This window comes from Variovorax paradoxus (assembly GCF_022009635.1).
Lineage (GTDB): Bacteria > Pseudomonadota > Gammaproteobacteria > Burkholderiales > Burkholderiaceae_C > Variovorax.
Map to the genome: position 1 here is coordinate 3201996 of NZ_CP091716.1, position 56150 is coordinate 3258145.

A 56150-nucleotide genomic window follows, 5' to 3' on the forward strand; every position below is an offset into this window, starting at 1 on the left:
GCGCGCGAGCTGCTGGAGCCCGACGACCAGGCCATCGCCGACAAGGCCCTGAAGGCGCTCGATGCCGCAGCCAGCCGCGCGTTCAGCGCCAAGGCTTCCGTGGCCGCGATCCAGCAGGAAGTGACATCGGCCGGCAACGGCGCTGCTGCGCCGAGCCCGCAGGTGCTGGCCGCCGTCGCCCGCTTCGCGAAGCTGCGCGCCGACTACGCCGCCATGAGCGAGGCCGGCAAGGCCGAGTTCTTCAGCCGCGAGCGCGCCAAGCCGGCCGACCCAGCGCGCACCGAACTGCTCGAACGCATGGCCGTGGGCGATGTGCGCGAGATCGATTTCTCCAGCCAGCTGCTGATGAGCGCTGTGGTCAAGCAGCTGGCGCGCGGCAACGGCGGCCAGCTCAGCGCCTTGCCCGACAGCACGCTCGACATGGCACTGGACACGCTGTGGTCGCGCGGCGTGACCTCCACGCGCCCGCGCAACCTGATGATCGTGGCGCGCGAGTTCGAAAAGCAGATCACGCAGGCGCTGCTCGCCGCGTCCTCCGACGAGGACGTGGCCGCCTTGCTGGCCTGGCGCAACGAGCCCCAGGCTGCTGCCGAGCGCGAGGCGCTGGTAGGCACCTACCGCGCCGAGGTCAAGGGCAGCGGCGGGGTGGCGCTGCGCGCGCTGATACGCGGCTGGCCGCGCTCCTGAGCTTGCGGCGCGGCGTCGGCCGTCGCTAGGACAAATCCCGAGGGCCAAAGACCACGCGAAGGCGTGCAATGGCCGGTGCGCTGCGTCGCGCAGCCGCGCCATTCACTTCGGGACAAATCCAACATGAATATCGACCGTCGCAGCTTCTCCGCATTGGCTCCTGCATTCGCGCTCGCCGGCGTCGGCGGGTTGGTTTCCCGCACCGCACGGGCGCAGGCGGCGGCGTTTCCGTCCAAGCCCATCCGCATCGTCTGTCCGTTCGCGCCGGGCGGTGGCTCGGACTTCATCGCGCGGCTGACGGCGGGCAAGCTCGGCGAGCGCATCGGGCAGTCGGTGCTGGTCGACAACAAGCCCGGCGCGGGCGGCGTGCTGGGCACCGAGATCGGCGTGAAGTCCGCGCCCGACGGCTACACGCTGCTGCTGGTGGCGGGCAGCTACACGGTGAACCCGTCGCTCTACAAGCTCAACTTCGACCCCATCGCCGACATCACGCCGGTGGTGCAACTGTCGCGCGGCGCGTACGTGCTGTGCGTGAATGCGAACGTGCCCGCGCGCAACCTGCAGGAGCTGCTGGCGCTCGCGCGCAAGGACCCGGGCAAGCTCACCTTCGCATCGAGCGGGGCCGGCGGCCACCTGCATGTGGTGACCGAATACATGTTCGAGATGGCCAAGGCCAAGGCCACGCATGTGCCCTACAAGGGCACCGGCCCGGCGGTGAACGACCTGCTGGCCGGCAACGTCGACATGCTCTTCGCGGGCACCGAGGCGCTGATGCAGCACGTGAAGGCTGGCAAGTTGCGCGCGCTGGCGGTGAGCACGGCGAAGCGGCTGCCGGCCTATCCCGACATTCCGTCGGTCGCGGAAAGCGGCCTGCCCGACTACGACGTGGTGGCTTGGCACGGGCTGGTAGCGCCCAAGGGGCTGCCGCCGGCGGTGCTCGCCAAGCTCAGCACCGAGCTCAACGCGATGCTGCGCGCCAAGGACGTCGAAGACCGCCTGGAGCCCACCGGCGTGGGCGCGGCAGGCGGCACGCCGGAGGAGTTCGGCGCGCTCATCCGTGCCGAGCTGGTGCGCTACGGCAAGGTGATCCGCGAAGCGGGCATCAAGGCCGAGTAGCCCCGGGGCGCGGGTGCGCGTGGCATCATGAAAACGCCCGGCATGCCGGGCTTCTTCTTCTTCTCATAGCTCACTACAACACAGGAGAACTTCCCCCATGTTTCCCATCCGCATTGCTTCGCTGGCCATCGGGCTCGCCGCATCGGTGATCGCGCAGGGTGCCGCAGCCCAGGCGTGGCCCACCAAGCCGATCCGGCTGGTCGTTCCCTTTTCGGCGGGCGGCGCCAACGACCTGATGGCGCGCGCCGCCGCCGAGGGCGCGTCGAAGCAGCTGGGCCAGCCGGTCATCGTCGACAACAAGCCCGGCGCCGGCGCGATCCTGGGCGCCGACGTGGTCGCCAAGAGCGCGCCCGACGGCTACACCTTTTTGGTCAGCGCGGCGGGCGTGGTGTCGAACAGCATGATCAAGAAGAGCATGCCGTACAAGGACGATGCGCTGGTGCCCGTCGCGATGATCGGCCTTGCGCCCTCGGTCATCGTGGTGCCGGCCAATGCGCCCTACAAGGACCTGAAGGAGTTCGTCGCCGCCTCGAAGAAGTCGGGTGGCGGCTTCCACTGGGCCACCGCGGGCACGGGCAGCACGCCGCATTTCGTCGAAGGCATTCTCGAGACGAAGTACGGCAGCAAGCTCGACGTGGTGCCCTACAAGAGCGGCTCGGAGTCGATCACCGCGGTGCTCGGAAGCCAGGTCGAGGCCACCTCTGAGGCCAGCATCGTGGTGCTGCCCTACGTGAAGAGCGGCAAGCTGAAAGCGCTGGCAGGCACCTGGACGCAGCGCATCTCGGCCTATCCCGAGCTGCCCACGGCGGCGGAAGAGGGCTTCCCCGAAATCCGCATTGCCCACTGGGCCGGCGTGCACGCGCCGCGCGGCACGCCCGACGCGATCCTGGACAAGATGGCCGCCGCCGTCGACGCCGCCATGAAGGCACCGGCCACGGTCGAGCGCCTGAAGGGCATGGGCATCGAGCCCATCGGCGGCACCCGGGCGAGCTTCGCCAAGTTCGTCGACGAAGAGCGTGCCCGGCTGGGCAGCGTGGTCAAGGCCACGGGCATGAAGGAAGACTAAAAGCTGGCACGCAATGTGCATAAGGTTTGCGTACGGCTTGGCAAACTAGGAAGAAGATACGCAAAATCAGCACGTCTTGAGCGAATGAAAGGGCACTTGCGTTAGCGGCGTCAGAAAGTTCCTCGTCATTGTTTCAATTTCATGAACACTGCGATTCGATTGAATAGGGTTTTCCCTAGGAATCGTGGTGCACACTGGAGGCACTCAAAAGCCCAATGAAGAAGGAATTGAAATGAAGACCTCGAACATCCTCGCCGCCGCCGCCCTGTCCCTGCTCGCCGCCGCTGGCGCCCACGCAGAAACCTATGAAGGCGTGCAGCCCCTGACCTCCGGCTACAGCCGCGCCGACGTGGCGCCCCAAGCCGTGGCTGCCGCCCGTGCCGGCAACGCTTATGGCGACAACGAAGGCGCTGCATCGACCGCAACGCCCGTCCTGGCCGCTTCGGTCGACCGCGCTACCGTCCGCGCCCAGGCTGTTGCCGCTGCACACGCTCCGGGCCAGAACCTGCGCCCCGAAACCTTCGCTGGCAGCGTGATCCCCTCGCAAGCCAAGAGCCTGAGCTTCACGCGTCAAGCCGGCCTGTAATCGAAGGCGGCGCAAGCCGCTTCGGTCGCCAGTCGATAAAAAACCGGACCTGCGAAAGCAGCGTCCGGTTTTTTTCATTGGGGCTTGGGTTTGTGCCTGGCGCCGTGCCGATGGCAGTCGTGCGCATGGTCGTCCACGATGCCCGTGGCCTGCATCCATGCATAGACGATGACGGGGCCCACGAACTTGAAGCCGCGCTTTTTCAGTGCGGCCGAGATTTCTTCGGACAGTGGCGTCTTCACGGGCACGCTTCCGGTGCGGTTCACGATGGGCTTGCCGCCCGCCATGCCCCAGATGAATTCAGAAAAGTCTTCGCCCGCCGCCTGCATGGCAAGGTAGGCGCGCGCATTGCCGATGGTGGCTTCGATCTTCGAGCGCGAGCGCACGATGCCGGCGTCCTGCACGAGCCGCTCGATGTCGGCCTCGGTGAATTTGGCGACCTTCTCGGGCACGAAGCCCTTGAAGGCCTTGCGGAAGGCATCGCGCTTGCGCAGGATGATCAGCCACGACAAGCCGGCCTGGAAGCCGTCGAGCATGAGCTTTTCCCACAGCGCGCGGCTGTCGTATTCGGGCACACCCCATTCGGCGTCGTGGTAGGCGGTCAGCAACGGGTCGGTCTGGGCCCAGGCGCATCGGATCTTGGGGGGCTGTTGGCTCATCGGGGGCTTCGCTCGCTCGTAGGTCGGGATACGGCATTCTCGCCAAGGAACACGAGGATGTGCCGGATCAGTGCGAGGCGAATCCCTTGAGCTCCAGCAACTCGTCCAGGATGGGGCAGTCGGGCTGCTGATCGCCCATGCACAAGCCGGCCAGTCGCTCCAGCGCTTGCTTGGTCGCCTGCAGTTCCTCGATGTGCGATGCCAGTTCTTCGGTCCGGCTCAGGGCGATGTGCTTCACCTCGCAGCGCTTGCGATGCGCATCCTGCCGCAGCGCCAGCAGCCTGGCGATATCGCTCATGCCGAAGCCCAGCGCATACGCCCGGCGTGCAAAGCGCAGCACGCGAACGTGCTCGTGCGTGTAGCCGTGCCCGGCGAGCTCGATCAGCCCGCGCGACTCGCATTCGAGGGCCAGCCTTCGCGAGACACCCGCGCGGGCCAGGACTTCATCGATTCCGAATCGCCGGCCGTCGTCCGGTGCTGTGATGTGAGAGCGTTCGTGCGGAGCATCTGTGCGAGGGTTCATTCGGCCTCCTGTTGAAGAGGCTCGAAGTCTTCCGTCTCCCACGGTGTCAAGGTCAAGCGGCGCGGCCGCTTTTCCCTGGGGCCGAAAGGGGCTACCCCAGCCGGTGCGCGTGCAGCACCGCCTTCAGCCGCCGCACCTCGTGCTGCAGGTCGAGGATCAGCGCCGCCGCATCCAGCCCCACGCCGAAGTCGCGTTCCAGCCGGCGCGCCTCGAGCGCGTATTGCAGGTCGGTGCTCGAGAACTGCCAGCGCTCGGGCTGCGTCTCAGGCGTTTCGATGCGAAGAATGCCGACCTCGACCAGTTGCACCACCCAGGCGGTGTCGGCGCCCACGGCGTGCGCCAGGTCGCTGGCCGCGAGCGGCTGCGAGGCGCTGATGGCGGTGGCGGTCGTGAGTGTGAAATTCACCATGCTCAGACTCCCAGATGCTGGCGTGGGTTGAACGATGCCGTGGCTTGCGCCAGCTGTTCGTAGGCCTTGCGGGCATCGTCGCTGTCGGCGGGCGGCAGCGCGATTTCGATCAGCAGGTACAGGTCGCCGGGCGTCTTGCCCGCCAAGCCCCGGCCCTTGAGCCGCAGTTTCATGCCGCCGCGCGCATTGCGGGGCACGGTCACCTCGACCACGCCGCCGGTCGGCGTCGGCACCTGCACCTGCGCGCCCAGCGCGGCCTCGGCGGGCGTGACGGGCAGCGGCATGTACAGGTCGCGCTCTTCCACACGGTAGAGCCTGTGCGGCGCGATGCGCACTTCGAGGTAAAGGTCGCCCGGCGGCTCGCCGCCATGGCCGGGCATGCCTTGCCCCGCGAGGCGGATGAACTGGCCCGGGTGCACGCCCGGCGGGATCTTCACGCTGAGCGTGCGGTTCTCCCACTGCGGGTGGCCCTGCGCGTCGACCGTTTGCGCGCGCAGCGTGATCTCGCGTTCGGCGCCCTTGAGCGCATCCTCGAGCGCGATCTCGATGGCCGCATGGTGATCTTCGCCGCGCGCCTTGTAGTTCTGCCGCGCGGCGCCCCGGCGCTCGGCCTCGCCGAACAGCGACGAGAAGAATTCGCTGAAGTCGGCGTGGTCCGCCGGGCCCTGGTTGGGGCCGCGGCGGAACTCGAAGCCTTCGTCCCAGCCCGGCGGCGGCTGGAAGTGCCCGTCGGGGCTGCCGCCGCGCGCGACGCGCTCGGCCAGCGCGTCGTAGGCGGCGCGCTTTTCCTTGTCGCCCAGTACGTCCTTGGCCTCGTTGATGTCGCGCATGCGCTGCTCGGCGTCGGGCTCCTTGCTGACGTCGGGGTGGTACTTGCGGGCGAGCTTGCGATAGGCCTTGCGCACTTCGTCGTCGGACGCGGTGCGGTCGATGCCCAGAGCGCTGTAGTAGTCCTTGAATTCCATGGTGTGTGGCGGTTCGTTGAGTGGACGGCTTGGGCGGGTTCCGGGCGCTTCGCGTGGCGCCTGCTAGGCCAGGGCTGCCTCGCCGTCGGTGTCTGCATGCCGCAGCAGCGGCGTCACGGTCCATGTGGGGCCGCTGCGTTCGAAACGCAATGGCTGCGCATTGCCCAGGAGCTTGAAATCGACCGGCACGCCCAGCAGCGCGGCCAGCGCATACAGCGTGCCGCCGTGCGCCACCACCAGCACCGGGCCGGGCTGGCGCAGGGCAGCGTCGAGCGCGGCGCGCTTGCGCTCCACGAACTGCGCGAGCGTCTCGCCGCCTTCGGGCTCGCAGGCCCAGTCGATGTTGGCCGACGAGGTGCCGATCAGCGCGCCGAAGTTGCGCTCGCGCAGCGCCTCCTGCGCGGCGGGCGTCAGGCGCAGCGCGGCGGCCACCGTGTTGGCGGTGTCGAAGGCGCGCCGCGCGTCGCTGCAGACGATGGTGCGGATCGGCTCGCCCGCCAGCAGCTGCGCGGCCCGCGCCGCCTGCTGCAGCCCGAGTTCGCTCAGCGGCTCGTCGGGCGCCTGGAAGATGCGCTGCGCATTGCGGCCGGTCTGGCCGTGGCGCAGGAAGTAGAAGTGCTCGCAGGCGGGCGCGAGCGGCTGCGCCGCGGCAATGCGGATCAGCTCGTCGAGCCCGCTCGCGGCGGTGTGGGAAGAAGAAGCCTGTTGTGACATGAATGAAAAATGGAGTCGGTCAGTACGCGAGCTGCAGCGGGGTGCCCTCGCGTTGCGCCCGCACGTCGGCGGGGTGGAACGGCAGCGGATGCCACTGCTTGGCCGCGAACAGCGGCAACTGGTCGTAGGCGCGCGGCGAGGCCAGGTCGCTGCTCTGGCCGTAGGTCAGCAGGCCCTGCGCGACCGGGCCGTTGGCGTCGAAGGTCACGACCTGCATGTAGCTGCTGCCGTAGTTGACGTTGTAGCCCTTCGGATCGATCAGCGACTGGCCCTGCGACTCCAGCTTGTTGAGCACGCCCTCGAACTCGTCGCCGCCGTGCAGCGCGATCTTCTGGCCGCGCACCAGGCGCGACTGCGGCACGCCCAGCGGCACGTCGGCCGCGAAGCCGGCGGTGCGCAGGATGCCGACCGCGTCGCCCAGCGCCTTGAACACGGCCTCGCGCGTGGCCGGCGTGGCCATGTCGAGCCCGGCCGGCGTGGCCACCGGCTGCGCGGGGTCGAAGGGCACGCGCCAGACCTTCGGCAGGTCCTTCGTCTTGCGCCAGAACTCGCGGAACAGCGGCGCGCCCTTCGAGTCGGCGTTGCTGGTGCGGTCCCAGGCCGAGAGCACGCGGCAGCCCAGCGCCTGGTCGGTGCTGAGCGAGCCGCCGGCGGCGCTGCAGGCGGCCTGCAGGTCGTCCATCACCAGCATGCCGGCGAGGTTCTTGTCGCGGAAGATCACGCTGCGCAGCTCGGCCGCGCCCATGCGGTTGCCGGGCAGGCCGTCGCTGCCCGCCAGACGGCCCCGGATTTCCATGATCGCGCTGCGCGTGCGCAGCCGCTGCGGCACGCCCATCGGGCCCACCAGCGGCGACACGCCAGCCATCGCCGCGGTGTCGGGGTTGCTGAGCCAGAAGCTGTCGTTGCTGTTCTGAACGTAGTCGGGCGTGATGAGCACCGGCATGCGCGCCGGCGCGATGATGCCGGGCGCCGCGGCGGTGCTGTCGCGGTTCCAGGCGCAGGCGCTGCGCGAGCCGTCGAGCACCGGCAGCCCGGCCGCGTTGAGCAGCGCCGCGGCGGCGGGCGAGGGGGCGCAGCTCTTGAGCATGTCGGCCGACACGTCGGGCACCACCGACAGGTCGGCGTACATCGCATTGCCGTCGCGGTCGGCCGCGATGGTGTTGATCCAAGGCATGCCCTGGTTGCCCATGGCGGCGCGCAGTTCGGTCACGTTGCGGGCCTGCGCCATCTTCATCCAGCTCTCGGCCGAGCGCACGTTGAGCGTGTTGGCATCGCGAATCGCGTAGGCCTTCTGCGCGGTCCATCCCAGGCCGGCGCGCGGCAGCGAGATCACCGGGCCCCAGTCGGTCGAATAGAAGGTGTGCTGCAGCGGCGCCGTGCCGCCGCCCGTTGCCGTGGCGGGCAGCACCACGGTGCGCGCGACCATCTTCTTGGGCTGGCCGTCGACAAAGTACACGGTCGGGTCGTTGGGGTCGAGCTTCAGCTCGTACAGCGTGAAGCGCTTGCCGGTGGACACGGTGTGCGTCCAGGCCACGTCCTTGTTGAAGCCGATGGCCACCACCGGGCTCAGGCCGCCGGTGGCGCCCATCACGTCGACCTTGCCGGGAATGGTCAGGTGCATTTCCCAGAAGCGGTTGGTGCCGGTCCAGGGGAAGTGCGGGTTGCCCAGCAGCAGGCCCTTGCCGTCGGGCGTGGCGTTGCGCCCGAAGGCCCAGCCGTTGGAGCCGAGTTCGCCGCCCTCGGGGTTGGCGTTGAAGCTGTGGCGGCCGATTTCGGCGACGGCTTCCTTCAGCTCGACCGGCGCGGCGCTCGTCCTGGCGCCGGGGGCCGGGGGCACCGCGGCCAGCACGGCGCCGGCCAGCGCGCCCAGGCCGCCCTGGATCATCGACATCTCGGTGGCGCGCGACAGGTCGGCGGCCGTCATCGGCCGTACCCAGGGCTTGCCGCGGCATTCGGCGGGCAGGCCCTGACCACCGTTCTGGCCGGCGTCCTGCAGGTAGCGGTTGTAGCCGGCCACGTAGCCGCGCAGCGCGGCCTGCACGTCGGGGCTGGTGGTGGCGCCCGCGCGCGCCAGCGCCGCGTCGTCCATGTGATAGCGGATGAACAGGTCGATCTGCGCGTTGGGCGCGCGGCCCAGGCCCAGGTCGCCGGTGTTCTGCGGCCCCAGGAACTGCGAGCGGTCGCCGCGCAGCGTGAGCAGGTGCTCGGCCGTCTGGCAGACGTTGTCCTGCGCATGCGCGTAGGCGCTGCCGTACGCCAGGCCCTCGTAGTCCGGCGCCGTGATGTGCGCGATGCCGAAGGTGGTGCGCTCGATGGTCACGCTGCGCCCGCCGGGCGGCGGCGTGCTCGCGCAGGAGGCGAGCAGGGCGGCCAGGCCCAAGGAAACTGCCGAAAGGGCCGTGAGCGAAAACCGGGAGGGCGTGGCGTTCTTCGATGTCATGCGGGCGTCTCTCTTCTTGGAATGGAACAAGGAAGCCGATTAAAAGGCGAGCCTTTGCCGCGCGTTGTCACCAGCGCGGCACGCCGCGCCGCGTTCAGCCGAACTTCATGCCCTTGGGGCGGGCCTGCAGCCGGTTGATGTAGGCGTCGATCCGGGGGCGGTTCGAGCGGCCGCCGAACGCGCGGTGCCAGATGAACATGGAGCCGATCATCACGTCGGCCGCGGTGAACTGCGAGCCGAACAGGTAGGGACCGTCGCCCAGTTCGCGCTCGACCGCGTCCTTGGCGGCTTCGAAGTCGGTCCAGCCGCGCGCGCTGTTGTTGCTGCGGATCTTCAGCAGGCTGTCGCCCATCGCGGGCTCGAGCTGGGCGGTCGAATAGACCATCAGCGACAGGTAGCGCCCCCGGTCGACCGAGCCGACCGGCGGCGCCAGCCGCTTGCCGGGAAACTTCTCGGCCAGGTACATGCAGATGGCCGCGTTCTCGAACACGCGCGCGCGGCCGTCGACCAGCGCGGGCAGCTTGCCCGCCGGGTTGATCTTCAGGTAGTCGGGTTTCTTGTGCGCCTTCTCGCGGATGAGCGTGGTCACGATCTCATAGGGCGCGCCGGTCTCGTCGAGCATCCACTTGGCGACCTGCGAGCGGCTTTGCGGGTCGAAGTAAAGCTTCATGGTCATGGGTGTGTCTCCTTTTTCTGGACGAACTCAGAACTTGGGAATGCGCAGGGTCTTGCTGATCATCAGCGTGCCCGAGAGCGCGAACATCAGCACCAGCGGATGCAGCTGCCACGGGCCGATGAGCCAGGCGCCACCCCACACCGAGGCGCCGATGCCGCCTTGCCACGCGGCACAGGCCAGCACCGCCACCAGCATCACGCTGGTCGGGATCGGCGTGCCCTCGAAATACTTTACCTTGTCGGCTCCGGCGGACAGCGCCTCGGCCGTCACGTTGTAGCGCGCGAGCCGGCTCACGCCGCAGCACACGAAATAGACCAGCAGCACGCAGTCCCAGCCGCCGTTCAGCCCGGCCGCGAAGCCCAGCGCTGCCGGCGCCACGCCGAAGGAGATGATGTCGGCCAGCGAGTCCAGCTCGCGGCCCAGGGCCGACTGCGTCTGCCGCCAGCGCGCGATGCGCCCGTCGAACACGTCGAAGATGAAGGCCGCCGGCGCCAGCGCCGCCGCCCACAGAAACTGCGTGAGCGACTGGCTGGCCATGAAGGCCATTGCCAGGAACACCGCGCCCACACCGCATGCCGCGTTGCCGAGCGTGAAGGCGTCGGCCAGGTGGAATTCCCGGATCATCGAAAAATGCTTGCGGGCCGGCGCGGGCGAGGGAGTGGTCATGAAAAAAGAAGAGGGGAAACGAACGGCGAATGGACCGCACCTTAACCCAAGCGCCGGGGGCTTCTTGTAGTCGCGATCCGACGGCTCAGACGCCCTGGCGCGCCTCGGCGATACGCGCGAAGCGCCCGAGCAGGCTGGCGGCCACGGCGGTGTCGCCCACGCCGTCGCGCAGGGCCGCCGGGTCGGTGCCCATGGCGGTCAGTTCGCCGCGCAGGTTGTCGATGTAGCCGCGCATCGCCTCGGCGTCGAATTCCGGGTGGAACTGCACGCCCCAGGCGTGCTTGCCGGCGCGGAAGGCGTGCACCGGTTCATGCGCGCTGGCGGCCAGCCGCACCGCGCCTTCGGGCAGGCGCAGCGCGCTCTGCCAGTGCACCACGTTCGCCGGAAACTGCGCGGGCAGGCCGCCCAGCAGCGGGTCGGTGGCGGCGTCCTCGGTGAGCGACACGGTCACCGTGCCGATCTCCGCGCCGCCCGGGTGGTTGCCGGCTTCGCCGCCGAGCGCATGCGCCAGCAGCTGGTGGCCGTAGCAGATGCCGAGCACCGGCGTGTCGAGCGCCACGGCCTGCGCGAGCCATTGCGCCGTGGTTTCGCTCCATGGTTCGCGGTGCGACACCATCGCATGCGAGCCGGTGACCACCACGCCCGACACGCCGGCCGGGTCGGGCAGGGTGTCGCCGCGGCGCGGGTCGACCACCAGGATGGGAAGCGTCTGCGTGCCGAGTCCGTCGGCGACCCAGTGTTCGAAGTCGCCACGGCGGGCGCGCAGCGCGTCGAAGGTGCCTCCGACCTTGACGATGACGAGGGGGAGCGGGGGGCTGTTGTCCATGACACGATCATGCCGCAGAGCGAAGGCCCGTTCTCAGCGCGCGGCTTCGCGCCGGTAGAGCAGATCCATGAAGGCCCGGCTCACCGGCGAGGGCGACCGGCCCGCCCGCGTCACCAGCCCGATGGGGCGCGACATGACCGGGCGCTGCAGCGGCACGGTCACCAACTCGTCGTTGTGCGCGAGCTGCAGCGCCAGCCGGGGCAGCGCCGTGATGCCCAGCCCCGCCGCGACCAGCGCGCCGGCGGCCGCCACGCTCGGGTACTCCAGCGCCGGCACCACCTGCAGCCCGCGCTGCAGGAAGGCCGCGTCGGTGATCGGGCGGATGCTGCTGCGAAAGCCGCTGGCAATGAAAGGCCGCGTGGCGAACACCGACCACGCCACCGAAGCCCGCGCCGCCAGCGGATCGTCGCGCCGGCACAGCAGCATGAAGGGGTCGTCGATCAGGTGGCGGTACAGCATGGGCTCCTGCGGCGCGGGGCGCACGCTGATGCCGAAGTCGGCCCTGCCTTCGTCCACCGCCGAGCGCACCAGCTCGGCCGGCCCCTCGACCAGCGAGAACGCCACCTGCGGATGGCTTCGGCGGAACTCCGCGATCGCATGGGGCAGCAGCGCCACGCCGGTGGAGGGCAGCGCAGCGATGGTCAGGTGCCCGCTGCGCCCCTCCAGGAACTGCGACAGCTCGCTGAAGGAGCTGTTGAAGTTCTCCAGGATGCGCAGCGCGATCGGCAGCAACTCGCGGCCGGCGGGCGTGAGCTCCACGTGCCGCGTGTCGCGGTCGAACAGGCGCGCGCCGGCCAGCTCTTCGACGATGCGGATGGTGCGGCTCAATGCCGGCTGCGACACATGCAGCGCCTGCGCGGCGGCACGGAAGTTCGAGGTCTTCGCGACTTCGGTGAAGGCCTCCAGCTGCTGCAGCGTGATATCGATGCGCACCGTGCGTTCTCCTGGATTGATCCATCCAAGTTATCACAGATATAGAAATATTCGTCTTCCAAGATCAATGGGCGAGGAACAGACTCGGGGCAATCAAAACGGAGACAACGCCCCCTCGCGGGGCGCCAGACACATGCAAGGAATACTCGAAGGCATCAGGGTGCTCGAACTCGGCCAGGTGCTGGCCGCGCCGTTCGCGGGCGCGATCCTCGCGGACCTGGGGGCCGACGTGGTCAAGCTCGAGCGCGTCGAGGGCGGCGACGACGCCCGCCACATGGGCCCGGCGTTCCGCCACGGCGACGCGCTCAACTTCCACGTGTTCAACCGGGGCAAGAAGTCGGTGGCCATCGACCTCAAGAGCGCCGAGGGCATGGCGGTGTTCGAGCGGCTGGCGGGCGAGGCCGACATCCTCGTCCACAACCTGCGCCCGGGCGTCACCGAGTCGATGGGCATCGACGGGACTGCGCTGTGCGCGCGCCATCCGCGCCTTGTCTACTGCGCCATCTCCGCCTTCGGCCATGCCGGGCCGTTGGCCATGCAGCCGGGCTACGAGCCGCTGATCCAGGCTTTCAGCGGCCTGTCGAGCATCAACGGCGGCCCCGACGATCCGCCCATGCGCACCGGCGCCTCGGTATGCGACCAGGGCACCGGCATGTGGGCGGTGATCGGCGCGCTGGCGCTGCTGCAGCGGCGCCATGTCACCGGCAAGGGCGGCGTGGTGAGCGCCTCGCTGCTCGAGACCGCGCTGGTCTGGACCGGCCAGAAGTCCGACGCCTACGCCAACGAAGGCCGCCAGCCCGACCGCCACCGCTCGGGCCACCCCGGCTTCGTGCCCTACGAGGCCTTCGACACCGCCGACGCGCCGCTGCTGGTGTGCTGCGGCAACGACCGCCTGTTCGCCAAGTTCGCGCACGAACTCGGCCGCGACGACTGGATCACCGACGAGCGCTTTGCCACCAATCGCCTGCGGCTGCGCAACAAGGCGGCGCTGTTCGGGCAGATCGTGCCCTTGCTGCGCGCTCGCAGCCGCGACGAGTGGAGCGCGCGCTTCGCCGCGGCCGGCGTGCCCTGCGCGCCGGTGCACACCTTGCCCGAGGCCATCGCGCATCCGCAGGTCGAGGCGCTGGGCATGCTGCGGGCCGTGCCGGGCGAAGACTTCAGGCTCACGGCGCTGCCGATTTCCATCGACGGCGAGCGGCCGTCGCACCGCTCGGTCGCGCCGCGGCTGGGCCAGCACAACGCGGAGTTCGGCGCGCCCGCCGTGCCGCGGCAAGAAGGGAGCACGCATGTCTGATCTGCCGCGACGCGTTCATCTGCACGAGGAAGGCCCGCGCGAAGGCTTCCAGATCGAGGCCGGGCCCATCGCGTCGGCCGACAAGGTGCGCTTCATAGAGGCGCTGGCCGACACCGGGCTGCGGGAAGTGCAATGCGTGTCCTTCGTCAACCCAGAGCGCGTGCCCGGCATGGCCGATGCCGAGGAGGTCGCCCGGATGCTGCGCAAGCGCGACGGCGTGCGCTACACCGGCCTGTGGCTCAACCTGCGCGGCATGCAGCGCGCGATGCGCACGCAGCTGGACATCGAGGGCACCATCGGCACCAGCGCGTCGGAAGCCTTTTCGGTGCGCAACAACGGCAAGGACCTGGCGGCCCTGCGCGAATCCCAGCGCGAGATGCTGGCTTTCTGCGTCGACCACGGCATCGAGGTGACGCGCGGCATCGTCACCACGGCCTTCGGCTGCAACCTCGAAGGCGCCATCGCCCCGGCCACCGTGGTGGAGCGCGTGGCGCAGATGCTCGAGGTGATGGCCGAGTTCGGCCTGCGCCTGCCGATTTTGCGGCTGGCCGACACCGTGGGCTGGGCCCAACCCAACGCCATCGCCTCGGTGGTCGGCGCGGTGCGCGAGCGCTGGCCCGAACTGCGGCTGGGCCTGCACCTGCACGACACGCGCGGCACGGCCATGGCCAATGCGCTCATGGGCCTGCAGATGGGCATCGACACCTTCGACAGCGCCTGCGCCGGCCTGGGCGGCTGCCCGTTCGCGGGCCACACCGGCGCGGCCGGAAACATCTGCACCGAAGACCTGGCCTTCATGTGCGAGGAGATGGGCATCGAGACCGGCGTGGACCTCGACGCGCTCATCGCCTGCGCGCGCATGGCGGAAGAGATCGTCGGCCACCCGTTGCCGGGCAAGCTCATGCGCGCCGGCACGCTGCAGCGCTTTCGCCGCTGACCGGCGGCACCCCGCGAGCCGCGGAAAAAAACATCAACGACAGAAGAGACAACACCGTGCCCACCTTCATTTCCAGACTCCATGCCGCCGTCGCGCTCAGCGCGGCCGTGCTGGCCGCCACAGTTGCTCCGGCCCACGCGCAGCAGTACCCGAGCAAGCCCATCACCATCGTCGTGCCCTTCGGCGCCGGCAGCGGCACCGACCAGCAGGCGCGCAGCATGGCGCAGGCGCTGGGCACGGAATACAAGGTGCCGGTCATCGTGGACAACCGTGCCGGCGCCAGCGGCTTCATCGCCGCGCAGTACGTGGCCAAGGCCGCGCCCGACGGCTACACCGTGCTCATGACCACCAACACCACGCACGCGGCCAACGAGCACCTGTTCAAGAAGCTGCCCTACGACCCGGTGAAAGACTTCACGCCCGTCACACTGCTGTCCAAGGGGCACATGCTGCTGCTGGTGAACGCCGATTCGCCCATCAAGTCGGTGGCCGACCTCGTGGCGGCGGCGAAGAAGTCGCCCGGCAAGCTCAACTTCGGCAGCGGAAGCTCGTCGAGCCGCGTGGCGAGCGAACTGCTCAAGCAGATGGCGGGCATCGACGTGGTGAACGTGCCCTACAAGAGCAATCCGCTGGCCATCACCGACCTGCTGGGCGGGCAGGTCGACTTCATGTTCGCCGACGCGCCCACCGCGCTGCCGCAGGTCAAGAGCGGCAAGCTGCGCGCACTGGCCGTCAGCGGCAACAAGCGGCTGGCCGCCGTGCCGGCTCTGCCCACGGTGGAAGAGGCCGGCGTGAAGGGCTACGACATGTCGTACTGGACGGCCGTGTACCTGCCGCCGGGCGCGCCCGCAGCCATCACGCAGAAGCTCAACGAGATGATGATCAAGGTCTCCGCCGCGCCCGCCGTGGTGGCCTACCAGAACACCACCAGCGGCGAGGCCGTCACCAGCACGCCGGAGGGGCTCGCGCAGTTCCAGGCGGCCGAATCGCAGAAGTGGGGGCAGGTGATCCGCGCGGCCGGCATCCAGCCGGAATGACGACGCCGTGAGTGGGGCTGCGAGCCGGGGGCTCGCAAGCCGGGCAGGGTGGGGCTACAGTTGCAACTTCTCCCGCTGCCTGCCTGCCCACACGATGCGTTCCCTGGTCTTCTTCCTGTCGATCTCCGCCGCGGCGCTCGTTGCGCACGCGGAGGTGGTGCGCTGCACGGACGCCAGCGGAGCCGTCTCGTACACCAATGTGGAGTGCCCGCCGGGCAGCAAGCAGGCGCGGCAGGTGCCGATCCTCGAATCGCCGCCGCCAGACCCGGCGCGCCGCGACTATTCGGCCACGCCGCAGCGCGCTGCGCAGCCGGCGCCGTCGCCCAGCCGGGTGGCGAGCAACCCGCCATCGGGCCCGGCCATCATCCCGCGCTACCCCGCCGAGACGCAGCCGCAGGCCGCGGCGGAGCCACCGGCCGTCGTCATCCTGAGCCCGGACCCGTACTACGACCCGTATTACGAGGGCGCGCGCCCCATCCGCCGGCCACGGCCGCCGCACGTGGTCGACCCCGGCCCGCCGCCCGGCCAGCGCCCATGCCAGAACCTGGCCGGCATCAAGCGCAACAACTGCTGATTCGGTTCCTGAAGACCTGACCGATCGATGAGTGCTGGGGAAGAACCCGTTTCCGGCGGCAACCCGCCGTGGACCATCTACTGCGACGGCAGCGCCATGCCCAACCCGGGGCGCATGGGCATCGGCGCCGTCATCACCGCGCCCGACGGCACCCGCCACACGCTGTCGGAGGCCACGCATGCCACCGGCTGCAACAACGAAGCCGAACTCCGGGCGCTGACCGCCGCGCTGCGCACCCTGCGCGACAAGGGCGCCACGGCCGTGCTGGCATACAGCGACAACAGCACGCTGGTCGAGCAACTGGCCACGCCCGGCGCCAGGCCCATCGAACGCATGGCACCCCTGTTCGACGATGCCCGCGCCTTGCTCGCCGGCTTCGCGCAGGCGAGCCTGCAATGGATACCGCGCCACCGCAACGGCGAGGCCGATGCGCTGGCCCGCGCCGCCCTCGGCGTCGGGCCCAAGCCGCCGCCCAGGCACACGAAGAAGAAGCGCCGCTAGGGCGCCCTCGGCGCCGTCAGGGAAGGGGCCGGCCGGAGCCCCTATCATCACGCGCCATGACCGAAGCTACTCCCACTCCTTCTTCTTCCCTTCCGCCCCTTCCCGACCACCTGTCTTCCGACCCGCGCAGCCCCCATCACCTGGCGGCCGCCTTCGAAGGCGACATCGGCATCCGTTTCAACGGCAAGGAGCGCCTCGACGTCGAGGAATACTGCATCAGCGAAGGCTGGATCAAGGTTCCCGCCGGCAAGACCCTCGACCGCAAGGGCAAGCCCCTGCTGCTCAAGCTCAAGGGCAAGGTCGAGGCGTACTACAAGTAAGGGCGCCGCTCTTTCCATTCATCAGCGCCACTGCAGCAGCAGCGACCACGGCTGCCGGCTCATGTGGCGATCGATGCAGCCCGCCGCGCCGGGCGTGCATCCCTCGGGCAGATAGCTCGGGTCCAGCCAGCGCGTGCCCGGCGCAAAGTCGAGCCGGCGCCGCGTGACCGACTGCACCACGTTGCCGCCGATCGTCTCGAAGCCCGTCGCATCGACGGCCACCACCACATCGCAATGCATCGGCAGCGCATCGCCGCCGGTGGGCCGCGTCGCCAGCACTTCGCCGACCTTGTCGAAAGTGTCGAGGCCGGCATCCGCGCCCCGCGTTTGGCAGACCAGGTCGCCGACGCGCGGCGGCGTGCGCGTCAGGTCGCAGGCGCGAAAGGCGTAGCGCGTCGGGCGCCCCGCTTGCTCCTCGGCGCCTGCCTGCCAGGCGGCGCCCGCGTAGTCCACATGCGCCTCGGAAAAGACGAACTCGTCGTCGACCAGCCCCGCCTGCCGCGCGAGCCAGCTGATGAAGGCCGCAGACCATGGCGTATCGACCACCGCGACCCGCTTCAAGGCGACATCGACCGCGCGCAGCTCCGGCGAGTCCAGCCCTTCGTCGGGCCCCACGCCCATGCCCTGCAGCCGCGCGGCCGACGCTTCGTTCAGCGCCTGCATCAACAACTGCCGGTAGGCGGGCCGCAGCGCGCCGTAGCGGACCTGCGAAGGCAGGCGCGGATCGACCGCCTGCCAGTAGCCCAGCACCCGCTGCCAGGGCGCGAGGCCCGGCACCGTGCGGCGCGTGTCTTCGGCTTCGTAGTCGCCATCCACCGTCATGCGGCCCTCGGCATCCATCGTCTGGCCGCCGAAGGCTTCGTGCTCTTGCACGGCGAAGGTGGCCATCGCGAGGGCGCGTGCGGGGGAAGGGGATTGGAGGGCGGTGTCGAGGCAGCCTGGGGCGGCGAGTGCGGTGGCGCTGGCGAGGCACAAGGCCGCCAGGGCTGACGTGGCCCAGCGTAGGAGAGAAGAGGGTGAGGCGTTCCGTCGCGGCATGTGGTCGGGGAGCATAGCCCGGTGCGTTGCGTAGGGATGTGGGCAGAACGCCGATACCGGTGCCGATCTTTTTTCCTGCGGCAAATCACTGGCCGGCACTCTGCTTGGAGAGGCCGGCGTGTGTTGGCGGATCTTGCGGCGAAGACTTAAGCGAGCGTTCGTTGGGGATGGCTCAGCAAACGTCTAGGCCTGTACAGCCCGTTTGCCGGCGGCTTGCAATCTCAGGTCACTATCCAGATCATCGAAGGTGTGTTGCATGCACTGTGTGATAGGGCCTTTTGCAAACTCCATCGGCACAGGATTCTTGAAAACCAGATGGCTTTCAATAAGGCACTCGTCTCCGAGGCAGAGGAACTGGGCTACAACGGTCGCATGAGCCCTCAGAAGTTCGACGCGATCAAGATGCTTTCGCAAGAGATCCCGTTTTCCATCTTTATCGACCTCGCCAGCAAAATCCATTAGCTGCTCTGCGATCTCGCCATACGTCTTCCGAAACTGTAGATCCTTACACTCCATGACCAAAACCCGCCGGCTGTCCACATCCCAGGCCAGAACATCGACGTCACCGTAGTTGCGATCGAGCCTTCTGGCGAGCACCTTGGTTAGGGGGATTTCCGAATGTGTTTTCCAGCCGAGTCTCCCGACCTTTGCGCTCACGCTGGCGTTGAATTCGTGACCATCGCGTCGACGGGCGTGGCCCGCATACCTGCGCATGACGGGTCCAAGATGTCTGTCGGCATAGGTGCCATGGTAGTAGTTGCCGACCATGGAACTGAACCCCTCTCTCACGGGGCCCGGAGCGCACAACATCTGAGGATCCGTGTCGTCCGTAAATTGCAGCAGCGGACGCCGCAAGAAACTGAGTCGACGCCGAAACTTCCATGAGGAGATGTCTCGATCATCATGTCCTTCAGGCACCTGCCGCCAAGACAACCGGGGTAGCAGGCTCAGCGCAGTGACGATCTTTCGACCTATCACGAGATCTCCCGCCAGTTCCTCCAGCGCGCTTCGGCGAAGAACAAAGACGGGCTCCTTGATTTCAATGCCGTGATTTTCGACTGCGTCAACGAATCGCCGGAATGCATCCAGCTCAACGCCAAACTCCGCGACCCACGCATCCAGGAACTCCTGGTCCAGGCCTCCGCTCCTCGCGTCAGGCGCGATGCTCGGCACGCGGAGGTTCTTCTCATAGCCGCGCGCTGAATACTTGTAACGAACCTCGCTGGTTTTGCTGCCGAATTGCTCGATGACGCTGTCCAAAAAGTCATGCTCTACATGCACATCACCGAGCGGGCGGATGACAATCTTGGAGTCCATGAGGCCCCAATGAATCAGGTCGGACCACCCGCCCAGCTGATTGATCTGCGACGCCAGGGTCAGCAGCAAGCTGTGGTCCAACCGGCCAAGTTGCCGACCACCTTCGAGGGAACAGTCGCACACAGCCATCTCCAACAGGACGCGCGAGCCATGAAATACGGCATTGAGCTTGAACTCCTGGTCACGCATGGGGCCCAGAGCTGACGCGGCATCTCTGCGCAATGCCAGGATCGCCGCGGATGTTCGATGCCATCTACTTCGCGAGACTGCGGCCACCTCGTGGTTGAGCAAGATCTTCGAAAGCACATCCAGGCGATCCAAGCCGCGCAGATACTCGCTCAGTTCATCCTCTAGCCGCCGTACAAGACCGTTGAGAAATTCGCGACAGGCCTGTCTCCCCGTGACGATGCTGCCGTCTGCCATGTCGCGGACCTTCCACCCCAGACCTAGTCTCGTGGCCCCGTCCTCGTACGCACTGATGTTGATCAAACTCTGCTCGCCGAGCTCAGGAAAGTAGTCTCTGAACTCGCGTGCTGCAAAGACGTGAGACTGCCTCACCTGCGCGTTCGGGACAATCTTTCGCAACAGCCCCTCTGTATCGACCGAAAGCTCGCCAGCGAGGCGAGCTACGCCCGTGATGAGTGCGCTCACCAGCGCAGCTTCTGCAACGTTCAACGGGTTATAGAGAGCGCGATCAAAGTCGGCGCCAATCGTCAGCTGGACGATCCGACGCGCTGCTTGCACTTCGATCTCGATGGCACGTGCAGCGTCATCGGCCGTTCCCCCCGGTTGCTCCGGATCAAGTCCCACCTGGGGCGTGACGAAAATGCACTTCCACAGCACCGGACCGGGCCCGAGCCCCTCTGCGAAGGCCTCCTCGAAGTGGTCTGCCGAGCGCCTGCACCACGTCCCCAACATCTGCCATCGCTCGTAACTGCCAGTGAAAACACCGCTCTCTGGTGAAGTCAGTTCGAACCACCACGCCCGCGCGCTCGTTCTGAACATGCCCATGGGGGTATTGCCGTCTTTCGCCTCAACCTCTCCATAGAGCGGCCGTTGATTCTCTTCTTCAAAGTGGCTTCGGCCATCGGTTTGCACGAGCCGCCAACTGCCATCAATGAATTGCTCGGCGTGCACGTCCCAATCGACGTTAAACGAGCGACGGGTCTCAAGCAGTGCGTTCTGTTGGATGGCAAAGCTCAATTTCTTGCCAACCGCCTCCGCAGGGATGTCCGCATGTGGCACCAGATGCCCGTGCTGGGAGTCCGCCCAAGCCACAAGATTGAGCAACCCATTCATGTTCTGAAGGCTAACGCCCATCAGGGTGAGCTGATCCTGAGCCCTGAAGAGGCGCCACAGCTGGAGAGGCTCCATCTCGCGCATCCATCCGAGGGTGTGGAAGTTAGCGGCACTAACGTGTTGAACTTTCCAGCGGGAATGGTCATGCGCGTTCAGGGAAAAAGCAGCTCCTCTTCCGACACCGCAGAAGACGATCAATAGCACGCCGCGCTCAAAGCCCTGGGTTTCAGAGCAGGCCTTCTGAACATGTGCGATGGCTCTTTCCACTTGGTGGAGCAATTCATCGGTGGGCGTGAAGAGCCCACGCAGACCTTCCGCGTGAAAGTCATGAAGCGTGTCGACCACGAACACAACAGCAAGATGCTGCCCAACATCTACTTCACGGGCAACGCCACAGATGCTTCCCCAGGAGCTTCTCTGAAAAGGCAGCATCGGCCCCCCGCGTCCCAGAAGCGGGGAGCGGGAAAGTAGACGTGCGTACTGGTACGTGAGGCGATGCAGAAATATCTCGCGGTTACCATCCGTGCCCAGCGTCTCAATGAAGAACCTGCGAATGGCAGCTGTCACTGCTGTCGGCAGAAGGAGAAACAGACTCCCGTCTGCGACGGCAATCGGTCGGCGCTCGAGTTCCGAGTTGTCGATCGCCTGATCCCGCAACAGCCCAGGACCATCTGGCCCGAAGACGAACGGAACTAGGTGATCGATCTCGAGCCCAGCCTGAGCGAGGTCGGCCATGCTGAACTGCACCAGCTTCTGGAGCTCATCGCGTTGTTGAACCAACTGCTTGGGCAACACTTTCACACGAATCTCCGAACCAAGCTGGTTGCGCTGCAAACCTGCGCGACGGCAGACAAGATCCGAAAGCGTGAGAAGTGCGTACACCGCATCCACGACGGCCTGGAACCGCGGTTGCTCCGGGAGCTCATCAATCATTTCCACAACACGCTGCAGATAGAAGGTTGCGCTCTCCCACGTGCCCTCAAGAACCAGGAAATTACCACGGCGGGAAGAGATGTTGCCGACAAACACATCCTCTGCGGGGTCCTCAAGATGGCCATAGGCCAAGCCAATGGCCGAGAAGCCCTTCAACAGGATCGGGGATGTAGCGGCCTGAAGGCCGTCGCCGAAGGCGACGCTCAGATGCACGAGCGCCTCAAGGCGGAGGCAATTGGTTTGCAGCGACGGCTGCAGCAACAGTCCTGCATAAGTTGCGGCCAACCTTACCGGATGAAAGCCGCGCAGGTCGCGCACCAGCGGCTTGCATTGCGCAGCAATCTGGCGAAGCCCGAGGGATACCGTGAATGCAGCCATCGCCGCCGCCAACGTGCTGCCGTCGAGCAATTCGCGATTTTTCTGATTGACCATCCTCTTCGCCTCCCGAATCCTTGTGAGTCAGCCCCGAGGCGAAGCCGCACCAGGATCAGATGAAAATGTCCCGCCGGCCACGGCATGTGCTACCGGCGAACTAGCTTCTGCAGACCGCGTCCGCGAACAAGATCCGCTGAGCTTTGCGGGAGGCTCTGGCGATCCAGAACGAAGTGGCTCCTGAAATGCTTCATTCCGCAGATCCCGTCAGATTGTCCGGCTGTTCTTCAGCGGTAGCCCGTTCGGGTCGGTGGCTATAGGAAGGGGTTGAATCCACTCGCGCACCTGATTCAATAGCTTGGACGGCGGCTGCGGTGGGCGCCGAACGGACCGCGCGACCGGCGGCTCGCCCCCGGGACGATTGATGGAAAAAATGCTCGCGTTCAATCGTTGGCCGATGACAAACTATCGGGCTCCCGTGAAGCCGAGATTCGATGGAGCCGTCAAATTGTTGATGCTGATGTCCATTGAGCGCGGTTTGAGAAGACTGCTTCACGGCGGTGGAATCGACGATCGTAAAGACGGCAGTGGGGCGATAACTGCCCGTCGATCCGCTCGGCGTCAACGACTCCAATCAGTCTGGAACGGACATACCTGAAGGGCTGCAATGCAGCGGTTGCCGACGTCCCCCGTCCTAAGCCGCTACTCATGGCATCGGTCACCTTGCGGTGATTTGGCCCAAGCCGCTGCGAGTCGGCCAGATGAGCAGTAGCGAATGTAGGAGGCGTGCCGCTACACAACCTTAACCGACTTCGCCGTTGCGGAGAGATCGGGCAGAGACTTCGCACTGAGCTTGACAATGCGGCTGTTTATCTTGCTGTCTATTTTTGCAAGAAACTTGGACGACCTCAAGGTGCTCTTGAATGATCCGTACTGCTCACGATCATAACTATCAACTGCCGCGTCGTAGAACATCTCCACTGCCTTCTTCACATATTTGCGGAGAGCATTCTCGAATTCTGGGAAGCGCATTCGTTGCAACGTAATTTGGGGTGACGGAAGGTCCGAAAACTTCGTGAGCATCTTGAACGTGCAGTATGTAACCCAGTAGGTACTGGTAACACCAAGAAGCGGTGCGTTCTCATCGCTACCAAGCCCCTCAAGATGCTTCTGTCGTTCTTCGTCGGCGAATCGACCGACAAGCCAAGCGAGGTAAACAGAGGTAGCTCCTATGCCTTTCTTGAACAGCTTTTGATATGGCTCGTCGAACAACTCGCTCTTGTTGTCGATCGCTTGAATCAGGAAGGCAGGCTCCGCGGACGCGAGATACTGTGTCACCTTATCGAGCTCTATCGAGAGAACGTCCCGCTTGCGCCTTGAGCCAGCTTGTTTGGGAGCGTAGGTAACCCCGACCTTCTGAAACTCCTTCCGCAATTGCTCTTGGATTTCATCTGCCGCTCGGACGGTCCAGATTTTCACGGCGTTTTGAGAGTTGTTATATCGGACGATCTCATTCTTCAGTCCGACCTTTGCCGCGATTACGCGTGCTAGCACCTTAGCCGATCCCTGTGCACCGGCCCGAACTAAGCTTGAGGTGGTCTGACAGCCATTCACAATACTGAATCTTTTAAGCTGGAGACCTGAACTCTTCGGCTTGCCGATGGGCATGGCACTATCGGCCACAATGGTGATCCCATTGTTTAGCGCCCAGAAATTTCCCGGAGACGTTTGTGCAGTTCTGATGATCTGCTCATTGATGCCGCCTTTACGAGCGCCCAGAAAAAGCCGAATGTTGCCAGCGAACAACTTGTCTTGATGGGCCGTATGTAGTCGCTTCAATTCACTTGCGTCGACTGACCCGACCCATGCACGTCCATACTCACCGGAATCCTCGAAATAGTTGCCGGAGAACTGCAGCTTGTCTTCTGGAATGCCCGCCTCAGCATCAATGAGGCTCTGGTACTTGCTCATGATGCTGTTTTGAGCGTAGTGAAAGAAGTTGATGCCCTTAAGTGCTGGATCGTTCGAGTGCGCGGCCACAGAGCGATCTATTTGGTCCGACTTCTTCCCTAGAGTGATCAGGCCCACGGTATAGGAGTACGTCGGGTTGGCCTTCTGAAGTGACTGAAGTTGTTCAGCCAAATCTGGACGGCCGGCATCGGCGAGAAGCTTCGGGTTTTTGATGTATGGAATTGCAGCCACGACTGCGTCCCACTTACTTTTGGGAGTCACCTTGCTGAGGTTGTCGGGGCAGTGAGCTTGAAGAATCACTATTTCTTCACTGCTGGCGTCAGCGAAGGCCATGTCGATCCCTTGATCATTGCCCCCATCTGCCGCCGCAGACTCAAGGGCATCATCCTCCTCCACGTCGAAGAAAGTGATCGCGAACCAAGCGGCGAATGCCCGACTTCTAGTGAGTGACCCGCGATTCGCCAACTCGTCGATCGAGTCGAGAATATCTTGCAATTCTTTTTGCACTACCTTCTCCATAAGTTATTACTGTGAACAATAGCACAGCGCTAATTGGACGCTAGAGGGTCGCGGCACCTTGGCCGCAAGATTCGCCCAATGCATCAGCTGATTGCCGTGCGCCCTTTAGCTGCGGACGCTCAAGACGCCTTGCTCAACGGTTTGCGCTGTTCTGCAGATGTTGCCTATCAGAGCAGACCGGTTGCTGCCCCGATGGCCCCTGCGGTGATAGCTTTCACCGCTCGCCGACACTAGCCCGTGAGCACCGAACGTCTCCCATCAGACTAAAGCTGACTTTGCACCACACCTTCTTAAGATGCGAACGCACCACAGTTTTTGATGTTCAGAAAGGCTCCTAACCATACCTGCGGACCAGAAGTTGCAATCGCTCCCTTGTTGGCGCTTTCAACTGTTCAGACTTCGCCATCGCATCGGCTTTCGCAATCAAGCTGCTCTTGCTCGCAGCCTGATTCGCCTTCTCTATTTGGCCCGCATTCGCCAGTTTCGCCGGCAGCAAACTCAGCATTGCGAGCTGCACTCCAATCGTCTCGACGTATTCGTCCTGATACCACTTACCCTGGCTCTTCTCATAAGCCTCTTCATATCGCTGCAGCATCGGTGGCAGCGTTTTCAGAATCTCGTTCGCGATCCGCTCATTGCCCTGCCCACCATTGGCGAGCGCGTAGAACACCATTGCGGCGTTGTCAGCGTTCAGCGAGGTGTCTACGCTGCGGCCGCCTTCGTCGCGCAGCCACAGCGGCTCATCGGGGTAGGCGATCTGGCGTTGTTCCGCGGCGCGCAATGCATACACGTATTGCGTGAGCAGGCTTGAGCTTTGCACTGCGGGATAAGGCAAGGTCGTTCTGACGACATTGCCGCATGCAGCGGTAAATACGAGCGCGCTGAGCGCGAGGGCGAGGCGGGGTCGAATGAACAATTGCATTCGACAAGTGTAAATTTCAGTTACCTGAATAACATCCCATATTCAGGCCAGATGCTCGGTGGAAACACCTAACTATTTCCAGTGATCGGGTTGCCCGGCGCGCAATGGCGCCGGGCCTTCCGCGGCCATTGCCGCGTCAACGCAATTCCTCAGCGCCCCGCGTGCCGGGCAGCCTCGCTACGCTGATGCAACTCTTCAGTCTCCACCGCCAGGTCAGCCACGAGCCACAGCACGTTGTCCAGGTGTTGCGGCCCTGCGCCGTCGAGCCAGTCGATGCCGCCGCCGTAGCAGACCCATGTGAGCGATCTCAGTTGGGCCAGCTTGTTTTCCAGAAGATCTCTGGGCTCTTGCGCATTGACGTTGGGGGAAGGTGCCGGCGCGGGGCGTCGGGCTATATTCGGTCCAGCCATTTGGTGTGCTTTCCTTTAAAGATGGGCACGTCACTTGGTCAGACGGCTGAGGTGTTACCGCACCTTGGCCGTCGCCTTTTGGATACCTCGCGTTTGCATCGCCGCGTGCTGCGCGCCGACAACCCGCCGCGAGGCGAAGCGGTTGGTTCGTCACTTGTTGATCTATGCGGTGGGTAGGTGATGCCTTCCATGTCCCCTTGGCGGGGTGTCGATTGACAGGGGCATTCACTGTAGAGAAGAGCGAGGCGGCGTGGCCTCCGGGCGCGGTACGAAGTCTCGATTCGCGCCAAAAAATGCAGCTTTTGTCGACTGCGCGACGTGCGCGCTACGGTTCAGCGGATGTGCGTTTCGTAGACGGCCTCGACCGCCTCGAGCCCCGTCCAGAAGCCTTCGGGCTTGCGCCCCTGCAGCACCTGATCAAGCACATCGATGTGCGCATGCCATCCGCTCGCGACGCTGACCGTCTCCTTGCGGTCCCGCAGCCGCCGGTGCGTGAGCACGAGCCGCGTGGCGTCGTCGCCTTGTGGCGCAAGCTCGAAGGTCACTTCCGACGCATTCGGCCCTTCGTCCCAGCTGATGACCAGCAGCGTCGGTGCCTCGATGCGCACCAGCTTCGACTGCTGCAGATGCGGCTTGCGGTAGCCGGCAAAGCGCTCTGGCGCTTCCTCGTCGGTTAGCTTGGTGTGTTCGAAGCGCATCTCGAAAACCTCGTCGGGCTGCCGGGCCATGGTGCCGCCGGCGAGCCATGCGGCGCGCTTGGCGGGGTCGGTGAGGTAGGCCCACACACGGTCGATGGGGGCGGGCAGGTTGCGCTCCATGCGCAGGGTGCCGGGCTCGGTCTGCTGGCCGAGGCTGTGCTTGATGGCTGGGGTCATTGGCTGTTGCTCCTTGGGGTGAAAAGCCGTGGTGGTTACCTGGGCCGGGCGGCGTCGCGCCGCAGTTCGTTTTCCAGTGCGTCGAGGTGCGCGGTCCAGAAGCCTTCGTAGTAGCGCAGCCATGCATCGGCGGTGGCCAGCGCGGCGGGCTCCAGCCGGCACACGTGCGCGCGGCCCTGCACGGTGCGCGACACCAGGCCGGCGCGCTCCAGCGTCTTCACGTGCTTGGACGCACCCGCAAAGGACATGCGAAAGGGCGCGCCGAGTTCGCCCACGCTGCACTCGCCGTGGGCCAGCAGCTGAAGCATGGTGCGGCGGGTGCTGTCGGCCAGGGCGTGGAATACGGCGTCGAGCCGTTCGTCTTCTAGTTCAACCATGAGGTTGAATATAGGTGATCCATGGATTTCATTCAACCCTTCGGTTGAGCGATGTTCTCGCGTTACAGCCGATACACCCGAGACGCAAGTCCGTGGCGGCGCACTGGAGTGCCATGCGCCGTGCTCCTACGATTGCCAGCATTCCATCCAATCCACTCCATTCGCCGAGAGAAAGCAAAGAAGAAATGAACTCACCCGTCGTACAGCGCCGCACCCTGTTGCTCGCCGCTTCCGTGCTGCCGCTCGCCGGCGCCTGCACCGCGTGGTCGCAGAAGGGGCCGCAGGCTTCCGCCGAGGCGCAGCTTGCCGAACTCGAACGCGCCTGTGGCGGGCGCCTCGGCGTGGTGGCCTTCAACACGGCCAGCGGCGCGCGCCTGCAGCATCGGCCGCACGAGCGCTTTCCGTTCTGCAGCACCTTCAAGCTGATGCTGTCCGCCGCCGTGCTGGAGCGCAGCGCGAAAGACGCGAGCCTGCTGTCGCGCCGCGTCGTCTACAGCAGGGCCGACATCATTCCCAACTCGCCCGTCACCGAAAAGCACGTGGCCGACGGCATGACGGTGGCCGCGCTGTGCGCCGCGGCCATCCAGTACAGCGACAACGCAGCCGCCAACCTGCTGATGAAGGTGCTGGGCGGCCCGGCCGACGTGACCGCCTTCGCCCGCACCATCGGCGACCAGGCCTTCAGGCTCGACCGCTGGGAAACCGAGCTCAACACGGCCATCCCCGGCGACCTGCGCGACACCACCACGCCCGCGGCCATGGCCGACAGCGTGCAGCGGCTGGTGCTGGGCGATGCGTTGGGCGCCGCGCAGCGCAGCCAGCTGCAGACCTGGCTGCTGGGCAACACGACCAGCGCCGAACGCTTCATGGCCGCGGTGCCACCGGGCTGGAAGGTCGGCGACAAGACGGGCGGCGGCTCTTACGGCACCAATAATGACGTTGGCGTGATGTGGCCCCCGGCTGGCGCGCCGCTGGTGGTGTCGGTCTACCTGACCTTCCCCGACAAGGACGCCAAGACCCGCAACGACGTGGTGGCGTCGGCGGCGCGCATTGCGGTGTCCGCGCTCGCGGGCTGAGTTGTGCTGAAAGTTAATGAAAACAACTGAAAGTATTCGGTGTTGACTCCATTCTTCTGACTTTTAAAGTCGCTCCTCGATTTGCATCGGAACGTCCTTTCGTTTCGGCGCACAGGCATTCGGCCGAATGAAGAACAAAGAGGAGCGGTGAGCGTGGACAAGTCATACGGGACAGTGGGCAACGGCGTGCCCTGCGCGCGCATGGCGCGATGAGCGCCAGGCACCCGACCGCGCCGCCACCTTATGCCGTGCGTCTCGAAGGCCATGGCGTCACGCTCCGAGACACGATGGTGGTGCGCCAGGTTTTCCTGAGGCTGATCGAAGAAGCACTCGGGCCACCCGAGCGCGTGGTCACCTGCTTTCGGGCGTGGTCGAAGGAGATGGCGCCGGAGAACGAGTCGCTGAGCGACCGCGAACTGGCCGACGCCCGCGCCTGGCGCCACAGCTGCGAGCTGGCCACCGAGAAGGCGAAGGCGATGCTGTCTTCGCCGCGCACGGTGGAATTCGTCTTCGAGCTGGCCTGCTGAGGTCTCGGCGGCACGCTCAGTTGCTGCCGCCGCTTTCGAACCCGAACAGCCGCGTCGGCGTGTCCACGAGGATCGCGCGGCGGTCTGCTTCCGAAGGCACGCTGCGCATGAACACGCCGAGCAGCGTGCCGTAGTCCAGCCGCCGGGTGGCGCGGATGTTCGGCCAGTCGGAGCCCCAGAGGCAGTTGGCGGGCCCGAATGCGGACAGCAGCGCATCGGTGAACGGCTGCGCATCCGCGAAGGGCAGCGCCTGGCGCGAGAACTTGTCGTAGCCCGACAGCTTGACGGCGCAGCGCCCGCTGTCGGCCATGCGCAGCAATGCGTCGAAGCCGGGGCTCGCGAGACCGCGCGCGATGTCGGGGCGGCCGTGGTGGTCGACCACGATCTGCGCGCCGCAGCCCATCAGGCGAGGGGCCAGTTCGGCCATCTGGTCGTCCTGCACCTGAACCTGCACGCACATGCCCAGCGCCGCGATACGTTCCCACAGAGCGTCAGCGTCCGCATAGTGCGCGAGGCCCAGCAGCGCCATGTTGAAAGCGATGCCGACCACGCCCTGCGCGCGCAGGTCTTGAAGCTGCGAGGCCGAGGCATCGTTCTCGACCACGGCAATGCCCTTGAAGCGGGGCCCGCCGCGCCGGATGGCGTCGAGCATGCAGCGGTTGTCGGTGCCGTAGCCCGAGTTGGGGCCGACCAGCAGCGCATGCGACACGCCGTAGGCCGACATCACCTGCATGAAGTAGTCGGCGGTGGCGATCTCGCCGCCCGAAGGCGCGTAGAACACGCCCGGCGTGTATGGAAAGAGTTCGGGGTCGAAGACGTGGCAGTGGCAGTCGATCTTCGGGGCGGAAAAAATAGAAGCGTCCATGGTGTGCGGAGTGTGGCACCGCCACGGCCGGCTACAGCACGAACCAGCCGACCGCGATGTAGTGGCTGATCGTGCCCGCCAGCACGAACAGGTGCCATGCGCCGTGCGCATGCCGGAAGCCCTGCCGGTTCCGGTAGAAGATGGTGCCCACGGTGTAGAGCACGCCGCCGATCAGCAGCCACGCCAGCCCGGCGCTGTCGAGCCGCGCGGCCAGCGGCACGGCGGCCAGCACGCCGAGCCATCCCATGCCGATATAGAGCGGCAGCGAGGGCTTGGCCGAAGCACCGGGCTTCGGTGGCCGCAGCTCGCGCCAGATGCCGAACAGTGCCGCGCCCCAGATCGCCGAGAGCAGCAGCCAGCCCCATTTGCCGTGCAGCGTGACCAGCGCGAAGGGCGTGTAGGTGCCGGCGATCAGCAGGTAGATCGCGCAGTGGTCCGCCCGCTCCCACATGCGCTTGAGGCGTCCGCGCGTGCTGTGGAAGAGGGTGGACGCTCCATACAGCGCCACGGCCGAGAGCGAGAACACCAGCGCCCCCGCAATGCGTGCGGGGTCGCCGGTGGGCACGGTCTTGGCAAGCAGCAGCGCGGTGGCGGGCAGCGCCAGCAGCAGGCCCAGCAGGTGGCTGTATCCGTTGAGCCGTTCGCCCGGGTACATGGTGCCGTTCAGCTGGTTGCCTGTGCCGTGCCTCGCATCAGCGGCCCGTTTCCTTCAGGTAGGTCTTGCGCGCGGCGACGGCGGTGTTCGCGAAGTCCGAGAACACGCCGTCGATGCCGGCGCGGAAGTACGCGAGGTACTCGGCCGTCGGGTCGCCCTTGTAGATGCCGGCCAGATACCTGGCCTCGTTGCGGAAGGTGTAGCTGTGCACGAAGAGGCCTGCCTTGTGCGCGTCGGCGATCAGGCTGGTGGGCTTGATGGTGTTCACGTCGGCCATGCCCTTGTTGGTCGCGGTGAACGGCACGATGGTGTGGGCCATGACCTGCGGCTTCCAAGGACCGATGCCGTCGGCGTAGGTCTTGATCTCGGCCAGGCCGGCGGGCTTGAGCATTTCGCCGAAGAACTTCGGATTGCCGGCCAGCGTCCAGCTGTAGGGGCGGCCGTCGACGAAGGTGTAGACGTCGTTGGTGACGTAGATCATCTCGCCGGTCTGGAAGTTGATGTCGTTGCCGTCCACCAGTTGCACCGAGCGCGCCTTCAGGCCGGCCGAGCGCAGGTACTTCAGGCTCTCGGGCTCGAAGCTCTGCACGAAGATCGGCGCGTCCTTGCGGTTCAGGTCGTTGAAGTTCATGACCTTCAGCAGCGCATCTTCCAGCGGATGGCTGCCCGCCGGGCCGCAGCCGTTGGCGATGGCCTGTGCGTTGTTCCAGATCGGGTTCTTGGTTTCCGGGTACACGGAGAACGTGCGGCCGGTGGCTGCGCTCTTGGCCTTGGCGATGTCGATCAGCTCCTGGAAGCTGATGATCGGCAGCTTGCCGTTGAGGTCGGTCGGGCGTTCGTCCTTGGCGTCGTACGTGGTGCCGCGGATCCACTGGCGCAGTTCGTCCATCGTGAAGTCGGTGATGGACCAGTCGTTGGTGTGGTCCTCGCCATCGACGATGAGCGACTTGAGCACGGACTTCGGATCGTTCGGGTCGGTCAGGTCGCTCCAGTATTGAGCGGGGCCGTTTTCCGGAATGGCCGGGTACTTCACATCGACCTTCACGCCCGGCACGGTGCGCTTGCGCGCGGCCACGGTGGCATTGGTCTTGGCGACTTCGGCGACGTTGGTGTTGTCGCTGAGCCAGGGGTTGTGGCGCGCGACCAGCACGCAGTCCTTGGTGAGGTGCAGGTCGGTCTCGAGCGAATCGGCGCCGGCGTCGGCCGCGGCTTCGTAGGCGGTCTTGGTTTCTTCGGGGAACAGGCCGGGCAGGCCGCGGTGGGCGATGACGAGCGGCACGGAGCCGTCGAGGGTGCCAAGCGCCGCGGGAGCCGGCGGCGCGGGCGGTGCCGGTGCGGGGGCTGGCGGAAGTACGGGCAGCGTGGGGCCTCCACCCCCGCCGCCGCACGCGGCAATCATGAGGCCGCCTGCAACGGCCACCAGGGCGGCGCGCATGGGGCGGGGAGCGGGTGCAGGAACAATTTTTGTCATTGGGTTCTGGCGTCCGTTGCAAGTAGATTGAAAGCTGGCGGATGCTAGGTTTGGCCCATGACGGTACGGTGACCGGCTGGCGGCCCGCTTGCTCAGAACCTGCCGCGCAGCGTCAGCGTGGTGTTGCGCGGTTCGCCGTAGAAGTTGCCCCAGCCCGGCGCGCCGACAGTCTGGTAGTAGGTCTTGTCGAACAGGTTGCTCACGTTCAGCGCGAGCGACCAGTTGCGGTCGATCTGGTAGCTCACGCGGGCCGTCCAGACCGCATAGGACGGCTGCGCCACCTTGATGCTGCCGGTGGTCCGCGAACTCTCTGTCTGGAAGTTGACGCCGCCGCCCACGGTCCACGCGTTCAGCGCGCCCGGCAGGCGATAGTCGGTCCACAGCCGCAGGATGTGCTTGGGCGTGTAGGTGCTCGCGAAGGCCACGCCGGCGTTGGAGGTGTTGTTCAGGTAGCGGAAGCTGTTGAGCGTGTAGCCGCCGAAGATCTGCCAGCCGCGCGCGATTTCGCCGCTGATTTCCGCGTCGATGCCCTGGCTGCGCACCCTGCCGCTGGAGATGTAGCAGTAGCTGCCGACCGAGCACGGGTTCACCATGTCCTGCTCGGCGCGGTTGTTCTGGTCGATGCGGAACACGGCGAACGAGGCGTTGAGCCTGCCGTCCATCAGCTCGCCCTTGAGCCCGGCCTCGTAGTTCTTGCCCTTGATCGGATCGAGCACGGCGCCGGAGGCCGTCACGGAGTTCTGCGGCTGGAAGATGTCCGCGTAGCTCACGTAGGCCGACCACTGGTTGTTCAGCGCGTAGATCAGGCCGCCATAGGGCGTGACGACGCCGTGCGACCGGTACGGGTCGATGTAGACCTCGCCGGTGTCGCGGTAGCGGCTGCGCCAGTCGTAGTTGGTAACGCGCGCGCCGAGCACCAGCGTGAGCGGATCGGACACGCTGAAGCGCGCGACACCGTAGGCGCCCGATTGCTTCATCTCGGTGATGGTGGCGGCGCCCCGGTAGCGCCTGGCAAGAAACTCGGCCGTGCCCGGCTGGGCCACCAGGCGGTTCGGGTTGAACACGTTGTTGCGCACGCCGAGCGAGATGAGTCCGAAGTCGCCGTCGTTGGCCATGCGGCCGGTGTTGGCGCCCAGGCTGACCGAGTGGCGCCGCCCGAAGGCGTCGAACTTGCCGTCGAGCGACAGGTCGATGCCCTTGTTGTCGGTCTCGAAGTCGAACAGGCCGGAGAACGTGGTCGAGCCCGCCATCGTCGCGGGGTTGATCGCGCCGTCGGAGTACATGTACTTGATGTGGTGCTTCTCGCGCGTGTAGGTGGCCGTGGCCTTGAGCGTCCAGTCGTCGTTGAAGCGGTGCGCCAGTTCGGTGAAGACCGAGGTCTGTTCGCTGTTCCAGCGGTTCCAGTTCGCGCCGAGGAAGGTGGAGCGGTCCAGGCGGATGTCGGCGCCGGTGTTGTAGCGCGGCAGGCCGTGGAAGAAGGGCACCGACCTCAGCTTCTCCTGGCTGGCGCCGACGGTCAGGCGGGTCTGCGGCGCGATGTCGTACTCGAGCACGCCATACAGCACGCCGGTGCGGCTCTTGGCCACGTCGTAGAAGTAGTCGCGGTCGTCGAAGCTGGCCACCGCGCGGCCGCGCAGGGTGCCGGCTTCGTTGAGCGGGCCGGTCGCATCGACCTCGGTGCGGTAGTTGTTCCAGGAGCCGGCGCTGGCGGAGAGCTGCAGCTGCTTTTCGGCCAGCGGGCGCTTGCGCACCATGTTGATGGTGGCGCTCGGCGTGCCCGCGCCCTGCAGCAGGCCGGTGGCGCCACGCACGATCTCGACGCGGTCCAGCATGGCCGTGTTGCTGGTGAAGTTGTTGGCCTGCGGGTAGTAGAAGGCGCGGTTGACGCCGTCGAACTGGTAGGTGTCCGCCATGAAGCCGCGCGAATACACATAGCGCCCGCCCATCGGGCTGTTGTACATCGTGATGCCGGTGGCGTTTGCCAGCACCGAGTCGATGGTGGTGAGGTTCTGGTCGTCCATCTTCTGGCGCGTGACGACGGTGACGGACTGCGGAATTTCCTTGAGCGTCTGCTCGCCCTTGCCGACGGTGACGACGCGGCTGGTGTAGGAGCCCGAGCCTTCGGTGACGGCGCTGCGCTCCGCCTGCGCCGTGACGCGCACTTCGCTCAGCGTGGTGGTGTCGCCGTCGGCTGCTGCCGCCGGGGCGGCTCTTGCTGCCGCCTGTCGCAGCGTGTAGCCGCCACCCGCGCGCGGCACGGCTTCCAGCCCGGTGCCGGCCAGCAGGCGGGCGAAACCGTCGCTCAATGCGTAGCTGCCGCGCAGGCCGGCCGTGCTGCGGCCTTCGGCCAGTGCGGGCTCGAAGGACAGCGTGATGCCGGATTCGGCTGCGTAGCGCGACAGCGCGGGGCCCAGTGCGCCGGCCGGAATGTCATGCGCCGGGCGGGCGGCTGCGGGTTGCGCGGCTTGCTGGGCACTCGCGATGCCGCCACTTGCCATCGCGAGCGCGATGCACAGGCAGCGTGCGCCGTGGGCGGCGGCGGTCAGGGGAGGGGTTGCGCGTCGGTTGTCGCTGGTGCGGAAACGGGGCAGTGCCATGGTCTTTCGGATTCCTTGTCGGTGCCGCGATCACAGCGCGGCTCCATGGCTTGCCCGACGAGATGCAGAAAAGGGACAGGGGAGCGAAGAAAAAAATCAGCCAGGCACGACGCTCACCCAGTAGCGCGTGCGCGTGACCACCTGCACCGGCAGCGTCGTCGCCAGCATGGCGAGCACGTAGTCGGTGTCGTTCAGCTGGAACGCGCCGGAGATGCGCAGGCCCGCGACTTCCGGCGCGCAGCGGACGATGCCGGGCCGGTAGCGCGCGAGTTCGGCGCAGAAGTCGGCCAGCCGCATGTTGTCGGCATACAGCACGCCCTGGATCCAGCCCTGGCTTTGCGGATCGACGGGCTGGCGTGCGGCCGCGCCTTCGGCTGTCAGCACGGTTTGCTGCCCGGCGGGCAACACCAGCGCGGGCGCGGTGGCGTCGCGCAAGGTGATCTCGACCGCGCCCTCGGTGACCGCCACGCGCACCGGGCCGCCGTCTTGCGCGTCGCCTTCCTGCCGCACGGTGAAACGCGTGCCGAGCGCGCGCAGCCGGCCTTGAACGGTCTCGACGACGAAGGGCCGCCCGCGCTCGCCCGTTTGCGGATCGGGCGCGGTCACGATGGAGATGGCGCCGGCGCGCAGGCGGATCGTTCGCTGGCGCCCGTCGAAGCGGATGTCCACCGCGCTGGCCGTATCGAGCAGCATGCGGCTGCCGTCGGCCAGCTTCACCTCGCGGCGCTCTCCGGTGGCGGTGCGTTCGTCGGAGGCCCAGGCCTGCCACGGCGCATGGCGCCAGCCCAGGTAGGCCGCGGGAGCGACCGTCGCCAGCAGGGCCAGCGTGCGCATGGCGGCGCGCCGGTTGGTGCGTGCCTGGCGTGCCAGCACCGGCATGCCGACGGTTGCCGGCACGGCGCCGAATTTCCGCGACAGGCGCTCGGCACGTTGCCAGGCTTGCTCGTGCGCCGGGTCGGCGCTGCGCCATCGCAAGCAAGCGTCTTGCTCGGCCTTGCCGGCATCGCCCGAATGCAGGCGCACCAGCCAGCGAGCGGCCTCGCGCAACACGGCGGCGTCGGGAGCCGGCGCGGTAGTGGAGGCGTTCATTCCACCAGCGCCAGGCAGCGCTCGAAACCCTGCTGCATGTAGCGCTTGACGGTGCGCTCGCTGATCTGCAGCCGCTCGGCGATCGCGGCGTAGGTCAGGCCTTCGAGCTGCGACAGCACGAAGGCCTCGCGTGCCTTGGGCGACATGCCGTCCAGCATGGCGTCGATCTCGTCCAGCGTCTGCAGCAGCGAGAGCCGTTCTTCGGGCGACAGCGCCAGCGGTTCGGGCAGCAGCGCCAGCGTCTCCAGGTAGGCGCGCTCCAGGGCCTGGCGGCGCCAGTGTTCGCTGACGACGCCCTTGGCGAGCGTGGAGAGATAGGCGCGCGGCTCGCGCAGCGTGGGCAGTACCTGCGGGCGCAGCAGCACGCGCACGAAGGTGTCCTGTGCAAGGTCGGCGGCGCTGTGCGAGCACCCGAGCCGCCGTCGCAGCCAGGCGCTGAGCCATCCATGGTGTTCCGTGTAGAAGGTGTGCATGGCGCCGTTGGCAGCGGCGTGAGCGGAGGTCATGGAGCGGCGTATCGAGTCAATTGAGAATTACTCTCATCTTACAGGCGTCCGCCGCCGCCTCCGCCGGCGCGGGTTGTCAACCCGCGGGTCGGGTGCCCACCAGCACCGGCTGGAAGAACGCATCGTCGAGGCGACGCACGTTTTCCAGCCCCGCCTCGCGCATCAGCTCGCACAGCCGCGTGGTCGACACGGCGTAGTAGCGCGAGCGCATCACCCGCGTGCTCACGGCATGCGTGGCGAGGTCTTCGGTGACGAAGAAGAAGCCCAGGTCGTAGTGCTCGCCCTTGCCGCCGTCCGTGAAGTCCCACACCTGGAACAGCACGTGGCGCAGGCCGTTCTCCACGCGCGCGCCGTAGTGCTTCACGAGGTTGCTGCCGCGCTCTTCCTTCGCATAGTCGCGCACGCTCACGACGCAACCGCCGCCCGGGCGCAGGCATGCGGCCATCTGGCGGAAGGTGGTCAGCAGGTCTTCGTCGGTCTGCAGGTGCGGCATCGAGTTGTCGCACGACATCACGATGTCGAAGCCGCCGCCGTGATGCGTGTGCGCCTCGCGCATGTCGCAGACCGAAAAGGCCACATCGAGGCCGCGCGTCCGTGCCTCGTGCCGCGCGCGTTCGATCTCCTCGGGCGACAGGTCCGATGCCGTCACCGCATGGCCCAGCGCGGCCAGCCCCAGCGTCTGCGTGCCGATGCCGCAGGACACGTCGAGCACCCGGCGCCGCGCGCCGCCGCCGGGCCATTCGGTGTCGATCAGGCGCGCGAGCTTGTCGCCTTGCAGGCGGATGCTCTCGTTCCAGTCGGGGTAGATCAGGTGATAGAGCGGGGCGAGTTCGTCGTAGAAGTCGTTGGTCATGCCAGTGCCGCCTCGTAGACCGCGAGGTCGCCGGTGGAAAAACAGCAGAAGACGACCTCCTGCACCGATTGCGCGTCGTTCGCCGCCTCGCGTACCGTGTCCACCGCCACCCTGGCCGCCAGCTCGACGGGGTAGCCGTAGATGCCCGTGCTCACGCTCGGAAACGCGATGCTGCGCACGCCTTGCTCGCCCGCCAGCGCCATCGAACGCCGGTAGCACGAAGCGAGCAGCTCGGGCTCGCCCGATGCGCCGCCGCGCCATACCGGGCCCACCGTATGAATGACGAAGCGCGCGGGCAGGCGGTAGCCCTTGGTGAGCTTGGCGTCGCCTGTCTTGCAGCCGCCGAGCAGCCGGCATTCGTGCAGCAGGTCCGGCCCCGCCGCGCGGTGGATGGCGCCGTCTACTCCGCCGCCGCCGAGCAGCGACGAGTTGGCGGCATTGACGATGGCGTCGAGCTGCAGGGTCGTGATGTCGGCGCGAAGAGCGCGCAGCGTGGCGGTCATGGCGTGTTCCTTTCTGGTGCAGCCTCAACGATAGCGTCCCGCGAACCCCGGCAAACCCGAGCCGGGCAAACCCGCTCCCGGCGGCTGGCGCTACTCCTTACGATCCGCTCGCCGGCCACCGGCAGTGGCGTCGATCTTGCATGGGGCCGGACTGTTCTCAACCCGAGGGAGAGTCGATGAAAAGCTTCTTGCCGTGGCGCCGCGCCGGATTCGCGCTGGTGGTGCTGGGATGCGCAATGGCCGCGCAGGCGCAGCAGCAGGTGCTGCAGTTCAAGTGGGGCCATGTCTACGAGCCCGCGAGCATCTTCCACCAGCAGGCCGAACTGGCGGCGCGCAAGATCGCGGAGCAGTCCGACGGCAAGATCAAGATCGAGGTGGTGCCCGCCTCGAAGATGGGGCAGGAGGCCGACTTTCCGCTGATGCTGGCGAACGACTCCATGCAGATCGCCTACGTCGGCGAGGCCACGCTGGCCGAGGGCTATCCGCCGCTGAGCCTGGGCAGCTACCCCTTCGCCTTCAAGGACCTCGACCACATGCGCAAGTACCTGGCGAGCCCGCTGCTGGCCGACCTGATGAAGGGCTACAACGAGAAGAGCGGCAACCGCATGGTGGCCACGGTGTACTACGGCGCGCGGCAGGTCACCTCGGCCAGGCCACTGGCAAAGCCCGAAGACTTCCGCGACCTGCGGCTGTATGTGCCCTCGGCCGCCGCTTACCAGCTCTTCGCCACCGCGCTCGACGCCAAGCCGGTGACGCTGCCTTTCATGAGCCTCTACGGCTCGCTCAAGAAGGGCGAGGTCGAGGCGCAGGAAAACCCGCTGGGCATCGTCAGGTCGAAGAAGCTCTACGAAGTGCAGAAATACGTGCAGCTCACCGCGCACGCCTACGACACGCTGGGCATCGTGATCGGCAAGGCGGCCTGGGCCAGGCTCGCGCCGCCGCAGCAGGCGATGGTCGAGAAGGTGCTCGCCGAAACCGCGAAGTGGACCAACGTCGGCGTGATCGCCGGCGAGCTGGAAGACGAGCAGTTCCTGCGCGGCAAGGGCATGACGGTGACGCCGGTCAACCGCCAGCTGTTTCTCGAGCGCATCGTGAAGCGCGCGACGCCGGAGCAGCAGGGCGCGCGACCGGGCGACTACGCGAAGCTGCAGGCGCTGGCCGGCGCGAACTGAGGCGCCTTTCAGTCGGAGGACGCCCGCAGCCGGTAGCCGCGCGGCGTGCTGCCGGTCCAGGTGCGAAACGCACGGTGAAAGGCCGGCGTGTTGTCGAAGCCAACCGATGCGGCGATGAGGTCGATCGGTTCGCGCGTCTTCACCAGCCGCTGGATTGCCACGTCGCGCCGTACTTCTTCCTTCACCGCGCGAAAGCTCGTGCCTTCCGAGGCCAGCTTGCGCGACAGCGCGCGTTCCGACATGTGCAGTGACGTGGCGGCGTCGCCCAGCGTCACGCCGGTGGCCAGGCGCGCGGCCACGAAGTCGCGCACCGACGAGCGGGTCGTGTCGTGGTCGAAGGTCACGAAGATCCAGTCGTCGGGCGCGCGCCGCACGAAGTCGAGCAGCTCGCCGCGCGTGCGCCTGAAGGTCTGGCGCAGCACCGCCTCGGAGAAGCTGACCGAGCTTGCCGCCTGGCCGAAACGCACCGGGCCGGGAAAGAGGTTCGCGTATTCGTCGAACCTGGCCGGCCGCCGGAACGCGAAGCCCACCTCCAGCACCGGAAGCTGCCGCCCCACCAGCCACGAGGCCACGCCGTGGATCAGCTTGACCATCAGCTCGTGGCCGAAGGGCGTGGGCGTGGTGCCGTCCAGGCGCGGCGCGATGGTGACGGTGGCCACGCCGTTGGCCCGCGCCATGCGCAGCCGGTAGTCGTCGAGCAGCAGGTTCCAGAAGCGGGTGAAGCGGTACATCGCGACCATGAGCGACGGCGCGTCGAGCAGGCTCAGGCCCAGGTACTTGAGCGCGCCCGCGCGGATGGGGCGCGACCACAGCCCCAGCATCTCGTCGCCCATGAACAGCGCCACGCCTTCGTACATGCGCACGAACTGCTCGCGCGTGACGCGCGCGGCGCCCTGGCGCAGGAGCAGCGGCGAGATGCCAGCCTGCGTGGCGATGGCGTCGATGTCTTGCGCGCGCAGCTGCCGGCGCGCGCCGGTGAGCATGTCGCGAAGGAAGCTGACGGGGACGGTGGCGCGCTCTTGCATGTTTTCAGGCTGGCGGATTCTGCAAATAAATGGGCGAAACCTGCAAGCAGACGCCGGGCGATGAGGGCTATCGTAGACGCGAAGCGCCATCCACGCCCAGTGCGGGGATGGCGGAATCCGCAATACCTGAAGGAGCCTTGCCGTGAGCGAAAGAAACGTCACTGTCCACATGGATGAAGAGGTGGCCGTGGTCACCCTGAACCGTCCCGCCAAGCGCAACGCCATCGACGAGCAGACGCTGGCCGAGCTGGACGCGGCGTTCTCGTCGCTGCCGCGCGAGGCGCGGGCGGTGGTGCTGACCGGCAAGGGCCCGCACTTCTGCGCGGGCCTGGACCTGAAGGAGCACCACGACAAGGAGCGCACCGCGGTCGATTTCATGCGCGTGTGCCAGCGCTGGCACACGACCTTCGACAAGATCCAGTACGGCGGCATTCCGGTTGTCGCAGCGCTGCACGGCGCGGTGGTCGGCGGCGGGCTGGAACTGGCCGCCGCCACGCACGTGCGCGTGGCCGACCCGACCACCTACTTCGCGCTGCCGGAAGGGCAGAAAGGCATCTTCACCGGCGGCGGCGCCACGGTGCGGGTGGCGCGCATCATCACGCCCGGGCGCATGGTCGAGATGATGCTCACGGGCCGCGTGCTCAATGCCAAGGCCGGCGTGCAACTGGGGCTGGCGCACGAGATCTCGGTGCCCGGCGAGAGCCTGCGCGCGGCGCTCGCGCTGGCCAAGCGGGTGGCGCAGAACGCGCCGCTGTCGAATTACGCCATGGTCACGTCGATCAGCCGCATCGCCGACATGTCGGCCACCGACGGCATGTTCGCGGAGTCGCTGATGGCGGCCGTGGTGCAGACTGGCGCCGAGGTGCAGACGCGGCTGGGCGCCTTCGTGGACAAGTCGCTGGCCAAGGTCACGCCGCGGCACGCGCCGGCCTGATGCGGGCGCGAACGCGGCCGCGAACCGTTCAGCCCGGCGAGTCGAAGAAAGCCTTCAGCTCCAGCAGCTTGCGCGCGAGGTGCGCCGCGTCGCGGAACTGCCCTTCGGGCCGCGCCACGCCCACCGCCAGCGTGGCGGGATGCGCGGCCGAGGTGGAGCGCGCCAGGTGCAGCGCCATCAGGTTCACCAGCGCGCCGTAGTCGCCGTATTGCGCATTGGTGGCCAGCGTGACCTCGAACACGCCGGCGCGTGCCATGTCGGCCGGCGGCGGCGAGGCCGCGTAGCGATAGGTCTGGAAGGGCTGCACCACCAGGTGCCCCGGGTTGAAGCCCATGGCCACCGTGCCCACGGTCACGAACTCGGCCATGCTGGCCATGAACACCGTCTCGCCGGACTGGTCGCGCAGGTGGCGCACCAGCGGCGCCAGGCGCTGTGCCGCCACCTGGAAGCCCAGCGCGTCCAGTGCCATCTGCTGCGGCCGGATGCCCACGAGCAAATAGCCGCTCTCGTCGCGCGCCAGGCAGGAAAGGCGCTCCATCTCGGCCACCGTGAGGTAGGTCGAGCTGACCGGCAGCTTGAGCTTGACCGCGATCTCGTAGGCCGTGCGCACCTGCTCGCGCGACACCAGCGCGAGGATGTCGCGAAAGCGCGTGACGGCCTCGGTGGTCCAGGCCGCGCTCATACGAAGAAGGGCTTGCGCCCGTGCGACGTGGTGCTGCTGGGAATCCAGCCCGAGGCGTGCACGTATTCGTCCTCGCGGTCCCAGCGCACCTTTTCCTCGGCGAAGAGGTCGGCCTTGACCGACGCGGTCTCGTGACCGCGCGAGATGACGATCTCCAGGTTGGCCTCCACGCGGCGCGGCACCTGGCGGCCGAAGAGGGTGTCGAGCGCGGTCTGGAAGCTCAGCGCGCCCATGGCCGCCGGGTAGTCGACGCCGCACAGCGGAATCTTGTGATGGAAGGCGAGCTTGTACATGAGGTTGACCTCGCCCCCGGTGTGCGGCGGAATCGTGCCGCGCTTGTAGCCGGCCTCGGTGAAGGCGCGCAGCGAGCCCACGCCCTGCAGGCCGGAGTCGCACCACACGCCGTCGAATTTGGTGCCGGCCGCCAGGTGGCGCTGCACGATCTCGTGGCCCAGGCTGGCCTCCCAGTTGGTGAACTCGATGGCCACCACTTCGATCTTCGGGTGCAGCCCGAGTATTTCCATCGCGGCCTGCAGCCGCAGCCGGCAGGGGCTCGCGTCTTCGCGGCCGCACAGCATGAGGATGCGGCCGCGCCCGCCCAGGTACTCCACCAGCCACAGCGCGCTCATGCGCCCGACCAGCACGTCGGACGCGGTGACGAAGGAGACCATGTCTTCCGGCTCGCCGCAGATGCGGTCCACGCCGATCACCGGAATGCCCTGGGCGCCCAGCCCGCGCACGGCCGCTAGCAGCTCCGGGTGGTCGCTCGCGGCGGCGCTGAGGATGCACAGGTCCATGCGCTCCTCGCGCATCTCCGCGAGCTGCTCGATCTGGCGGCGCGGGTCGTCGTGCGCGTCGCGCACCATCACGCGCGACACCACGTCGCGCTGACGCTGCGCCGCCGCCATCAGGCTGCGCGCCATCGCCACGCGCCACGGGCTGGAACTCGAAGCGTTGGCAAAGCCGATGACGAAAGGCGGCTCGCGCCGGAAGCGCGCGGTCGACACCAGGTCGAGCAGGTTGGGGTTCCATTGCGCCATGCGCGGCATGCCCCGGCCGCTGGCGTCGGGGTAGTGCCGCACGCCGCCCGAAATGCTCGGGTCGCCCGGCGGCGACAGCGCCTTCAGCGGCGCGAAGAAGAAGGCCGCCGCCGCCGGCCCCGGCGCGAGCATGCCGCGCGCGGGCCGCTGCAGAAAGCCTTCGTGCACCAGCGCGTTCACCAGCTTGTAGCCCGAGGACTGCGGAATGCCGTTGCGCGCGAGCAGTTCGTTCAGCGGGATCTCGGCCTGTCCGTTGCCGAAGCTGGACAGCAGGTTGGCGATGCGCTCGAGGCTTTGCATGGTGTGGGGTCTTTGTCGAGGGGCGCAGCCGACTTTAGCGACGCGAATCTTCCATGTGCGGGAGTTTTCTCCGATGGTGGAATAGAAAGCTCGGGGCTAACCCTATTTTTCTCTGTTCATGGAATAAGACGGACGGATATGCGTTGAGCGGGCCGGGGCCACTGGGAACACTACGCATCCCTTTGAAACCCCATTCCGAACGTCCTGATCCATGGCCTTCCCGACCGACATCCAGCCCGCCGCCTTCCAATCGCACAACCCCGCCAACGGTGCGCTGATCGAGGCCAACACCGGCCACGGATCGGCCGAGATCGAGGCACGCATCGCGCAGTCGGCCGCCACCTGGAAGACCTGGTCGGCCACGCCGATGGCCGAGCGCAGCGCCATGCTGGACCGCCTGGCCGACCTGCTCGACCAGCGCGCCGAAAGCTACGGCCGCCTCATCACCACCGAGATGGGCAAGCCCATTGGCGAAGCCATTGCCGAGGTGCGCAAGGCCGCGACCGGCGCGCGCCACTTCGCGGAGAAAGGGCCGGGCTACCTGGCCCCGATGCCCATCGAGGGCATGAACGCCCACGTGGCCTACGAATCGCTCGGGCCGGTGTTCGCGGTGATGCCGTGGAACCTGCCGTTCTGGCAGGTGCTGCGCTTCTTCATTCCCACCGTGCTGGCGGGCAATACCGTGCTGGTGAAGCACGCGGAAACGGTGCAGGGCTGCGCCCGCGCGCTCGAGCAGCTGGTGCTGGACGCCGGCGCGCCCGCCGGCCTGTACCTGAACCTGGCCATCCGCCGCGGCGCGGTGGCGGCGGTGGTGGCCGACCCGCGCGTGCGCTGCGTCACCGTCACCGGCAGCACGCAGGCCGGCCGCGCGGTGGCCGCCGAAGCTGGCGCGCACGGCAAGAAGGCGGTGCTGGAGCTGGGCGGCTCCGACCCGTTCATCGTGCTGGAAGACGCCGACTTCGACCGCGCGGTGCAGCTCGCCGTGACTTCGCGCTTCTCGAACAACGCGCAGAGCTGCATCGCCGCCAAGCGCTTCTTCATTGCCGAGGCGATTGCCGAGAAATTCCAGGCTGCGTTCGTCGAGCGCGCCTCGGCGCTGCGCATGGGCGACCCGCTGCTGGCCGAAACCCAGCTCGGCCCGCTGGCCCGCGCCGACCTGCGCGAGAGCGTGCATGCGCAGGTGCAGGCCGCGCTGGAGCAGGGCGGCCGGCTGCTGTGCGGCGGCCAGCCGGCGCAAGGGCCGGGCAACTTCTATCCGCCCACGGTGATCGCGGGCCTGTCGCATGACGCGCCGATCGTGCAGGAAGAAATCTTCGGCCCGGTCGCGCTGCTCTTCACCTTCAAGACCGACGAGGAAGCGATCGCGCTCGCCAACGCCACGGAGTTCGGCCTGGGCGCGACCATCTGGAGTCGCGACCTGGAGCGCGCCCACAGGCTCGCGTCGGCCGTGGAGGCCGGCGCGGTGTTCATCAACGACTTCGTGCGTTCGGACCCGCGCGCTTCCTTCGGCGGCGTCAAGGGCTCGGGCTTCGGCCGCGAGCTTGGCGCGCTGGGCGCGCGCGAGCTCACCAACGCCAAGCTGGTTTTCGTGGGGTAAGCGCATCACCGACTGAGCTGCCCCACCATGACCCCCCACACCGCCCATCCGACGGCGGCGCGAGATGCCGCGCCCCTGCTGGAGATGCGATCCATACGGAAAGTCTTCGGCGCCGTCACGGTGCTGCGCGACGTGAGCCTGCAATGCCGCGCCGGCCAGGTCCACGCCATCTGCGGAGAGAACGGCGCCGGCAAGTCGACGCTGATGAAGGTGCTCGGCGGCATCCATGCGCCGGACGGCGGCGAGATCCGCATCGGCGGCCGGCCGGTGCGGTTCGGCCACCCTTCGGCCGCGCGGCAGGCCGGCATCGCCATCATCCACCAGGAGCTGGCGCTGTTGCCGCACCGCACGGTGGCGCAGAACATCTTCCTGGGCCACGAGCCCTCGCGCTGGGGCGTGATCGACCGCAAGGCGATGAACGCCGGGGCCGAGGCGGCGTTGCGCCGCGTGGGCTGCCGCATCGATCCGCGCACCGAATGCGGCCGGCTCTCGGTGGCCGAGCAGCAGATGGTGGAGATCGCCAAGGCGGTGTCGCTCGACGCGCGCATCCTGGTGCTCGACGAGCCCACGGCCGCGCTGGACGACGTGGAATCGCGGAAGCTCTTCGACCTGATCGCCGAGCTGCGCCGCGCGGGCGTGGCCATGCTCTACATCTCGCACCGCATGGCCGAGGTGATGGCGCTGGCGGACGACATCTCCGTCATCAAGGACGGCCAGCTGATGGCCACGCTGCCGGCCGCCGAGGCCACGGTCGAGCGCATCGTGCGGCTGATGGTGGGGCGCGAGCTCAGCGATTTCTATCCGCCCGCCGCCGCCAACCCGCCGGGCGCCGAGGTGTTCGCGGTGGAGCAGGGCGGCAACGAAGTGCTGCACGGCATCGACCTGCGGCTGCATGCCGGCGAGATCGTCGGCGTGGCGGGGCTGGAGGCCTCGGGCAAGGTGGAGCTGGCGCGCGCCCTCTTCGGCGAGCGGCGCTTCACGCGCGGCACGGTGCGCGCATGGGACGACAAGGGCGCGGCCCGCAGCCCGCGCGAGGCCGCGCGGCGCGGCATCGGCTACCTGCCGGACGACCGCAAGCGCGAAGGCCTGGGCCTGCAGCAGTCGCTGCGCGACAACGCCGCGCTCACGCTGCGCGCGCTGGCCGGGCCGCTCGCGGGTGCCGGCAGCGCGGCGCGTTCGCGCAGCCTCATCGACGCGCTGCTGAACAAGGTCGAGGTGCGCGCGGCCGACTTCGACATGCCGGTGGGCGCGCTCTCCGGCGGCAACCAGCAGAAGGTGATGGTGGCGCGCTGGATGGCGCGCGAGCCGCGCCTTTGGGTCATCTGCGAGCCGACGCGCGGCATCGACGTGGGCGCCAAGGCCACCATCTACCGCCTGCTGCGCGCCTATGCCGACGCGGGCGGCGCGGTGCTGGTGGTGTCGTCGGACGTGGCCGAGATCATCGGGCTGTGCGACCGCATCTGCGTGATGGCGCTCGGGCGCATCGTGGCGCACCTGCCGCGCGGCGCGTCGGAAGAAGCCGTCATCGCGCAGGCGGTGCGGCACGACGTGGCCGAGGCCGAAGGAGCCGCGGCATGAGCGGGCAACGGCATTTCGCGCGCCGCCACCTGATTCCGGTCACGCTGGTGGCCGTGTCGGCGTGCGTCTACGTGGGCACGGCGCTGGCCACGGGGCAGCACGCGCAGCTCACGCTGGCGGGCGTGATGGGGCTGCTGCAGCGGATGATCGCGCTGGGCCTGGTGGCGCTGGGGCAGAACTTCGTGATGCTCGGCGGCTCGATCGATCTCTCGGTGGCCAACCTCATCAGCGTGAGCGCGGTGCTGGCGTCCTACTTCATGCAGGGCGACACCGGCGCCATCGGCCATGCGGTGGTCGGCGTGCTGCTGGTGGCGGCGGCGGTGGGCACGGTGAACGGGCTGCTGATCGCGCGGCTGGGCGTGAGCCCGCTGATCGCCACCCTGGGCGTGGGGCTGGTGCTGCAGGGCGTGCTGACGGTGGCCTTCACCTCGCTGCAGGGCAAGGTGCCGCAGGCTTACCAGGCGCTGGCCTATGGCAGCGTGGCGGGCGTGCCTGTCGCGGTACTGATCCTGCTGGCGGTGGCTGTGGCGGCGGCCTTCGCGCTCACCCGCACGGTGGCCGGCGCGCATCTGTTCGCGGTGGGCGGCAATGCCGACAGCGCGCGGCTCGCGGGCATCCGCACGTCGCGGGTGCTGGTCGGCGCGCATGCGATGGCCGGGCTGATGTCGGGGCTCGCGGGGCTCTACCTCGCGAGCTGGCTGGGGGCGGGCACGCCCTGGGTGGGCCGCGACGGCGGCTACGACCTCGACTCGATCGCGGCCGTGGTCATCGGCGGCACGCTGCTGGCCGGCGGGCGCGGCAGCATCGCCGGAACGATGGCGGGCGTGTTCGTGTTCGCCACCATCGACGCGGTGTTCAACATGCTGCAGATCGACTCGTTCCTGAGCCAGGTGCTGCGCGGGCTGATCGTGGTGATCGCGGTGGGGGTCTACACCTTCCGCAACAAGGGGCATGTGGCATGAAACGCTGGCGCAATATCAATCCGGCGCTGGTGCTGCTGGTCGTGCTGGTTTGCACGATGGTGTTCATGAGCCCGCTGTACCAGACGGCGCCCGGCCTCATGAGCTTCCTGCAGCGCGCGGCACCGCTCGTCATCCTGACCTGCGGCGCGTCGTTCGTGCTGATCGCCGGCGGCTTCGACCTGTCGTCGGGCGCGCTCATCACGCTGGTGGTGATCGGCTGCGCGCTCATCACCAACGGCGACGCCGACATGACATGGACGGCCGTGGCCGCCGCGTACGCGATGGGCCTCGCGGTGGGCCTGCTCAACGGGCTGGTCGTCACGCGGCTGAAGGTGCCGTCGATCATCGCCACGCTCGGCGGGCTGCTGTCGATCAAGGGCATTGCCATGGTGTGGTCGGGCGGCGCGCCTTCGGGCTACCTGCCGCAGAACCTTCGCTACCTGGGGCGCGGCGTGCTGCGCGAGGTGCCGCTGACCGGCACGCTGCCCATCGCGGTGATCGTGCTGGCGGTGTTCGTGGCGCTGTGCTTCTGGCTCATGCACCGCACCAACTTCGGCCGGCTGGTGCTGATGATCGGCGACAACCCCGTGGCCGCAGAACTGGCCGGCGCGCCGGTGCGCCGGGTGCGGGTGGCGGCCTTCGTGCTGTCGTCGCTCTCGGCGGTGACGGCGGGCATCCTGCTCGGCGGCTTTTCGGGCGTGTCGGTGGACGTGGGCACGGGCTACGACCTGCAGGCCATCGCGGCGGCGGTGATCGGCGGCGTGGTGCTGCTGGGCGGGCGCGGCTCGATTCCGGGCGCGTGCATCGGCGCGCTCACGCTCTACACGCTCTTCACCGTGCTGAACCTGCTGGGCTTCTCGGAGCCGCTGCGCGTCGCGGTGCAGGGGCTGATCCTGATCGGCGCGGCGGCGCTCACGGCCTGGCGCCATCAGCGCCGCTAGCCGGCCGCATACCAGGAGGCCGCGCATGCAGTGAACACGACTCGAAGAACCCCCCTTGATCCATTCCCGAAAAACCGCAGGAGACAAACCATGAAATCACATCGTTCAAACCGCCGGCAGGCCTTGCGCTGCGGCGTCCTCGCACTCGCCGTGGCCGCCCACGCGGGCGCCTTCGCGCAGGTCGCCAACGTCGACGTCGACAAGGAAATGCAGGAGCAAGCGCGCCTCATGACCGCCACGCCCGAGGGGCCGGCCGGCCAGCCCTGGCTGCAGCGCATCGGCGGCAAGACCGTCGACACCGCCAAGTACAGGAAGAAGGGCCCCTACACGCTGTGTTTCTCGAACGCGAGCGTGGGCAACCCGTGGCGCGTGGTCGGCTGGAACACCATGCAGGCCGAGGTCGAGCTGAACAAGGCCGACATCAAGGGCTTCGAATACGCCGACGCGCAGGGCAAGGACGAGAAGCAGATCTCCGACATCCGCTCGCTCGTGAACAGCGGCAAGTGCGACGCGCTGATCGTCTCGCCCAACACCTCGGCCGCGCTCACGCCCGCGGTGGAAGAAGCGTGCAAGAAGCTGCCCGTGGTGACTTTCGACCGCTCGGTGGACAGCCTGTGCCCGGTGACGGCGGTGCGCTCCATCGGCGGCTATGCCTGGGGCAAGGTCGGCGCCGACTTCATCGCGGCCAACGCGCCCAAGGGCGGCAAGGTGCTGGTGCTGCGCACCGCGCCGGGCGTGGACCTGTTCGAGACGCGCTGGGCCGCCGCCAAGAAGGTGTTCGACGCATCGGGCCTGAAGGTGGTGGGCAACGAGTTCGTGGGCGGCGACCGCGCCAAGACCAAGGCCACGGTGGCCGACTACCTCAGCCGCAGCGGCAAGATCGACGCGGTGTGGGTCGACCTGGGGGCGGTGTCGGTGGCCGTGGCCGAGGCCTTCGAGGACGCGGGCCAGCCTTACCCCATCATCACCGGCGAAGACCAGCAGGACTACCTGCAGGCCTGGAAGAAGAACGGCTTCAAGGGCATCGCGCCCACGTACCCGGCCTACCAGTGGCGCACGGCCGTGATCGCCGCGCTCAAGGCGTTGAAAGGCGAGCCGCTGCCGTCGCCGACGTGGATCCTGCCGCAGCCGAGCATCACCGCCAAGGAACTGCCGCAGTACGTGAACGACAAGCTGCCGCCGCTGCACTATTCGATGTGCGGTTGCGAGAAGATGCCGGGCTACCCGCAGCGCTGGGGCGGCAAGCAGTAATGGCGCAGCCCATCGACTACCTGATCCTGGGCGGTGGCACGGCGGGCTGCGCGCTCGCCGCGCGGCTGTCGGAAGACGCGGGCAAGCGCGTGGTGCTGGTGGAGGCCGGGCGCGACCTGCGGCCCGACGCCATGAGCGACAGCATCCGCAGCCGCTACCCCGGCCTGGCCTACCTGGACAAGCAGAACATCTGGACGGCCCTGGTCGCCACCGTGAGCGGCGCGCCCACGCGCCAGCCCAACCGCACGCCGCGCGGCTACGAACAGGGGCGGGTGCTGGGCGGCGGCTCGGCCATCAACGCGATGGTGGCCAACCGCGGCGCGCCCGACGACTACGACGAGTGGGCCCGGCTGGGCGCCGAGGGCTGGAGCGGCGAGGTTGCGCTGAAGTACTTCCGCAAGCTGGAGCGCGACTGCGATTTCGACGACGCCTACCACGGCCGCGGCGGCCCGGTGCCGGTGCGCCGGCTCGCGCCGGAGCGGGTGTCGCCTTTCGTGCAGGCGGTGTGCCGCTCGCTGCGCATGCGCGGCCATCCGCAGTACCCCGACCAGAACGGCGAATGGAAAGACGGCGTGTTCCCCGCCGCCATTGCCACCAGCGACGACGGCCAGCGCGTGCCCGCGTCCATCGTCTACCTGACGCCCGAGGTGCGCGCGCGCAAGAACCTGCGCATCGTCACCGACACCCACGTACAGCGGCTTTTGTTCGAAGGCGCGCGCGTGACCGGCGCGGAGGCGGGCGGCCAGCCGATGCATGCGGCGCACACCATCGTGTGCATGGGCGGCATCCACTCGGCCGCGCTGCTGATGCGCAGCGGCATCGGCCCGGCGGCCGACCTGCGCGCGCTGGGCATCGAGGTGAAGGCCGACCGCCCCGGCGTCGGCATGAACCTGATGGAGCACCCGCTGACGGCGGTGTCGACCTACCTGCCGCCCGCGTCCCGCATGAAGGACCTGGCCGAGCACCACGACCAGGCGCTGCTGCGCTACACCTCGAAAAGCATTCCGAATGCGCCGGCCGGCGACATGCACGTGGCCATCATCGGCCGCACCGCGTGGCACGCCATCGGCCAGCGCATGGGCACGATGTTGATCTGGGTCAACAAGTCGTACTCGCGCGGCACCGTGAAGCTGCGTTCGGCCGATCCGCTGGAGGAGCCGGTGGTCGACTTCCGGCTGCTTTCGGACCCGCGCGACCTGGCGCGGCTGAAGGAAGGCTTCGGCGTGGCGGCCAGGGCGCTGGGCGATGCCAACCTGGACGGCGTGCGCGGCCCGGTGTTCCCGACCAGCTATTCGGAGCGCGTGCGCAAGGTCTCTGCACCAGGCGCCTGGAACGCATTCCAGATGGGCGCGCTGTCGTTCATCCTCGACTGGGCGGGGCCGCTGCGCGGCGCCATCGTGCACGGGCTCATCACGCTGGGCGTGCGCATCGACGACCTGCTGAACGACGACGCCAAGCTCACCGAGTTCATCGGCAACGGCGTGGCCGGCGTGTGGCATGCCTCGGGCACCTGCAAGATGGGCGCCGGCGACGACCCGACGGCCGTGACCGACGGCGCCGGCCGGGTCTACGGCGTGGAGGGGCTGCGCGTGTGCGACTCGTCGATCATGCCGTCGATACCGCGCGCCAACACCAACATGCCGACCCTGATGCTGACCGAGCGGATCGCGGACCTGATCAAGGCGGAGGCGCGAGAGGGTGCAGTGGCTGTCTGAGGCTTCAGGCCTCTTCGAATGCCTGCAGCAGCAGCTCAGACAGCTCGGCAACGAGCGCCTCGCGTTGCGGCGACGGGCGCCAGAAGGCGCGCGTGGTCACGCCGCTCGCCTCCCACTCCGGGTGGTTGCGCGCGGGCTGCGCGGCGCGCACTGCCGCTGCGGCAGCACGGGTCGGGGCATCGCCGTCGGCGGGCGCCTCGGCCGCGATGCGCTGCGTGGCGGCATGGCCGCGCACTTCCAGTGCCTGCGTGAGCTTGAGCTGCCATGCGACCAGCGCGAACAGCACGCCGTCTTCGACAGTCAGTTCATGCACGTCGCGCAGCTTGTTGGCGAGCTTGCGGCCCAGCGGCCCCCAGCCCTGCGACACCGCGCCGCCGATGGCGCCGCCCAGGGCCGCGCCCGCGCCGAGCGAGATGCCGGCCACGGCCAGGTCGGCCACCACGCCCACCGCGGCGCCGATGACCGCGCCCTTGCCCAGGCGCAGGCCCGCGTCCTTCATGGCCTCGGGGCTGAAGAAGTCGAGCGTCCAGCGGCCTTCGATGATCGGCAGCGGCGCTTCGTCGGCGTCGCCCTGGCGAAAGCCGTAGAGCGCGAGCAGGTCGTCGGTGCAGTGCTGGGCCTTGTCGAACACGGTCTTCCGCAGCGCCGCGACCAGCGTCTGCCGTCGCCCGGCATCGGCGAATTCGGCCGCCTGCACCGTGCGGCGCACCGAGGCGGCATCGACCAGCAGCGCGGCGATGCGCGTGCAGGCCGAGCGGCGGCGGCCGGCGGCTTCGGTTTCCAGCGAGTCGACCACGCCGCGCAGCAGTTCGCGGCGGTCGCGCAGCAGGGTGGCGAGGTCGTTGTACAGGTCTTGCTCGGCGCCGACGAACGGCGCCGCCGCGTCGAAGCGCACCTGCACATGCAGGCCGTAGGCCGACAGAAGCTCTTTCCATGCCGGCTCGCGGCTCGCGGCATCGCGCACGAAGTTCAGCACCGGCAGCACGGGGCGCGCGCAGGCGTTGAGCAGTTCGATCTCGTCGCGAAACTTGGGCAGCACCGGCTCGCGCACGTCGATGACGAGGAAGGCTGCGTCGATGTCGAGCATGGTGCGCAGCACCTTGGCCTCCTGCTCGAACACGCCGTGCGCCTCCGGGCCTTGCAGGAACTGGCGGATGCGCTCGGGCGGCGTGGCCTGCGGGTCGAAGCGGGCGAGGTGCTCGCGCAATGCGACGGCATCTTCGAGGCCCGGCGTGTCGAAGAAGCGCACGGCGGTTTCGTCTTCGACCTCGAGGTCGACCGACTCGACATGGCGCGTGGTGCCAGGGCGCTGCGACACCTCGCCGAAGTCGACGCGTCGCGTGAGCGTGCGCAGCAGCGAGGTCTTGCCCGCGTTGGTGTGGCCGACGACCGCGATGCGGACGGGTTGCTGTTGTTGTTGTTGCTGCGTCATTGCGCGACGGCCTCGTTCGGCCGCAGGGCGAGCGTCAGGGTGTCGCTGGCGAAGACGCTCTCCAGGCCGCTGTCGCGCAGCCAGTCGAGCCAGCGCTGGATGGCGGTGGCATCCGGTGCGCCCGCCAGCCACAGGCGGCATTCGCCGCAATGCGCCAGCACCTCGCGCAGAAAGCGTTCGGTGCCGCGGTCGGGGCTCGATGCGGCATGGCAGGCCAGCAGCACGGTGCGCGGATGGGCGCTTGCCAACTGGTCGAGCAGCGTGCGGCGCGCCGGGGCGCTGCCGTCGATGCGCTCCACGCGCGTGGCGGCATCGAGCGGCAGACCGGCCGGCGGCCAGGGCATGTCGGGCGGTAGTTCGAAGCCGATGACGAAGAGGCCATCGTGCTGCTGCGATGCCGGCAGGCCCGCCGGTGCACCGGTGCGCGAGCGGCCCGGGTCGGCATCGACGATGGCGGCAGGCGCCAGCGCGGCGAAGCGCGCGAGCAGCTTGCGGTAGTAGGGCTCGTGCCAGTCGGGTTGCAGCGCCTTGCGTCGGCGCTTCCAGACGGCGGCGCTCAGCAGCACCAGCACAAGGCGGGGCAGCAGGCCGTAGACCGCGATGCAGCCGGTGAGCCACAGCGCCCAGGTGCGCTGGCCCGCCGCGCCGGGCGCCGCTGCCAGCACCGTGGCGGCGTCCGGCACCGGAAAGCCGAGCTGCGCGGGCGCCCAGCCCAGCGACTGCACGGCGCGCACGAAGAAGGCCGGATCGAGGATCGTCGTTTCCCAGCTCAGCGTGTAGCTGCGGAAGGCGAGCGCGAACAGCATCGAGCCCAGCACCACGATGAACGACAGCGACCAGATGCCGTGGCTGACCAGCCCGAAGGCCCAGGGCAGCAGCCGGGCACGCGTCAGCAGGCCGGTGGCCGCGCGCAGCAGCACCGGCGCCTGCCCATGCTTGCCGCCCGCCACGCGCGCGGTGAGCGAGAGCCACATCCAGCCGAGCGACGCGGTGCCGAAGGAGCCGAGCGGAAAGCAGAGCCCCAAAAGCCACAGCAGCAGCGTGAGCGCGTGCAGCCCCAGCAGGCTCACGAGCGCGACGACCACGTTGATGTGCCGCTCCCCGCCGCCGACCACGTTGCCCGCGAGGCCGAGGCCGGCCATCACGATCAGCGCCACCAGCGCGATCAGCACCCAAGGCGCCCATTGCCGGGCGCGTGAAATTTCAGGCTGCAGGCCGATGCGTTCGCCGAGCTGGCGTGCGCGTTCGATGATTTGCGTGTGCGCATCGGTGATGCCAGTGGTGCGCGAGGCGAGGGCGGCGCGCATGGCTTGCGCGTCGTCGAGCGGACCGCTCTGTTCGACCCACCGTATCGCCTCGGTGATCACCGCATCTGAAATGGCTGGTTCGCGCGGCGCGGTGTTGGTCAACAGGGTCCCTTCGCAAGTGAGGCCCCGTGCGGTGCCGGGGCGCGCGAATTATGCCCGGTGCACTTCAGATGCCCATGAGAAACGGGGCCGCGAGCGGCCCCGTTCCAGAGGGTGTCGGAGCAGGGGCGTGCCCGGTCTCAGCGAAGGCCGAAGAACGAGAGCACGGCAACCACGACCACGACCAGACCGACGATGTAAATGATGGAATTCACGCGAGACTCCGTTGTTGACGACGATGTCAGCATCGCGCCGCGCAGGGTGCGCGAATGTCGGCGGCAGGCGGCGTGTGATGTAGGACTTGCGAAGCGCGAAGTCGTACCCGGGCATCGCCATCGGACTACACCGCCGTGCTTGTGCCTCGCTCTGACGGTCAGCGCTTCTTTTCGGGCCCCAGTGCCTGTTCCACCAGCCAGCGCATCGCCGCGCGGACTTCTTTCGCATCGGCGCCCGCGTCGATTTCCAGCGCTGCGCGGTCGAAGGCGGCCGACAGCAACTGCGACAGCGCATCGACCGAGACTTCGCCGCGCCCCATGCCCGCGCGCGCGAGGCCCTGGCGCAGCGAGTGCGCGGCGTTGGCGTCGTCGATCGCCATGATTTCCGCCATGCCCAGCACGGCAGGGCCGTCCACCAGCAAAAGCCGCGTGCGGCCCGGCACGGTCATGGCGTTCAGGTAGGCCTCGCTGCCTTCGAGCAGGGCTTCGCGCGGGCCCAGCCGCTCGGGCGTGGCGGCCTCGATGTCGGCCGCCACGGCCATCGCCTCGCGCGCAAGCACCTGCCGGAAGAGGTCGCGCTTGTCGGCGAAGTGGTGGTACAGAGCGCCGCGCGTGATGCCGGCCGCCAGGGCGATCTCCGGCGTGGAGGTGTCGCCGTAGCCCTTGCTGACGAAGAGCGCGCGGGCGGCTTCTAGCAGGGCGAGCTGGGTGCTTTCGGTGCGTTCGCGATTGGTAGCCATGACGGGTAATTTACATGCAGGCTGTCTGTAGGTTAGTATTTAACGTACGTGCAGACTGTATGTTTTATGAAAAGGTCGATTCCATGAAAGTCACGAGCTATTACCCCGTCGTCATGACCGAAGACGTGGCCGGCACCGCCGCCTTCTACCAGTCGCACTTCGGCTTCGTGCCGCTTTTTTCCAGCGACTGGTATGTGCACCTGCAACTGGCGGAGCAGCCCTCGGTGAACCTCGCCGTGCTCGACGGCCGCCACGAGACCATTCCCGAAGCGGCGCGCGGGCAGGTGGCGGCGGGCCTGCTGCTGAACTTCGAGATGGAAGACCCCGACGCGGTGCACGAGCGGCTGAAGGCGGCCGGCCTGCCGATCCTGTTGCCGCTGCGCGACGAGGCCTTCGGCCAGCGCCACTTCATCACGCGCGACCCGAACGGCGTGCTGATCGACATCATCAAGCCGATCCCGCCGTCGGGGGAGTTCGCGGCGCAGTACGAAGCAGGGGCGCTGCCGACCGCCTGAAGGCGATCAGGCGCGCAGGGCTTCGTCCTCGTCGAGGCCTTCCCCCAGGAACCCGCCACTCTGGTGCGCCCACAGCCGCGCATAAAGCCCGCCCTGGGCCATCAGCGTGCGGTGATCGCCTTCCTCTACCACGCGGCCTTCGTCGAGCACGATGAGCCGATCCATCGCCGCGATGGTCGACAGACGGTGCGCGATAGCGATCACGGTCTTGCCTTCCATCAGCGTGTAGAGGCTCTGCTGGATGGCGGCCTCGACCTCGGAGTCGAGCGCGCTGGTGGCTTCGTCGAGCAGCAGGATCGGCGCGTCCTTCAGCATCACGCGCGCAATGGCCACGCGCTGGCGCTGGCCGCCCGACAGCTTCACGCCGCGCTCGCCCACATGCGCCTCGTAGCCGCGCCGGCCGCCCGCGTCGCCCAGCGTCTGGATGAAGTCGTGGGCCTCGGCGCGCCGGGCGGCGGCCTCGATCTGCTCGCGCGTGGCATCGGGGCGGCCATAGGCCACGTTGTCGGCCACCGAGCGGTGCATCAGCGAAGTGTCTTGCGTGACCATGCCGATGTGGCTGCGCAGCGAGTCCTGCGTGACATGCGCGATGTCCTGCCCGTCGATCAGGATGCGGCCGCTTTCCAGGTCATGAAAGCGCAGCAGCAGGTTCACGAGCGTCGACTTGCCCGCACCCGAGCGGCCGACCAGGCCGATCTTCTCGCCGGGCTTCACCGTGAGGTTCAGGTCGTCGATGACGCGGCGGCCGCCGTCGCCATAGCGGAAGCTCGCATGCTCGAAGCGCACCTCGCCCTGCGGCACTTGCAGCACGGTGGCGTCGGCCGCGTCGAGCACGGTGCGCGGGCGCGACAGCGTCTTCATGCCGTCCTGCACCGTGCCGATGTTCTCGAACAGGCTGGTCATCTCCCACATGATCCAGTGCGACATGCCCTGCAGCCGCAGCGCCATCGCGGTGGCCGCGGCCACGGCGCCCACGCCCACCGCGCCGTTCGACCACAGCCACAGCGCCATGCCGGCCATGCCGGCGGTCAGGCCCATGCTGAGCGTGTGATTGACGATTTCGAAGGCGCTCACCAGCCGCATCTGGCCGTAGCCGGTGTGCATGAATTCGCGCATGGCGTCGCGCGCAAAGCCCGCCTCGCGCTGCGTGTGCGAGAACAGCTTGACGGTGGCGATGTTGGTGTAGGCGTCGGTCACGCGGCCGGTCATGAGCGCGCGCGCATCGGCCTGCGCCTTGCCGACCTTGCCCAGGCGCGGCACGAAGTAGATGAGCGACACGACGTACAGCACCAGCCAGATCAGGAACGGCCACACCAGCTGCGCGTCGAGCACGCCCACCAGGATGATCATGGTGGCCACGTACACGCCCATGGCCACCAGCACGTCGGCCAGCACGAAGATGGTTTCGCGCACGGCCAGCGCGGTCTGCATCACCTTGGCCGTGATGCGGCCCGCGAACTCGTCCTGGTAGAAGGCCATGCTCTGGCCCAGCATCAGCCGGTGGAAGTTCCAGCGCAGCCGCATCGGCAGGTTCACCGCCA

53 protein-coding genes (2 of these 53 cut by a window edge) are annotated in these 56150 nt (G+C 67.6%); 21 read left to right on the forward strand and 32 right to left on the reverse strand.

Features of this window, described 5'->3' with window-relative positions; translation table 11 throughout:
• The 4 genes from L3V85_RS14830 to L3V85_RS14845 all read left to right on the forward strand — a co-directional run.
• Positions 1-687 carry the 3' portion of a hypothetical protein gene (locus L3V85_RS14830; protein ID WP_237679889.1) on the forward strand. It extends 117 nt beyond the left edge of the window, so only the last 687 of its 804 coding nucleotides appear in the window; the start codon falls outside the window, past its left edge; the stop codon is at positions 685-687.
• A 123-nt stretch (positions 688-810) separates the two neighbouring features.
• Entirely contained in the window at positions 811-1803 is a 993-nt protein-coding gene (locus tag L3V85_RS14835) for a Bug family tripartite tricarboxylate transporter substrate binding protein (RefSeq protein ID WP_237679890.1), read from the forward strand.
• Between the two features lie 97 nt (positions 1804-1900).
• Positions 1901-2869, forward strand: coding sequence for a Bug family tripartite tricarboxylate transporter substrate binding protein (locus L3V85_RS14840; protein WP_237679891.1), 969 nt, complete (start codon positions 1901-1903; stop codon positions 2867-2869).
• A 232-nt stretch (positions 2870-3101) separates the two neighbouring features.
• Positions 3102-3455 carry an alpha/beta hydrolase gene (locus L3V85_RS14845; RefSeq protein ID WP_237679892.1) on the forward strand — a complete coding sequence of 118 codons (354 nt, stop codon included), beginning with the start codon at positions 3102-3104 and terminating at the stop codon, positions 3453-3455.
• Between the two features lie 74 nt (positions 3456-3529).
• On the opposite strand, the gene L3V85_RS14850 is transcribed toward L3V85_RS14845, so the two are convergent.
• The 10 genes from L3V85_RS14850 to L3V85_RS14895 form a co-directional block, all read right to left on the reverse strand.
• Positions 3530-4114: a DNA-3-methyladenine glycosylase I gene (locus L3V85_RS14850; RefSeq protein ID WP_237679893.1), complete on the reverse strand. Its 585-nt coding sequence runs from the start codon at positions 4112-4114 to the stop codon at positions 3530-3532.
• 67 nt (positions 4115-4181) lie between these two features.
• Positions 4182-4637: a MerR family DNA-binding protein gene (locus tag L3V85_RS14855; RefSeq protein ID WP_237679894.1), complete on the reverse strand. Its 456-nt coding sequence runs from the start codon at positions 4635-4637 to the stop codon at positions 4182-4184.
• Between the two features lie 91 nt (positions 4638-4728).
• Entirely contained in the window at positions 4729-5046 is a 318-nt protein-coding gene (locus L3V85_RS14860) for a chaperone modulator CbpM (protein WP_237679895.1), read from the reverse strand.
• 2 nt (positions 5047-5048) lie between these two features.
• Positions 5049-6011 carry a DnaJ C-terminal domain-containing protein gene (locus L3V85_RS14865; RefSeq protein WP_237679896.1) on the reverse strand — a complete coding sequence of 321 codons (963 nt, stop codon included), beginning with the start codon at positions 6009-6011 and terminating at the stop codon, positions 5049-5051.
• Between the two features lie 63 nt (positions 6012-6074).
• On the reverse strand, positions 6075-6725 hold the full coding sequence (locus L3V85_RS14870; RefSeq protein ID WP_237679897.1) for a histidine phosphatase family protein: 651 nt from the start codon (positions 6723-6725) through the stop codon (positions 6075-6077).
• 19 nt (positions 6726-6744) lie between these two features.
• Positions 6745-9165, reverse strand: coding sequence for a penicillin acylase family protein (locus L3V85_RS14875; protein ID WP_237679898.1), 2421 nt, complete (start codon positions 9163-9165; stop codon positions 6745-6747).
• Between the two features lie 94 nt (positions 9166-9259).
• Positions 9260-9841, reverse strand: a complete 582-nt coding sequence (locus tag L3V85_RS14880) for a glutathione S-transferase family protein (protein ID WP_237679899.1) — start codon at positions 9839-9841, stop codon at positions 9260-9262.
• 27 nt (positions 9842-9868) lie between these two features.
• Entirely contained in the window at positions 9869-10507 is a 639-nt protein-coding gene (locus L3V85_RS14885; RefSeq protein WP_237679900.1) for a CDP-alcohol phosphatidyltransferase family protein, read from the reverse strand.
• A gap of 85 nt (positions 10508-10592) precedes the next feature.
• On the reverse strand, positions 10593-11333 hold the full coding sequence (locus L3V85_RS14890; protein ID WP_237679901.1) for a glutamine amidotransferase: 741 nt from the start codon (positions 11331-11333) through the stop codon (positions 10593-10595).
• 33 nt (positions 11334-11366) lie between these two features.
• Complete coding sequence (locus L3V85_RS14895; protein WP_237679902.1) at positions 11367-12266, reverse strand: LysR family transcriptional regulator; 900 nt, start codon at positions 12264-12266, stop codon at positions 11367-11369.
• Positions 12267-12399: 133 nt separating this feature from the next.
• Here L3V85_RS14895 and L3V85_RS14900 point away from each other — a divergent pair, with 133 nt between their 5' ends.
• From L3V85_RS14900 to L3V85_RS14925, 6 genes are all read left to right on the forward strand, one after another.
• A complete protein-coding gene (locus L3V85_RS14900) occupies positions 12400-13560 on the forward strand; it encodes a CaiB/BaiF CoA transferase family protein (RefSeq protein ID WP_237679903.1) in 1161 nt (386 codons plus the stop codon).
• Positions 13553-14497 carry a hydroxymethylglutaryl-CoA lyase gene (locus L3V85_RS14905; protein WP_237679904.1) on the forward strand — a complete coding sequence of 315 codons (945 nt, stop codon included), beginning with the start codon at positions 13553-13555 and terminating at the stop codon, positions 14495-14497. The genes L3V85_RS14900 and L3V85_RS14905 overlap by 8 nt, the downstream gene beginning before the upstream one ends.
• 56 nt (positions 14498-14553) lie before the next feature.
• The gene (locus tag L3V85_RS14910) at positions 14554-15534 is read left to right on the forward strand and encodes a Bug family tripartite tricarboxylate transporter substrate binding protein (RefSeq protein ID WP_237679905.1); all 981 of its coding nucleotides are present in this window, start codon (positions 14554-14556) and stop codon (positions 15532-15534) included.
• A 94-nt stretch (positions 15535-15628) separates the two neighbouring features.
• A complete protein-coding gene (locus L3V85_RS14915; RefSeq protein WP_237679906.1) occupies positions 15629-16108 on the forward strand; it encodes a DUF4124 domain-containing protein in 480 nt (159 codons plus the stop codon).
• Between the two features lie 27 nt (positions 16109-16135).
• On the forward strand, positions 16136-16609 hold the full coding sequence (locus L3V85_RS14920) for a ribonuclease HI family protein (RefSeq protein ID WP_237679907.1): 474 nt from the start codon (positions 16136-16138) through the stop codon (positions 16607-16609).
• Between the two features lie 56 nt (positions 16610-16665).
• On the forward strand, positions 16666-16929 hold the full coding sequence (locus L3V85_RS14925; RefSeq protein WP_237679908.1) for a DUF3297 family protein: 264 nt from the start codon (positions 16666-16668) through the stop codon (positions 16927-16929).
• A gap of 21 nt (positions 16930-16950) precedes the next feature.
• Here the strand turns inward: L3V85_RS14925 and L3V85_RS14930 are convergent, their stop codons facing one another.
• From L3V85_RS14930 to L3V85_RS14960, 7 genes are all read right to left on the reverse strand, one after another.
• The gene (locus L3V85_RS14930; protein WP_237679909.1) at positions 16951-17817 is read right to left on the reverse strand and encodes a DUF2272 domain-containing protein; all 867 of its coding nucleotides are present in this window, start codon (positions 17815-17817) and stop codon (positions 16951-16953) included.
• Between the two features lie 333 nt (positions 17818-18150).
• Complete coding sequence (locus L3V85_RS14935; protein ID WP_237679910.1) at positions 18151-21948, reverse strand: hypothetical protein; 3798 nt, start codon at positions 21946-21948, stop codon at positions 18151-18153.
• Positions 21949-22680: 732 nt separating this feature from the next.
• Positions 22681-24366 carry an AIPR family protein gene (locus L3V85_RS14940; protein WP_237679911.1) on the reverse strand — a complete coding sequence of 562 codons (1686 nt, stop codon included), beginning with the start codon at positions 24364-24366 and terminating at the stop codon, positions 22681-22683.
• Between the two features lie 346 nt (positions 24367-24712).
• On the reverse strand, positions 24713-25300 hold the full coding sequence (locus tag L3V85_RS14945; RefSeq protein WP_237679912.1) for a hypothetical protein: 588 nt from the start codon (positions 25298-25300) through the stop codon (positions 24713-24715).
• A gap of 149 nt (positions 25301-25449) precedes the next feature.
• Positions 25450-25710: a hypothetical protein gene (locus L3V85_RS14950; protein ID WP_237679913.1), complete on the reverse strand. Its 261-nt coding sequence runs from the start codon at positions 25708-25710 to the stop codon at positions 25450-25452.
• 332 nt (positions 25711-26042) lie between these two features.
• Positions 26043-26585: an SRPBCC family protein gene (locus L3V85_RS14955; protein WP_237679914.1), complete on the reverse strand. Its 543-nt coding sequence runs from the start codon at positions 26583-26585 to the stop codon at positions 26043-26045.
• Positions 26586-26620: 35 nt separating this feature from the next.
• Positions 26621-26962, reverse strand: a complete 342-nt coding sequence (locus L3V85_RS14960; RefSeq protein ID WP_237679915.1) for an ArsR/SmtB family transcription factor — start codon at positions 26960-26962, stop codon at positions 26621-26623.
• 185 nt (positions 26963-27147) lie between these two features.
• Between L3V85_RS14960 and bla the strand changes: the two genes are divergently transcribed.
• Positions 27148-28038: a class A beta-lactamase gene (gene bla / locus L3V85_RS14965; RefSeq protein ID WP_237679916.1), complete on the forward strand. Its 891-nt coding sequence runs from the start codon at positions 27148-27150 to the stop codon at positions 28036-28038.
• Positions 28039-28247: 209 nt separating this feature from the next.
• Positions 28248-28565 (forward strand): hypothetical protein, encoded by a 318-nt coding sequence (locus tag L3V85_RS14970; RefSeq protein ID WP_237679917.1) that lies wholly within the window; start codon positions 28248-28250, stop codon positions 28563-28565.
• Positions 28566-28581: 16 nt separating this feature from the next.
• Here L3V85_RS14970 and L3V85_RS14975 read toward each other — a convergent pair whose 3' ends face one another.
• From L3V85_RS14975 to L3V85_RS15010, 8 genes are all read right to left on the reverse strand, one after another.
• On the reverse strand, positions 28582-29430 hold the full coding sequence (locus L3V85_RS14975) for an amidohydrolase family protein (RefSeq protein WP_237679918.1): 849 nt from the start codon (positions 29428-29430) through the stop codon (positions 28582-28584).
• A 31-nt stretch (positions 29431-29461) separates the two neighbouring features.
• Positions 29462-30085 carry a PAQR family membrane homeostasis protein TrhA gene (gene trhA / locus L3V85_RS14980; protein ID WP_237679919.1) on the reverse strand — a complete coding sequence of 208 codons (624 nt, stop codon included), beginning with the start codon at positions 30083-30085 and terminating at the stop codon, positions 29462-29464.
• 37 nt (positions 30086-30122) lie between these two features.
• Positions 30123-31520: a glycerophosphodiester phosphodiesterase family protein gene (locus L3V85_RS14985; protein WP_414080218.1), complete on the reverse strand. Its 1398-nt coding sequence runs from the start codon at positions 31518-31520 to the stop codon at positions 30123-30125.
• A gap of 128 nt (positions 31521-31648) precedes the next feature.
• Positions 31649-34153, reverse strand: coding sequence for a TonB-dependent siderophore receptor (locus tag L3V85_RS14990; RefSeq protein ID WP_237679921.1), 2505 nt, complete (start codon positions 34151-34153; stop codon positions 31649-31651).
• A gap of 96 nt (positions 34154-34249) precedes the next feature.
• Entirely contained in the window at positions 34250-35242 is a 993-nt protein-coding gene (locus L3V85_RS14995; protein ID WP_237679922.1) for a FecR domain-containing protein, read from the reverse strand.
• A complete protein-coding gene (locus L3V85_RS15000) occupies positions 35239-35748 on the reverse strand; it encodes a sigma-70 family RNA polymerase sigma factor (protein ID WP_237679923.1) in 510 nt (169 codons plus the stop codon). Before L3V85_RS15000 ends, L3V85_RS14995 begins: the two co-directional genes overlap by 4 nt.
• 76 nt (positions 35749-35824) lie before the next feature.
• Positions 35825-36601, reverse strand: coding sequence for a class I SAM-dependent methyltransferase (locus L3V85_RS15005; RefSeq protein WP_237679924.1), 777 nt, complete (start codon positions 36599-36601; stop codon positions 35825-35827).
• Positions 36598-37104 carry an O-acetyl-ADP-ribose deacetylase gene (locus tag L3V85_RS15010; RefSeq protein WP_237679925.1) on the reverse strand — a complete coding sequence of 169 codons (507 nt, stop codon included), beginning with the start codon at positions 37102-37104 and terminating at the stop codon, positions 36598-36600. The genes L3V85_RS15005 and L3V85_RS15010 overlap by 4 nt, the downstream gene beginning before the upstream one ends.
• A 176-nt stretch (positions 37105-37280) precedes the next feature.
• Here L3V85_RS15010 and L3V85_RS15015 point away from each other — a divergent pair, with 176 nt between their 5' ends.
• Complete coding sequence (locus L3V85_RS15015) at positions 37281-38276, forward strand: sialic acid TRAP transporter substrate-binding protein SiaP (protein ID WP_237679926.1); 996 nt, start codon at positions 37281-37283, stop codon at positions 38274-38276.
• A gap of 8 nt (positions 38277-38284) precedes the next feature.
• Here the strand turns inward: L3V85_RS15015 and L3V85_RS15020 are convergent, their stop codons facing one another.
• Positions 38285-39301: an AraC family transcriptional regulator gene (locus L3V85_RS15020; protein ID WP_237679927.1), complete on the reverse strand. Its 1017-nt coding sequence runs from the start codon at positions 39299-39301 to the stop codon at positions 38285-38287.
• 142 nt (positions 39302-39443) lie between these two features.
• Between L3V85_RS15020 and L3V85_RS15025 the strand changes: the two genes are divergently transcribed.
• Positions 39444-40235 (forward strand): crotonase/enoyl-CoA hydratase family protein, encoded by a 792-nt coding sequence (locus L3V85_RS15025; RefSeq protein WP_272934796.1) that lies wholly within the window; start codon positions 39444-39446, stop codon positions 40233-40235.
• 28 nt (positions 40236-40263) lie between these two features.
• Here the strand turns inward: L3V85_RS15025 and L3V85_RS15030 are convergent, their stop codons facing one another.
• The gene (locus L3V85_RS15030; RefSeq protein WP_237679928.1) at positions 40264-40917 is read right to left on the reverse strand and encodes a hypothetical protein; all 654 of its coding nucleotides are present in this window, start codon (positions 40915-40917) and stop codon (positions 40264-40266) included.
• Positions 40914-42257: a substrate-binding domain-containing protein gene (locus L3V85_RS15035; protein WP_237679929.1), complete on the reverse strand. Its 1344-nt coding sequence runs from the start codon at positions 42255-42257 to the stop codon at positions 40914-40916. Before L3V85_RS15035 ends, L3V85_RS15030 begins: the two co-directional genes overlap by 4 nt.
• A gap of 211 nt (positions 42258-42468) precedes the next feature.
• Between L3V85_RS15035 and L3V85_RS15040 the strand changes: the two genes are divergently transcribed.
• The 6 genes from L3V85_RS15040 to L3V85_RS15065 all read left to right on the forward strand — a co-directional run bounded on the left by L3V85_RS15040 (position 42469) and on the right by L3V85_RS15065 (position 50301).
• Entirely contained in the window at positions 42469-43854 is a 1386-nt protein-coding gene (locus tag L3V85_RS15040) for an NAD-dependent succinate-semialdehyde dehydrogenase (RefSeq protein WP_237679930.1), read from the forward strand.
• Between the two features lie 27 nt (positions 43855-43881).
• The gene (locus L3V85_RS15045) at positions 43882-45432 is read left to right on the forward strand and encodes a sugar ABC transporter ATP-binding protein (protein ID WP_237679931.1); all 1551 of its coding nucleotides are present in this window, start codon (positions 43882-43884) and stop codon (positions 45430-45432) included.
• On the forward strand, positions 45429-46394 hold the full coding sequence (locus tag L3V85_RS15050) for an ABC transporter permease (protein ID WP_237679932.1): 966 nt from the start codon (positions 45429-45431) through the stop codon (positions 46392-46394). Before L3V85_RS15045 ends, L3V85_RS15050 begins: the two co-directional genes overlap by 4 nt.
• Positions 46391-47335 (forward strand): ABC transporter permease, encoded by a 945-nt coding sequence (locus L3V85_RS15055; protein ID WP_237679933.1) that lies wholly within the window; start codon positions 46391-46393, stop codon positions 47333-47335. Before L3V85_RS15050 ends, L3V85_RS15055 begins: the two co-directional genes overlap by 4 nt.
• Before the next feature lie 90 nt (positions 47336-47425).
• Positions 47426-48586 carry an ABC transporter substrate-binding protein gene (locus tag L3V85_RS15060; protein WP_237679934.1) on the forward strand — a complete coding sequence of 387 codons (1161 nt, stop codon included), beginning with the start codon at positions 47426-47428 and terminating at the stop codon, positions 48584-48586.
• Positions 48586-50301: a GMC family oxidoreductase gene (locus L3V85_RS15065; protein WP_237679935.1), complete on the forward strand. Its 1716-nt coding sequence runs from the start codon at positions 48586-48588 to the stop codon at positions 50299-50301. The genes L3V85_RS15060 and L3V85_RS15065 overlap by 1 nt, the downstream gene beginning before the upstream one ends.
• Positions 50302-50305: 4 nt before the next feature.
• On the opposite strand, the gene L3V85_RS15070 is transcribed toward L3V85_RS15065, so the two are convergent.
• The 3 genes from L3V85_RS15070 to L3V85_RS15080 form a co-directional block, all read right to left on the reverse strand.
• A complete protein-coding gene (locus L3V85_RS15070) occupies positions 50306-51733 on the reverse strand; it encodes a GTPase/DUF3482 domain-containing protein (RefSeq protein WP_237679936.1) in 1428 nt (475 codons plus the stop codon).
• A complete protein-coding gene (locus L3V85_RS15075; protein WP_237679937.1) occupies positions 51730-53142 on the reverse strand; it encodes a DUF2868 domain-containing protein in 1413 nt (470 codons plus the stop codon). Before L3V85_RS15075 ends, L3V85_RS15070 begins: the two co-directional genes overlap by 4 nt.
• 370 nt (positions 53143-53512) lie before the next feature.
• Positions 53513-54094 (reverse strand): TetR/AcrR family transcriptional regulator, encoded by a 582-nt coding sequence (locus L3V85_RS15080; protein WP_237679938.1) that lies wholly within the window; start codon positions 54092-54094, stop codon positions 53513-53515.
• 83 nt (positions 54095-54177) lie between these two features.
• Here L3V85_RS15080 and L3V85_RS15085 point away from each other — a divergent pair, with 83 nt between their 5' ends.
• Complete coding sequence (locus tag L3V85_RS15085) at positions 54178-54609, forward strand: VOC family protein (RefSeq protein ID WP_237679939.1); 432 nt, start codon at positions 54178-54180, stop codon at positions 54607-54609.
• A 6-nt stretch (positions 54610-54615) separates the two neighbouring features.
• On the opposite strand, the gene L3V85_RS15090 is transcribed toward L3V85_RS15085, so the two are convergent.
• On the reverse strand, positions 54616-56150 hold the 3' portion of the coding sequence (locus L3V85_RS15090; RefSeq protein WP_237679940.1) for an ABC transporter ATP-binding protein. It continues 322 nt past the right edge of the window; only the last 1535 of its 1857 coding nucleotides appear in the window; its start codon lies beyond the right edge, outside the window — the gene reads right to left on this strand; the stop codon is at positions 54616-54618.

Bases quoted from the DNA above. Each gene is read 5' to 3' on its own strand.
- L3V85_RS14835 (WP_237679890.1), top strand. From the start codon at position 811: ATGAATATCGACCGTCGCAGCTTCTCCGCATTGGCTCCTGCATTCGCG.
- L3V85_RS14840 (WP_237679891.1), top strand. From the start codon at position 1,901: ATGTTTCCCATCCGCATTGCTTCGCTGGCCATCGGGCTCGCCGCATCG.
- L3V85_RS14845 (WP_237679892.1), top strand. From the start codon at position 3,102: ATGAAGACCTCGAACATCCTCGCCGCCGCCGCCCTGTCCCTGCTCGCC.
- L3V85_RS14850 (WP_237679893.1), bottom strand. From the start codon at position 4,114: ATGAGCCAACAGCCCCCCAAGATCCGATGCGCCTGGGCCCAGACCGAC.
- L3V85_RS14855 (WP_237679894.1), bottom strand. From the start codon at position 4,637: ATGAACCCTCGCACAGATGCTCCGCACGAACGCTCTCACATCACAGCA.
- L3V85_RS14860 (WP_237679895.1), bottom strand. From the start codon at position 5,046: ATGGTGAATTTCACACTCACGACCGCCACCGCCATCAGCGCCTCGCAG.
- L3V85_RS14865 (WP_237679896.1), bottom strand. From the start codon at position 6,011: ATGGAATTCAAGGACTACTACAGCGCTCTGGGCATCGACCGCACCGCG.
- L3V85_RS14870 (WP_237679897.1), bottom strand. From the start codon at position 6,725: ATGTCACAACAGGCTTCTTCTTCCCACACCGCCGCGAGCGGGCTCGAC.
- L3V85_RS14875 (WP_237679898.1), bottom strand. From the start codon at position 9,165: ATGACATCGAAGAACGCCACGCCCTCCCGGTTTTCGCTCACGGCCCTT.
- L3V85_RS14880 (WP_237679899.1), bottom strand. From the start codon at position 9,841: ATGACCATGAAGCTTTACTTCGACCCGCAAAGCCGCTCGCAGGTCGCC.
- L3V85_RS14885 (WP_237679900.1), bottom strand. From the start codon at position 10,507: ATGACCACTCCCTCGCCCGCGCCGGCCCGCAAGCATTTTTCGATGATC.
- L3V85_RS14890 (WP_237679901.1), bottom strand. From the start codon at position 11,333: ATGGACAACAGCCCCCCGCTCCCCCTCGTCATCGTCAAGGTCGGAGGC.
- L3V85_RS14900 (WP_237679903.1), top strand. From the start codon at position 12,400: ATGCAAGGAATACTCGAAGGCATCAGGGTGCTCGAACTCGGCCAGGTG.
- L3V85_RS14905 (WP_237679904.1), top strand. From the start codon at position 13,553: ATGTCTGATCTGCCGCGACGCGTTCATCTGCACGAGGAAGGCCCGCGC.
- L3V85_RS14915 (WP_237679906.1), top strand. From the start codon at position 15,629: ATGCGTTCCCTGGTCTTCTTCCTGTCGATCTCCGCCGCGGCGCTCGTT.
- L3V85_RS14920 (WP_237679907.1), top strand. From the start codon at position 16,136: ATGAGTGCTGGGGAAGAACCCGTTTCCGGCGGCAACCCGCCGTGGACC.
- L3V85_RS14925 (WP_237679908.1), top strand. From the start codon at position 16,666: ATGACCGAAGCTACTCCCACTCCTTCTTCTTCCCTTCCGCCCCTTCCC.
- L3V85_RS14930 (WP_237679909.1), bottom strand. From the start codon at position 17,817: ATGGCCACCTTCGCCGTGCAAGAGCACGAAGCCTTCGGCGGCCAGACG.
- L3V85_RS14935 (WP_237679910.1), bottom strand. From the start codon at position 21,948: ATGGTCAATCAGAAAAATCGCGAATTGCTCGACGGCAGCACGTTGGCG.
- L3V85_RS14945 (WP_237679912.1), bottom strand. From the start codon at position 25,300: ATGCAATTGTTCATTCGACCCCGCCTCGCCCTCGCGCTCAGCGCGCTC.
- L3V85_RS14950 (WP_237679913.1), bottom strand. From the start codon at position 25,710: ATGGCTGGACCGAATATAGCCCGACGCCCCGCGCCGGCACCTTCCCCC.
- L3V85_RS14955 (WP_237679914.1), bottom strand. From the start codon at position 26,585: ATGACCCCAGCCATCAAGCACAGCCTCGGCCAGCAGACCGAGCCCGGC.
- L3V85_RS14960 (WP_237679915.1), bottom strand. From the start codon at position 26,962: ATGGTTGAACTAGAAGACGAACGGCTCGACGCCGTATTCCACGCCCTG.
- bla (WP_237679916.1), top strand. From the start codon at position 27,148: ATGAACTCACCCGTCGTACAGCGCCGCACCCTGTTGCTCGCCGCTTCC.
- L3V85_RS14970 (WP_237679917.1), top strand. From the start codon at position 28,248: ATGAGCGCCAGGCACCCGACCGCGCCGCCACCTTATGCCGTGCGTCTC.
- L3V85_RS14975 (WP_237679918.1), bottom strand. From the start codon at position 29,430: ATGGACGCTTCTATTTTTTCCGCCCCGAAGATCGACTGCCACTGCCAC.
- trhA (WP_237679919.1), bottom strand. From the start codon at position 30,085: ATGTACCCGGGCGAACGGCTCAACGGATACAGCCACCTGCTGGGCCTG.
- L3V85_RS14985 (WP_414080218.1), bottom strand. From the start codon at position 31,520: ATGCGCGCCGCCCTGGTGGCCGTTGCAGGCGGCCTCATGATTGCCGCG.
- L3V85_RS14990 (WP_237679921.1), bottom strand. From the start codon at position 34,153: ATGGCACTGCCCCGTTTCCGCACCAGCGACAACCGACGCGCAACCCCT.
- L3V85_RS14995 (WP_237679922.1), bottom strand. From the start codon at position 35,242: ATGAACGCCTCCACTACCGCGCCGGCTCCCGACGCCGCCGTGTTGCGC.
- L3V85_RS15000 (WP_237679923.1), bottom strand. From the start codon at position 35,748: ATGACCTCCGCTCACGCCGCTGCCAACGGCGCCATGCACACCTTCTAC.
- L3V85_RS15005 (WP_237679924.1), bottom strand. From the start codon at position 36,601: ATGACCAACGACTTCTACGACGAACTCGCCCCGCTCTATCACCTGATC.
- L3V85_RS15010 (WP_237679925.1), bottom strand. From the start codon at position 37,104: ATGACCGCCACGCTGCGCGCTCTTCGCGCCGACATCACGACCCTGCAG.
- L3V85_RS15015 (WP_237679926.1), top strand. From the start codon at position 37,281: ATGAAAAGCTTCTTGCCGTGGCGCCGCGCCGGATTCGCGCTGGTGGTG.
- L3V85_RS15020 (WP_237679927.1), bottom strand. From the start codon at position 39,301: ATGCAAGAGCGCGCCACCGTCCCCGTCAGCTTCCTTCGCGACATGCTC.
- L3V85_RS15030 (WP_237679928.1), bottom strand. From the start codon at position 40,917: ATGAGCGCGGCCTGGACCACCGAGGCCGTCACGCGCTTTCGCGACATC.
- L3V85_RS15035 (WP_237679929.1), bottom strand. From the start codon at position 42,257: ATGCAAAGCCTCGAGCGCATCGCCAACCTGCTGTCCAGCTTCGGCAAC.
- L3V85_RS15040 (WP_237679930.1), top strand. From the start codon at position 42,469: ATGGCCTTCCCGACCGACATCCAGCCCGCCGCCTTCCAATCGCACAAC.
- L3V85_RS15045 (WP_237679931.1), top strand. From the start codon at position 43,882: ATGACCCCCCACACCGCCCATCCGACGGCGGCGCGAGATGCCGCGCCC.
- L3V85_RS15050 (WP_237679932.1), top strand. From the start codon at position 45,429: ATGAGCGGGCAACGGCATTTCGCGCGCCGCCACCTGATTCCGGTCACG.
- L3V85_RS15055 (WP_237679933.1), top strand. From the start codon at position 46,391: ATGAAACGCTGGCGCAATATCAATCCGGCGCTGGTGCTGCTGGTCGTG.
- L3V85_RS15060 (WP_237679934.1), top strand. From the start codon at position 47,426: ATGAAATCACATCGTTCAAACCGCCGGCAGGCCTTGCGCTGCGGCGTC.
- L3V85_RS15065 (WP_237679935.1), top strand. From the start codon at position 48,586: ATGGCGCAGCCCATCGACTACCTGATCCTGGGCGGTGGCACGGCGGGC.
- L3V85_RS15070 (WP_237679936.1), bottom strand. From the start codon at position 51,733: ATGACGCAGCAACAACAACAACAGCAACCCGTCCGCATCGCGGTCGTC.
- L3V85_RS15080 (WP_237679938.1), bottom strand. From the start codon at position 54,094: ATGGCTACCAATCGCGAACGCACCGAAAGCACCCAGCTCGCCCTGCTA.
- L3V85_RS15085 (WP_237679939.1), top strand. From the start codon at position 54,178: ATGAAAGTCACGAGCTATTACCCCGTCGTCATGACCGAAGACGTGGCC.